Here is a 57,671-nt window from a genome sequence, read left to right on the forward strand (position 1 = left end):
GGAATATGCTCCTTTATTTAGGATCCGAAGGACTCTTAACCTCTTTTTTGAAATTTGTAACGACGGTTTTTGCCGCCGGGTTCTATTGGTTTTTCTATAGAAACACATACTACCATCCAAATCGAAAGAGTTTTGACTTATCCGCCGTTTTCTGCGGAGTTTTAACCGTAGGACTGGCCATCTTTCCGGAAATATTAGCAAAACAGTATATAGACGAAAACTCATATTTTGAAAGAGCTTTTCCAGGAAGTTCTCTTTTAGAGGAAGTTCCAAAACTTATTGTTGTCCTATGGTATTTTAGAGGGCTTAAATCGGTTTATAACACTTCCGACGGAATTTATTTCGGACTTACATTAGGCGCCTCTTTCGGACTTCTAGAAAATTTTCTTTATTCTACAACTTTGGATTTCTGGCCTTTATTTTTAAGAGCGGTCACTTCCCTTCCGATCCATACGTTTACAGGAGGAATCTACGGATTTGCGGTAATGCAATACTATCATTCCAGACCTTCTTCCTTTAATTTTTTAGGGATTTATTATAGTTTATTTGGATGTTTTCTTTTACACGGAACTTTTAATTACATTTTACTCATGGACGGAGATCTAGTCGTCTTACTTCCCTTCATACTTGCAATCGGATTTTTTGTTTTGGAATATTTACTTACAATTTCTCAAAACATACTCCCCATCGAGGTCCTTCAATCCATCGGATTATTTCGGGACGATTATACAGTAATTTCTAGATTTACACGATACGACTCCTGGATGCGTTCTAGTCAAAGTCAGACTCAAAAAATAGAACCAATTCCATTGTTTAGACAACTTTCCAAAGTAAAAATTTTCGTATCTGTGTTTCTATTCTTAATTCCAACTTTATTATATTCTATTTATTCAATATTTCCGGAATTAATACCACTTCTTCTCGGAGGGATTCGAACCTCCGAGTTCATAGGGCTTTTTTTAGTTTATCCGATTTGGTTAAGCGTATTGACACTTTTTAGGGGAATTCTCAATCCAAAATTTTTTAGAGAGAGAATTCTCAAGATCCCTCTGTTTATAGCAGTTACAATCGTTCAAGAAGAAAGGGAATATCATTCGTTGGCGTATTCTTTATCCGGAAAGGGATTTTATTCTCCGGTTGAAAAAAACCTAATGATTGGAGACAGAGTTTATGTGACTTTTTACGTGGCGGGTAAAGAATTTTCGAATATTCTTGCAATTCCTGTTTGGTTGAACGTGAGAGAGGACGATCCTGAATTCGAACCCGGAGCCGTTTTTATTTTTGTAAATCCACCTTGGAAACTTTTATTTTGGAGATTATTAGTTCGAATCAAACAACAGTTTCAAAATCTGATTCATCAGATTTGGATCATCTAATTCTATTTAGGCTGTCAAAATCTTCGGCAGAAATGGCAAATTCATCCATAGACGTTTCAAAGAAGGAACTAGGAAGAATTTCCGCTTTTAAATATTTGGCATTGCCTGGAACGGTTAGTCCGATCGAACTTACATTTGCAAATAACGGTAATGTTTTGGATTGAATTTCAACCCAGTCAGACCCCAGAAAAGACCAACGAATATGAATCTTATCTCTTTTAGAAAAATTTTTTCCTTCTGGGACAAAAGCTCTTAAACTGAGTGGAGCTTTACTCGCCAATACCCAGGTCGCGCCGGAAGAAAATTCATGATAACGAATTCCGTTTTGGATCAAACCTTGTTTTTTAGCCATAAGTTGATAAGACTTCAATTCCGCATAACGAAACTCGGGACCCCATAAATTCGGTGCGATTTTAATTAAAGAATAAAATAAAAAGAAAGTTCCCAAAAATAAAGAGATAAGATTAAATCCGCCTCCGAAAGCTCTATGTAGTTGTCTCGTTTGAGAAGAAGCGGAAGTAATTAACCAGAGACAAAAAAAGGCAACGGTTCCACTACTTCCAGTCCAAGGCATAAAAAAAATAGAGATGGGCAAAAGTAAAATTAAAACCTTCCAATGATCGCGTAACGCAATTTCCAAACCTATCCAACCCAAAAAAATGAGAATTAGAAAAATCCCACCGTCGTGTAATAAAAATAAGAAAGAAGAAAGTTCCAATTCTCTCATTCCTCCAGGTGGAATTGGATTGGAAGATCTAGAATCAATCCAGTTGAGTACAAAACTACCAGCGCCGTTTCCTAACCAAATCGATTGTTTTGTCCAATTCCAAGCGGATTTAGTTTGAAGCCACCCTTCTCCCCCATAAAGATCCAAAAAACGAAAAATACCTCCTCCAGGACTACGAAAGGACTTAATCCAAGTTTGATGAAGTTCCTGCCAAGATTCAAACGACCAAGAAAATGATCCGATCCATAAAATCAAAACTACAAAAATAATCCATACGATCATACAAACCGGGATATAAGATAGTTTCCACCAACGATTTCGAATTTTAGGAAAATTGATAACGGAATAACTGTATGTCAAAAGAGTAAAAAGTAAGATCCAGGAACCTGCACTAAAATGTTTCCCTAAAACTAAAAAAGGGAATAAAAGTCCAGCGCTCAAAATGATTTTTGTAGGAGAACGCCAACTTTTAGAATTAAGATAGTAAAAAAAATACGCGATCCAAAGAGGGAAAAACCAATTGAGGGATTTTGAATCCACAAGAAAACCAGAAGCCGAATAAGAACCTCCTATGATAGGAGTGAACGGGATTACCGAACCCAGCGTAAACCCTTGAATTAAGAATAGTAGAATATTCAAAAATACTCCAGCAAAAAGCCCTTGTCTCCAATACTTAACTGGAGAATCGCTTTCGTGAGAGGAAGATTCTTCCGCTAAAAAATAAAGTATTACAAGAACCCAGGATCCTAAAAAGTCCAAACTCAAACCGAAAGCATATCTAGAACTGATTCCGGGAAAATACGTCATATCTAAAATACCGAAACCCTTAAAAGGAGGCGCGTTAAAATAGGTAAAAAAACGTTCTATAAGAAGTAATAAACAAAAAATCAAAATCCCTACTTTAGGATTTTGATAGAACGGCAGAGAAGATTTGTAAGGTCGATTGATATAAAAAAAACGGAATATAGGGTCTTCTTCGTTTACGGTTTGTGAATGAAAAGTGGAAATATATTGCCTTAAAAAAATCCCTAAAATAGCGCCCGCAAATAAACCACTTAGGGAACCAAATATTACCGTTTTATCATATAGTAATCCTGGTAAGACAAGAGCCCCCGCCATTGTAAATATCCTTCCCGGTTTACGATGATATAGATTGGGAATCAATCCGAAAAGGAACTGGATCGTTCCGATTGCTATCATTCCGGCCCCTTCCGTTTCTCTTACAAAAAGAAAGCTTCGGAACAAAAGATAGGAAATAACGGAACAGAGAATAAGGCCAAAAAATGTAGGAGTTCTAAGTGGTTTCAGTTTATGGAATAATCCAGACACGAATAAAAAGGATTTTGAAAAAGATTCAGATTTCAATCTAAAAACGATCAAAAAAATGACTTCTTATTACTCGAACGTATAAAAATAATACCAAAGGTAACAATCGATTTTACCAAAGATGTGAAAGTTTTCAAAAAATGACATTCAACCCGGATTTGTTGGCCTTTTAAAGAAGACCCTACATTTTAAGTTTAGAAACAAAATTCAGCATAAGTATTATTTTTATGTGTTTGAATAGCAAACAACATGATTTGTGTATAAGAAAATTTTCTAAAAATAGGAATCTACGCTTATGGAGAAAATTTTACCTAATCTTAACCGTAAGTTAGGCAATGATTCATTTTTCTAAAAAAAAGTCGGATCTGAACTTTACAGATCAATTCCTAAAATGTGGGAACTACCACAAATCGCGATTTTACGAGTAAATTCTAAAATTGTAGGAACTACTACTTTTAGAATCACTTTACTTTGTTTAAAATGCCGATTCTAAAATATTTTTGAGATGGCTTCTATAAAATTCTTTCTCGTTTTTTACGCCGAATTCACGTTAATTCTATAATTCTTAAAGACTACTATATATTAATGAAGTATTCAATATTTGCTTTAAAATAGGGTTTTGTGATAAAAATTTAAGGTATTCAATTTTATAAAACATGGGAGTTCCCACATTCATTTTTAAGATTTTGAAATCGCTCTTAATGAACACGAGTTGAAGTATAGATTGTATCAAGTGTTGTATGAGTTCCCACATTTTTGGGAAACTAAAACGCCCTGCTTTCTGACTCTGTAAAATTTGAAACAGGTTTAATCTTTATGATGGGTTTAGAAATTTTCTACAACTTTTAGAAAGAAAAGTTAGATAATAAGAAACAAATAAAAAATTCAATCATCCATCGAATCCATATCAGATGGGATTTTATAAGCGCCTGTAAGACGACTCCCAGCATTTTTACGAGAAAAACCTTTGCTTTTAGAAAGAGTTTCTGCGTATTCGACAGTATAACGGGTCCAAGGAATTGCTTTGAGACGTGCGATAGGAATTTTTTTACCTGTTCCTTCACAAACGCCATAAGTCCCCTCTTCGATTTTCTCCAATGCTGCATCAATCTCTCGGATGGTTTCTATTTCAGCTTCGGAAAGAACGGAACTCAAAGTTTCTTCGTTAATTTCGGATGCAATATCCGCAATATCACCCATTTCTTTAAGGCCAGACGGTTTACTATTATCTTCCCAATGGGCATACTTTTCCAAGAGAGCATTTTTTTTCTCATGAAGAAGTTCAGAGATTTCTTGGAGAACTTTTTTATCGTATGCCGGAGCCGATTTTTTTGCAGTCATCCTATTACCTGGAAATTTTAGACCTTAGTTTCCTTGTATTCGGTGTGTTTTCTACAAAATTTGCAGAATTTTTTTGTAACTAATTTTTCAGTTTTAGCCTTTTTGTTCTTGGTGAGAAGGTAGGTACTTTTCCCCTTGGAACATCCAGGCTCCTGACAAACGAGCTTAATAATTTCTCTCATGGCGCTAATGTCTCGATTTCAATAGATTCCTCAGTAGTCCAATTTTTCTGAAAATTTAGAAATTAAGTTCCAAAGTTGCTACTGGAGGTTACTCATTGTGCTATAAAATGGGAAAGGGCTTAAAAATCAAGGAGGATTAAGTAAAATCCTTGAAAAAGAAATAATTTTCTCTAACTTAAGTAGGGCTCGATCTTTTAGGTTTTATAGAGTTATCGATTCCATAGTTTTCAAAAAATGTGAGATTTTAAATTCGGCAAGTGATTCGATCTTTAATGCCAATTCAAAATCAAGGATTAAATCCTAAAAATTTAATTTTTATAATAGATTTGTTAAAAAATTAGTCTTCTTCCATTAAAACAAAATCGATAAGTGTTTTGTTAAATTAATGCGACCTACATTAACAACCCTCGCGCTGAGTTTAAGAAGCAACATTGAGTTTAAATCCCGAAGGAATTGGGAGCAAAAGATTCGCACAGGTTTTTTTTACGTCGAACTCACATTCAATTACCATTTAATGGTAATCAAATTCAAAATTCATTGTATAAAGCTTATCTTAAAATCCTTTTTATAAAATGTAGCAGTTCACGCAAACTGAGTCGTTTTACTGCTTAAAAACTAAATACGAATTACTCAATATTTTATTTTTAAACGTAGATTGTTAAAAATTCGGAGAATTCAACTTTATAGAAATCAATAATCTATTAAGCTTTTTAAGACTTTAATCATTATGAATGAAAAATCTCGGCTGAGTTATTACATTAGAGTTGTTGAAAAATGAATTCTCCATCTGTTTTTGTTTTATGAAAACGGTCGATGAACACAGTTTTGTTAATCACTACATGGGATTCTCAATAACTCTATTTTTAAATTTTAGTACAAAATCCAAATTCAAAAATGCTACTCAGACGCATGAAAATAGTACCAAGTTATTAACAGCCGCATTTGCGAAATAAATAGGATTATTAAAAAATATCGCAAATTCGGGATTTATGGCATTTTAGAGCAGGACCAAAACATTCAAATTTTTGAAACAATCTAACTTCAAATATTCTATTTATACGTCCGAGTAGTAAGATTTTGAAAACGATTTAAAATTTCTATATCTTTGCAAAATTGGCCTTTCATTTAGTACGTTCTTTTCTTCATACATTTTATAGCAAATCGTAGGTTTACTTTGTATATAAGGTTCTTTAGAAAATTTATATTCGTTGGCATTTTTGAAATGAATTGATTTGAAAACAATTTAGTCGCATTTTTACATAATCTATACTTAAACTCCAAAAATTCTAATTACGCCCAATAGAAATCATTAGAGTTGTTGAAAAATTCCATAGTGAAGATTCGTAAAATTGCTTCAATTGTCCATTCAATCCAATACAAACAGATCAAGAATTAATTTTTCAACAAATCTATTGTTTAAAATCTGGTTACTACTCAGAACTTATAAATAAAGTATCCAATATTTTGTTACAAGCTGACTGTAAGATCACGATCTATTTTTCTGAAAAAAGTTGGGGCTGAGCTTTACAGATCAATTCCTAAAATGTGGGAACTACCACAAACCACAATTTTACAAACTAATTCTAAAATTGTAGGAACTCATACTTTTAGAAAATCCTTTCTCATGTTTTTATGCTGAACTCGCGTTAAATAGGGTCTTGCGATAAAATGTAAGGTATTCAATTTGATAAATGAATAAGCATCAGACTTATAGAGTAAAAAAATGTAGATCTATATCTTAAACAGATATTTATTTCAAAATTCATAGTGTTGTTTCTATTGTTCAGAACTCTATTAGAGCACCAAAATTCTGCCTCTAAACGGCGATTTGTCTTAAAATTTATGGACTTTTAATAAAGAATCACGATATAAAAAGTTTAAGAGCGATTACAATTCCCTGATCTTTAAATGGAACTCTATTTTACAATAAAATTACATTGTATCAGATAACAACAAATATAAACGTTAGTCGTCATTTTGCTTCATTTTTATACACTCGAATTTAAAGCCAGATAAACTCTTTTCTATCGCATTATAGACCTTTTACATTAGAACCTCTTTCAATTCTATTTGAATAATTTGTGTACAATTTTTGTCCGAAAATACACAAAGTCTAAGAGCCCATTAAAAACTCTTCACGTTATAACACGATCGGAACTAATTTCTGTTTTGAGGTAGTTTATATATTCAAGAGAAAAAGTTTGTTGTTGGGTTCGATCCAATTAGCTACATGCAATAGATCGAAAAACAGAATGATGTTCGGCGAATTTTAAGTTTTCTTTAAAAATAAAAAATTAGAACACTTTGAATTCAATCCAGCAAACTGCTTCTTTTTATAAGTAATTTACATTTTGAATTGTGAAGAGTTTTAAAAAGGTAGGGATTTTTATGAAAAATGAGAAAGGCCAATTCAAAAAATCAAAAGAATTGTTGAATAGAAAAATTTTTCCTATTCTCTTCCTATTTATTATTCTCCTAACCCTTGTTGATTGTATTGGAGGAAACGGTTCCACAACATTTAAGGGAATCATCTTTGGACCCGTGAACAATCTGTTACAATCTCCTGCAAGTAATAACCCTCTTTCTGTCAATTATTCTTCAAGTCCATATATATTTACAAAGGATGCTCCTATTGAACCGATTCAACCGAATATAAGTGGATCGATCGAACAATGCTCCTCCAATCCTGCTCTACCAACAGGACTTCTTATAGATGGAAAAACTTGTAATATCTCAGGGACACCGACACTAAACCAACCGGCTACAAATTATACAATTACTGCTTCAAATCAATCTGAAACTAAAAATGCTACAATTGTAATTACAGTGAATGCAAATCCACCAGCTGCTTTGAATTTTGCGGTACCTGTTTTTACTTTTACAGCAGGTGCTTTACCTGGGTTTGCTCCTATAGTTCCAAGTTATACGGGAACGATTACAAATTGTATCTCTGATATTCCTCTACCTGCAGGACTTTTTTTGGGAACTACAAATTGTTCTATTTCCGGATCCCCAACCACAACGCAAGGTCCAACTAACTACACAATTACTGCAAGCAACTCTTTTGGAAGTACAAACACCGTAATTACAATTACGATCAATATCGCACCTCCATCCGCTTTAAATTATGCAGGTAGCCCTTTTGTTTTTACTCAAGGCGCAACCATCGCAATCATTCACCCCACTTATACTGGCACCGTTACTGCATGTAATTCAGATATTCCTTTACCTGCTGGGCTTATACTTGGAACTACTTGTGCGATTTCCGGAACCCCGACTACAATTCAACCTGCAACCAACTATAACATTACAGCTAGCAATGCTTCTGGAAGTATTAGCTTTCCAATAACAATTACAGTCAACTTAGCACCTCCATCTGCTTTAAGTTATGCGGGAACTCCGTTTACTTTTACACAAGGTGCAACAATCACTACAGCTACTCCTTCTGTAACTGGAACTGTTACTGCATGTAACTCCGATATCCCTTTACCAGCTGGTTTAGGAATCAACGGAACTACCTGTGCAATATCCGGAACTCCAACTACAACTCAGGCTGCTACAAATTACACGATCACTGCAAGCAATGCTTACGGTAGCACAAACACTACTATCTCGATTCGTGTCAACTTAGCACCTCCGTCTGCTTTAAGTTATGCGGGAACTCCGTTTACTTTTACACAAGGAGCAACAATCACTACAGCTACTCCTTCCGTAACTGGAACTGTTACGGCATGTAACTCCGATATTCCTTTACCAGCAGCTGGTTTAGGAATCAACGGAACTACCTGTGCAATATCCGGAACTCCAACTACAACTCAGGCTGCTACAAATTACACGATCACTGCAAGCAATGCATACGGTAGCACAAACACTACTATCTCGATTACAGTTAATCTTGCTCCTCCAGCCGGACTTGCTTATACACCAACTGCTTTAGTCCTTTATAAAGGAGTTGCAGGAACCGTAACACCTACGGTTACTGGAACAGTTACTAGCTGTAATCCAAATGTAGCTTTACCAGGAGGACTTACTCTGAATGCTACAACTTGTGCAATCTCTGGAACTCCAACTGTATTTCAAGCCTCCGCAAATTATACGATTACTGCAAGTAACTCTTCTGGAAGTACCAATACTACAATTAGTATTATGATTTTTGGAACACCTCCTCTGAAGACAATGCAAACAAACTGTTGGAACACGACTGGAACTATAGATACAACTTGCGTGGCCACTTCATCCGCAGGTCAAGATGGAAAATTACAAAAAGGAACCACGCCATCTTTTACCAATCAAACTGTCAATATAGCTGTCGGTGTGGATCATTATATCACAGTAGACAATAACACTGGACTTGTTTGGAAAACCTGTCATGAAGGTAGAACGAATTCTACTTGTGCAGGTGGCGCCGATGTATATTACAATCTAGCAAGTGCCACAACCGCTTGTACTAATTTAAACACAGGAACAGGTTATGCAAATCGAACAAATTGGAGACTACCTACTATTTCCGAAATGGAAACCTTAGTCGATTTCAATGTAGCTACATCCCCAAGAACTTTCGTTACATCTTTCCCAGGAACGAGCGGAAGTTATTACTATTGGAGCTCTAACTTATACCTACCAGATACAACGAAGTCCTTAGTTCTTTATTTCTCCAGTGGATCAACAACTTGGACGGATAAAACCGTTGCGGGTTCTTTAACTCGTTGTGTGTCACCTTAGCTTAGTAGCAATGAATAATGAAAGAAATGTAAAATATATCCTAATATTCTTAAGTATCATAAACCTTTTCCAATAAAGGTTTATGATAAGAATCTTACAGACTTTTAAGAGAGGCCAATTATGAAGTCAAAAACTATGGTAACAAAAACCAAAAACCGGAAATCATTTTTCTTCTATAAGTTGATTTTGGTTTTTTTTGGATTCACAATTTCAATCGTTTCCGCGCCTTTTGTAGACAACAATGACGGAACCATTACCGATATAGGCAATGCTCTGATTTGGCAAAAGTGTACAAATAATCTTTCCGATACAAGTTGTACAACTGGAGGTACTACCCAGATGGATTGGGCAAATGCCCTTACTTTTTGCAACGGGCTTAACGCGCTTAACGCTGGGGCAGGTTACACTAATCGAACTACTTGGAGATTACCCAACGTAACCGAATTAAGAAGTATTATCGATCACTCACTTGGCACATCTCCAGTAATCAATACTACTATTTTTCCAGGAACAGTTTCTCAATACTATTGGACATCAACTACATATAAACTATTAACGTCCAGTGCTTGGGCTATTAACTTTCAATCTGGATTTACTTCTGGGAATGGAAAGACTACAACCTACTATGTTCGTTGTGTCGCCTCTCCGCCTTGATGTTTTTTTAAGCGAGATTGGGTAGGTAATCTCGCTTTCATTGATTTGCTTGAAATAGCGTAAGTTGGCTAACGAACCCAAGGTTCTCCCGCTTTTTGGAAGATTCTCGTAAGAAAGACCTCTAGCAGCCTTTCCCAAGATTCAAAAAGATCCCGTAAAAATGCGTAAGGATTCAATTCCTGAGATTCTTGCATTTTGAATTAACGAATAGAAAAACCTGCACTTGCAATAACTCCCTTGCAGACAACCGGAGAAAAGCCAGTTTTTTCTACCAATAACAAAGGAACGACGGATATAGTTCTCAACGAGATTCGTATCGAGTGCACATCAATCATATAAAGCTGTTAAACTATTTTTGTTGAAAAAAACGAATATAGATTTGGCACAAAAAGTTTGATGACTTTCCAAAAGTAGATTTTCCCAGCCTCGGTATTGAAAGAGACACTCAACTACACAATGTTTCGGTATCATATCGAGAGGAGACATTCTAAAAAACCGGATAGTGATGATAGCTTTGTAGAATTCCTACCACTGTTATGAAATCCGACTGGCGTCCGAATCTATTTTTAATCTTAAAAATAGACTCGTCAGACAAGACACATCTACAATAGAATTTTTAGCTTAATCTTGTGATATATATGAACTAAACCCTAAATAGCAGAAAAGTATATTTGTGCCTGAAATCACCGCTTTAAAAAGTCAATCGGCAAACATTCTATATGAAAAAGTTCATTTCGGTTTAAAATTCTTCTAAACTTAAATCGTATCAAAACATAATTCCCGGTTAAATAAATCTACTCGATTTTCGATTTTTTAGTTTACTTATATCGCCCCTTAAAAGACATGGCTAATAGAGTCATTTCTTAAGGAACAGTTTTACTACTTTGTAAACCCAAATGATTCACAAGTTATAGAAGGCTATTATTATTTATGATTTCGCCATACCTAAGCAAAACTTTGGGCCTTGCAAAGAATGTATTATGCATTTCAACACCTTGTAATTCTAAATCGATTCTTAAATTATATATTTCACTCTTTATGATGAGAAATAACTGAAAATACGATCCAAGTGAAAAAGATGAACAAGTTAGAAGCAAAAGGAAATCGAATGAGAAGTTTCCTATTTGAAGATTCAGTATTTCGAATCCCATAATATTAGAGAGTTTGTCTTTTATGAATGCTTACATTGAGAATTTTTTAAACCGTGTACATAGTTCTAAAATTTTATCAAATTTTGAATATAAGGTTTTTTTAAAGTCTTCCTTACAAAAATGGTTTGAGAAAAATATTTTTTCTACATTTCTGGTCTTTTTCGGCCTCTATTTAGCGATCTGGAATCAAACCATTCCGGAGATTTCGACTTCGGGAGATTTATATAAGTTCAAATTGATTTCCATAATTTGCGGAATTTCAATTTACTCCTTTCTATTGCTTCGACTCATTATACTCGGAATTTTTGAGATACAAATATCTTACCATTATATTCTTAAAAACGCAGTAACTGCAATCATTCTTTCTTTTACGTTTTTAATGTATTTTGAAAAACCATTTTTCATGATGATTACAGGAGAAGTTTTCTGTTTCGGTATTTGTATCTATACTTTATTGGAATCAGGTTATCTAATTTTCTCCCGCCCCTATAAAAAAGAATACTATTTCTTGTTTCCTATCTTGGGAGGGATTGGTTTTGGAGTTCTGGGAAATTTTATCGGAACCACTTTTTATAATTTCGAATGGAACAGTATTTCATACTATTTTTATGCGTTTTTTATTTTCACTCTTTATCTTTTAAAGAGAAAAATAAGAATTCAAACTGAAGCAAAAGCTTCACAAAACTCAGTATTAATTTTAAACTCAGAAACTCAAGAAATTATAGAGCAGCCATGTTCTGTGCTGGAAGATGGGACTTTGGAATTGATAGAACCCTTAGAAGAAAAAAATCTTCTTAAGGAAGATGATCTGAAACGGGCAGAAGAAAGAATTAATGGTTTTATTAGGGAGAAACTTTATGCGGATGATAGTATTCGTTTAATTGATCTTTCTGCCTATTTGGGAGTCAGTTTACACCAAGCTTCTTTTTACCTGAACAAATATAAAAATATGGGATTTTCAGATTTTATAAATCAAAATAGAATGAACGACGCAATCCGGCTCCTTGTAGAAAAAAAGAATATGAATCTACTAGATATTGCTTTCGAATGTGGATTTAATTCCTATACATCCTTTCATAGAGCTTGTAAGAAATGGACCGGATATTCTCCCAAAGGACTCAGAAAAAATGCAACCCAGTCAAATGGATCTAACTATGAGCATTTTCAAATATCTATAAATTTACAAAAGGTTGAAATTCTGAGTAAAAATTCGCAATCGAATGAATTAAATACCGCAGTGGTATAACAATATCAATTTAATCTAAAACTTCATTTTATAAAACCCCATAAAACTAAGTGGGGTTTATCAGTCTCAAATGGAGATTTATCTCAAAGTTCATTCAATCTTATTCTAATGATTAGTAAGAATCAATCGTTAGCCTTAAAAAATATAGGAGTCAAATTTTTAGCATTCAATTTTATAGTTTTGAATAACTTGTAAATTCAGGTTATTGATAACTGAATTTTTATAAAATTAAATTTTCTCATAAAAGAATACGATCACTTTCATACTTTTTAATCTTTAGAAATCAGAACGTTTCATACAAAAGCAGCTTTCTTTAACCCGCCGAACCAAAATATCAAACTTTAGCGCTGTTATATTCAAAAAACATACTTAGAGCCGGTCTCAAAACTACCTATCAAAAAAGTTAAAAGCAATGATAGAGCTTGCGAGATAAAGAGATGCAAGATAATTTTCAGATTTTCTTTCCCAACGAATTAGGATAGCCCTGAATCGATTGTGCCAACTGTTAGTTCTTTCAACGACCCATCGTCTAGGTTTTCCTTTATATTTACCAATGAGAGGCTTCTCACCTTTTTTCCGAATATGAGATTGAATGTTTCTTCTTTTGATTAAAACTTCTATATCTTTGAAATCATATCCTTTATCTAAACAAAGATGTTTTGGTTTCTTTTTTCTTCTACCGGAAAAAATCAGGATTGAATTCAACGTATCTTTTACAGCGTGTTTATCATGAACATTGGCTCCACTCAATGTTATGGCCAAAGGAATTCCATTTCCATCTGTAAGAATATGCCGTTTAACCCCCAATTTGGCACGGTCTGTAGGGTTTTTCCCAGTTAAGCTCCCCCTTTGGGAGCTTTAACCATTGCCGAATCCATCGAAGCCCAGTCCCATGCTATCTGATTCTTTACATCATAATATTTTAAAATAGATTTATAAATCTTTTTGAATACTCCTGCTCGTTCCCATTCTTGAAATCTTCTGTGACAAGTTTGGCCAGATCCAAACTCATTCGGAATGGCACGCCACTGACAGCCTGTTTTCATTCGATAGATGATACCGGCCATTACTAATCGTGTTGGTACTCGATTGCGACCTCCTTTCGGATTTACCTTTTCTTTCGGGATCAATGGGGCTATTTGTTTCCAAAGTCCATCCGGTATCTCTGAATAATATTTGTCCATTTCACAAGTAAATAATTACGATTCAAAAGTACAACCAGTTTTGAGACCGGCTCTTATCTGTGGAAACGTTTTCTGAAAAATTCAAGATAATTTCTTTTAGGTATTGTGACAGACTTTTATTACTGACCCTATAAAATTGAACATCATAAATTTTTATTACAAAATCCTGTTTCATCACAAAGTATTGAAAAGTTTATTATATAAGTATAATATACTTTAAAACAAACCCTGTTTTAGAAGTAGAATTTTAAATATTACTGATCTCTATAGAATTGAGTACCGTTAATTCTATCACAAAACGCTGATTCTATATAAAATATTAGGCACTTTATTATATAGTTATGAGCAAGCTATTAAAAAATTCTATACAGAGATTAGCAAACTGCTTCAATTGTCCATTTCGATACAACGGAAACAGACAAAGAATTAATTTTCAACAGCTCTATTCTAATTATTTAATATAACTGATGAATGTAATCATTTTATTAATAGATATAGAATTTTCAATAATTCTCTAAATACTTTTCCGAAATTATAATAGAGTTTTAATGAAAAAGAATTTTATTCTATTTACTACTTGGGCACATGAAAATAGTACCAAGTTATTAATGACTGAATTTATGAAAAAATAACAGTACTTAAAAAATGCCGCAAATTCAGGATTTACGGCATTTTAGAGCAGAGTTAAAACATTCAAATTTTTGAAACAATCTAACCCAAATATTCTATTTATGCGCCCGGGTAGTAATTAGAACTTTTTAAATTGAAACGAAAAAAAATCTATCTGGCTAACGAATGCAAATTAGCCAAATAGACTCAGTGCTTTGTTTATGGAGATATAGGAGCTAAATTCATAATTCGTGAATTTCCATAAATCCACGTTAATTTTATTTATAATTAAGTATAAAGAAATTTTAGCCTGACATCTCCCCTAGTTATAAATTGAAATCAATATTTGAAAGACGACTTATTGATAAAAACGTTTCCAATTGCTTTTTGAATCAAAAAATATACTATAGATTTTATTTGATCAGATAGATACTTAATTTACTCATTTATAAGTAAAATAAGGAATTTTAAATCTAATCAAGATGAGATGAATTTAAATTAATCATATTCAAAAAATATGTTAATGATTATTACAGAGAAAGGTTGATTTATTAGTGTGAGTTTGTATTTATTAAAATTCTTTTATTAAGAAAATTGCAGATGATTTTTTTATAAATTTTATCTTAAAAGAAAAAATCTTAAAATTATCTATCTGGCCCAGTTATATTACAAACAAAGCCAGATAGACGAGTGTAATAGAGTGAGTTCCCTTCTACACCTATTATCATAACTCATTCCCAAAAAGAGATCCCTTCAAAATATAAAATGAATAAAATTATATTGTATTATTAATAATTACTTCATTTCAAAATTCAAATTGCTGAATTAAAGAATCTAACTCCAAAGCCTTTCCTATTTCGTTAAAATTCATCACCGGTTTGACATCTCTTAACTGATTATAATTCGTAATCCAATTATAAATCTTTTGATCTTCTGTTATAATAAAGTATCTAGTTAATCTTTCGGAAATCACATGTAAGATTCCTGTAAAAGCTCGCACAAACTCAGAATTTAGATTTGTTACTTTCCTAATATCCAATACCAACATACCTTCCATTTCATAAAAAATAGAACTCAATTTAGTAGGCATTCCCTTTAAAGTTTCATAATTAACTATACCTGAAAATTCGATTACTAAAAGTTTATAACGAATTGTATTAATTTGTATTTCCTTTGATTCGTGTTCAATCATTATAGTTTGATTCATTTTTCCTAACCCCAAAGGTCGTCTTTGAAAAAGCATTTTTTATATTATTTTTAAAAAGTATATACCGTCATAAGAATAAAGCTTTGCAGCTTATAGTATGGATTATGAGATTAAAATACATATAATTGTTTTTATCTACTCAAATCAACGCTACCTTTTGCTATTTAAATATTCTTTGTAGTTTTTAGTTATTTATATACTTTAACTTATAATATGATTAAAATCCAATTGAAGAAAATCTTTAATCTATAAAATGAACTGTTAAGCTGCAATCGCCAAACGACGATTTTGTGCAGAATTGAATCTTTTGGATTTGTATAGGTTTTCTGAATTTAATCTGACGTGAGTTTACCGTAAGAAAAAGTTTCTTAAAAGTATGAGTTCCTACAATTTTAGAATTTGTTATTAAAATCGCGATTTACGATAGTTCCTACGGCTTAGGAATAGATCTTACAAAGTTCAAATTATACAACTTTTTCAGAACATGAACCTACCGAATTCACGTTAAGCTGAGCTGTCCATAAATTAACGTAAGTTAACGCGAAAGAGATCGATGCGGGAAAACCAGCAGAACGCTCTCTACCATAACCAACCCCACAAGTTGAATAGGATTTTAGAATCAAAATTGAACTCAGCAAAACGCTTTCCTAAACTCAATGCATCGCTCCCTAAGGGTCGCTCTGCAGGTCGCGTTCAAGAACTCAGCACAACGCTTTCCTAAGGGTCGCGTTGTGGGATCAAAAACGCACATTTTTCAAGTGTTCCGACAAGAATGAGTCTTTTTACTTGCAAAAAGCATGTTTTTCTGATAGAGAAAAGTCTTCCGAATTTCTCCACCTGAATTGCGACCCATGGGAAGCAATTCATTGAGTTACCCCACCCAAAAATAGGGAAAACTCAACACAACGCTCTCTATGAATCGCGTTGTGGGGTGGGAACTCAGTTTTACAGAGGATTTGTCGTAATTCCCACAGATTTAATATTGAGATCCAAATACTTGTGAGGTTGGTTATGGCTCTCTACGGATCGCGTTCTAAATTGAATCTAAAGAAGATTGTTGCATTATGTTTCCTTTATATAATTTATTGACCTGAGCTAAAGAGTCCGGTCCGACTGCCTGTGGCAAGCCGGATTCGCCCCGGTTTTCTTACGCCCTGTTCACATTATTTAAAAACTAAACTCTGGGAAACTCATACGAACTAATTTCAATCACTCAAAATAAATGTTTAAAAATTCGTAATATAACCTGAATCTGTAAAACTCATATAAATCTATATTCTATGATAAAATTTTGAAATTCGAGATTCGAGATTCATCTCAAAGTCCTCATAGTATTTTTATAGAATGTCTTTTTATTTGCTTATAGATATTAACTTAGATTTATATTTTTAAGTTTTATAAAAATAAAAAAGATTAAGCCAAATTTAAAATCGGCTCCCTATAAACGATATCTTCTGCCGGCTCCATCAAATAATAACCTTGTGAATAGTCTATACTCAAAGATTTTACCGCTTCTAATTCCTCTTGATTAGATACAAATTCAGCCACCACTTTCGCTCCGATTGTATGCGCCATTTCGGTGATCGCCGCAGCCAATCTGTAAGAAGTTTGATTTTCATGAATTCCTTGTATAAATTTACCGTCTATTTTTATAAAGTCCGGTTGAATTTCTATCAATCTTTCAAAGTTAGAACGTTCTACCCCAAAATCGTCGATGGCGATTTTACAACCTATTTCTTTCAATTCCTGTAAAGAACGAGTAGAGTTAGAAGAACCGTTCCAATGATCGTTTTCTAAAATTTCAAAGATAACACGATCCGGAGAAATTCTATAGTGTAATAATCGATTCATTATCCAGAGAGGAAAACTTTTTTTATCTAAATCAGATTCAGAAATGTTAATAGAGAAAGAATATTCTGGATGTTTTGAGAAATACTTGAAAGTTTTCTCCACCATTAAAGGAGTAAGCAATCGAATAATTCCGGTGGATTTTGCGATCGGAATGAACATCGCCGGATTATAAATCTGATCTCCTTCCATGATTCTCGCTAAACATTCGTACTTTGTAATTCGATTGAGTTTGTTGTCATAAATTCCTTGAAAATAAGGAATTATATTTCCAGCATTGAGGGCCGAATTGAATTTTTTACCTAACTTTAAATTTGCATAAATTCGATCGACCTTGTTTGTAGTTTCCGAATACGGTATATACTCTACAGAAGAATTGTTACTCGCAGTCATCATTGCAAGTCTTGCTTTATCATATACATCTGACTGATCGGAAGAAACTCCAATAGAAATCTTAACTTGAAAAGAAATTCCATCTACTTCAATACACTCCGATCTTAAAAAGATTCGAACGGCACTGAGTAAAGAATAGAATCGGTCCTCCTCAATTTTTGTAAGAACCGCAATCATATTATCGTAAATGTGAAAGATTTCTCCATTATAACCACCAATAAAAAAATCGAGTACGGATAAGAATTCGAATAACATCTTACGATATGTTTCAATTCCAAAATTTTCCGCAATGGAACCAAATGACTCGATACGAATAAGTGCAAGAATAGAATTTTCGTTTTCAATTAGTCTCCGATCAATTCTTCGTTTTAAATTTTCAAAGTTTGGAAATAAAGTTTCTCGATTGAATAAATACGTTTCTTCTAATTTAGAACTGAGTTCTGCCACTTTTCGATTTTGAAAATAAGCCTTTACCGCTTCGGAAATAGTAAGAATCAAATCCTCAGAATCCCAAGGTTTAGTAAGATATCGATAAAGGTTCGCTTTATTAAGAGCGTTTCCGAGACTCTTTGCCGATGCATAACCGGTGAGCATTACTTTATATATCTGAGGATATTCCTGATGAATTTGAATCAGTAGTTCGTCCCCGCTTTTCCCTCGCAATACTTGATCACAAATCACAAGAGGAACGTCTATTTGTTCCGACTTACACCTTGCCAGAATTTCCATTGCAGAATTAGCATCTTCCGCCATTTCTATGTCGAAGCGATTGCCGAAACTGAGTTGAATCGCATACTTGATACTTCCAAGTATGATCACTTCATCATCTACGATCAATATGACCGGTTTGATGTTCAAATTTGTATTTTGAACGAATTCACTGTTTCCCATAATGGTTCATCTTTATTTTAAATTTCATCTCATTCACTTTACAGTGCATCCCAAAACCTAATTGTACTTTATCCGGAAAGATCAAACTAAGTAAACTCAACGTCTCTCTGATTACTTTCAACTGGTTTCCGTCTCTGTAATGATTCTTTACGAGGAATCATTACATTGATTTCTCCCATAAATTCCTTAAGGAGAGCGTATATTGAGTTTTTTGAGACCAGGGCGACAAGCTCTTAGTAAAAGTAAAATGATCCAACAACTTGATTTTAAACTAAATACTTTTCTTCCTTCAAATTCAGAATTCTATGATCGTACACCACCATCAGACCTAATTATTCAATCTTTACAATATGGAAGTTTCTATCAACTAACATTGGTTTTAAAAATTCTTTTTTAATCAATTGTGCATTAAAAACTTAGAATATTTTTAATTTGGATTTAAAATTAAAAAGAAATTCACTATTTTAATTTTTTGTAGAGTTATAATTTGAATTGAGAAAATAAATTCTGAAACTTCAAAAGTGGCACAATTTGAATTAAGTTTAATTATTTTAAACTCGACTGTAAAAGGTTAAAAGTACATACCCGATTTCTTCCAGAAGCCTTTGCTTGATACAACGCTTGATCCGCATTTGTAAATGCTTCTTCTAAATTTTGTTTTCCCCCGGAAACTCCAATACTCAGAGTGACAGGGTTTCCATCTTTTAATCGAATTTGATTTTCTACTTCCTTACGCAATTCTTCAGCGATATTGATAGAAATTGCCTGACCAACTCCACACAAAAAGATTGCGAATTCTTCTCCACCCCAACGACAAACCACATCCGTTTGTCGAATCGAACGACTGAGTATTTGTGCTACTCTTATCAAAGTTTTATCGCCAGCGTCATGTCCGAACTTATCGTTTACCTGTTTGAAATGATCAATATCAATCATTAAAATTGCCCACTCATTCTTATGACGATTTTCAAGAGCAATCGATCGTTGGATCGACTTTAAGAAACCTCTCCGATTCCAAATCCCAGTTAATGGATCTGTATGAATCAATTTAGATACTTGATTCATTGAAGAACGTAACTTGACATACAATACTAAAACAATAAAAAAAGTAAATGCAAGCACCCAAAAAGGTAAAAGGTTTTTTATAATATAAATTATATATTCAAAAATTTGAATTTCATGAACTAACCAAATCTCTTCTTCCTTAATTTTGACTCCAATCCAAAAACTTCCTTTTTGGAGAAAAAAAGATTTCTTAGATTCTAATATAGAAGAAAATACTGAAAAAGGTAATCTATCGTTTAAAGCGAAATTGTCTGGTTTGGCGACAATTTTTCCGTTTTCATCTATGAGCATACTTTTTCCAATACAATCACCGCTCTCTAATATTCTTTGCATTGCATCTAATCCTATATCGATTGCTGCAATCCCCATAAATTTTCCTTTTACATATACGGGTTCAGAAACCGAAATCATCAAACCCTTTCCGGCAATATCTTCATAAAGATCCGTGATGATCTGACGTCCGGTCGGATTGGCAATTGGATTCGATTGAGTCCAATAAGGTTCCGCGTAAAGATCATCCGTAAAATAATAATTCTCATCCTTAAACTTTGGAGTAATGTATAAAAATTTGCGTTCTGATAAATAGTAAGCCCAAACCACTTCACTTTGTTTTTCAGTTAAGGACTCAAATTGACCCCTTAAATTTAAAGCGGCTTCTATCTCTTTAAGAAGTGAAGGATTCAATTTATGGATAGAACCTACTGCGGTTAAAGTACCCGCGTCTGACCCTTCCTGATTTTCTCGACTGATATGAGGAATCCCAAATCTGTTTAAGTTCGGATAATTTTTAAATCTTTTAACGAGATCTGGATTTATAGGTGTGTCTTCGTAAAAAGTCAGATAATCTGTAATAGATAACCCCAGAGCTCTCGTTTGCGATCCAACCTTACGGATATAGTCCTTCATCACACGAGCTCTCATACCGACAACTCGATCGATTTCCTTTTCCATTCTGAAGTTTTCATAAACCAGAAAAAGAAACATGAATATTAAGATAATTGCTAAAAGCGAAAAGATGATTCTCTTTTTGACTCTTACATTTTCGACTTGTGAATTAATTTGAGTCTTGAATTGCAATTGGATCACCTCGATAAACAAATCGCTTCGTGGAAAGTTGACATAGGTTCCATCGAAAAGGAAATCCAAATTCTTTTTTATCAATTATCAAAATCAAACTTGAAAATTTATATTGTAAAACGTAATTGAATCTTCAAATTTCAGGATGCAAAATGATAAAAAGACAGAAATTTGACAAAAACAAAATCTTTTATGATTGTACAAACTTCTTTCAACTATAGAATTTATGATCGTTATGAGTGCTTATGTTCTTTTTCTAACGAAAGTAATTTTATGAAACCTTTATATTGAATCAGGACTATTTTGTTAAAAATTACAGAAATAATTTCGTTTTATAACAAGAAAGGATACAGCATTAAATAATTTTAAAACTTGTTAGAATATTTCCGTTGTAGTATCAAATACGCAAATCCGATTTCTTCCTAAAGTTTTTGCTTGATACAATGCTTGATCAGCACAAGCAAATGCATTTTCTAAACCACTGCTCTTTTCTCCTTTTCCTTCAGAAATTCCAATACTTAGAGTTACCGGTTTTCCATCTTTGAGTATAACCTTATTTTCAACTTCTTTACGAAGATGTTCTGCAATATTTATTGAATCTTCCGGAGTCACTCCAAAAAGAAAAACTGCAAATTCTTCTCCACCCCAACGACATACTACATCGGTTTGACGTATATTAGCACTTAGTATTTGAGATACTTTAATTAGGATTCTATCTCCGGTATCATGTCCAAACCGATCGTTTACTTGTTTGAAATGATCTATATCGATCATCAAAATCGTCCACGATTGTCCGTGACGATGAACCGTCACCAAAGACTTTTGTGTAAGTTTTAAAAAGCCGCGCCGATTTGCAATTCCAGTCAGAGGATCTGTATGAATCATTTTTGAAACTTGTTCCATAGACGCTTTCAATTTTATGTATAAAATGGAAACGATCCCGAGAGTGCATATCAATCCCCAAAATGGAAGTAGATTTAAGACGACCGAAAATAAAAACTTTATCGCAGAGATTCGATGTACCAATCGCACCTCTTGATCTTTGATTTCGAAAAAAGCCCAATAGTATCCTTCTTGTAAAAAAATTTTTTCTGAAGGTCCGTCCGGGAGTTGAATCGTCGAATCATTCATATCAATCCAAGATTCTTTTGCGATAATCTTGTTATTTTCATCTATAAGAATACTTTCTCCTATACAGTCGCCTACGGCTAAAACTCTACGCATCGCATCAAGGCCAATATCGATTGCTGCGACTCCAATGAATTGATCTCTAAAATATACCGGTTCAGAAATGGTGATCATCAATCCTTGTCCACCAATATCGTTGTAAAGTTCTGATATAACTTGTTTACGCTGAGGATTCATTTTAGGAGTTGCCTGAACCCAAAAAGGTCTTTGATAAAGTCCTTCATTAAAAATATCTTTATACGGCTTTGGTGTAGGTGCAAAATAAAGAAACTTCTGTGCAGATAAATAATAGGCCCAAACCACTTCACTTTGTGTCTCTGTCTCTACCAAGGTCTCAAATTGTCCACCGAGCCCCAAAGCAGCCTCTACTTCTCTCAAAAAAAACGGAGTTATAGGAACAGAAGTTTTTAAAAGTTCAGAAGTAGAAGAATTTGTTTTTATCTGATTTTTATTTCCAAAAATTTTTAAACTGGAGTATTTCTTAAATTTGTGAAGTACACGTTTATCTAAAATGGAATCTTCATAATAATCCATAGAATGAGAGATGGAAAGTTTTAGAGCCCTGGTTTGATTGCTGATTCTTCGAATATAATCCTGAGTTACTCTCGCCCTCATCCATATGACACGATGAATTTCACTTTGCATCTGTTTCACTTCGTAAACAAACGTGCCAATCATCAAAATCGGGATAACGGCTAAGACCATAAGAATCTTCTTTTTTTGTATCCTTGATTCGTTTTGTTGATGTACGTTCATTTCAGTTCAGACTCTTCTCGAATACAGAATCTTATAGAATTTGATTCTCCGCAAATGTTTATTGAATTTGATTCCGATTAAAAAGTACCATTCTATATTTTAAGAATACTTTGAATCATTAGGAATAAAACAAAATCCTCACAAACGACGTTTTTCCTAGTGAGTTTGGTAATACGAAAAACGAACGATTTTTAAAAATAGAACTTAAGCCGGAATTATTGATACCTAAGAATAGAATTCATTTACTTTACTCATAACTATATAATAAAGTACCTAATATTTTACATAGAATCAGCGTTTTGTGATAGAATTAACGGTACTCAATTTTATAGAGATCAGTAATACAAATCTAGGTTTAGAGACAAAATTTTAGACGCTTTTGTTCTATAGTTCTGAATAATTTTATACTATACGATGGTTCGTCCAAAGTCACACACACTTAAAAATAGGCCTTTCATAAGTCGGTTTAAATTTTGATTTGATTCAATAGAGTTGTTGAAAAATTCCATAGTTCAATTAACAAAACTACTTCAATCGACCGTTTCCATGAAATAGAAAACAGATGAAGAATTAATTTTTCAACAACTCTAATAAAGAAATTTCCAGAAAATATTTCTTTCTCAAGAAAACTCTGAATCAGATTTTTTGAATATTTTTAAAATTGAATCGCAATCATCCAGATTTTTTGCCATAATCCAACTTACCATTAAAAAGGAATTATTGTCAAAAATGATGAAGTCTTTGCGTATTTCCTGCATGTTTTTCATTCCAATTACTTTTTTACTGAACTGTTCCCAATTCAATCAAAACAACCCTATTGCGTCCAACGGTGTTATTGATTTATCTGGTTGGAACCCTAACATTGAGTCGGTTAATCTAAAAGGAGATTGGGAATTTTGCTGGGATCAATGGATTCCACCAAATGCGGAAGAATCCAAATGGAAAGAAAATTGTAACGGATTCCATCCAGTCCCTGCTTATTGGAAATTTTATAATATTCCCGGAAAAAATTTATCCCCTTTTGGTAAGGCTACTTATCGATTAAAAGTAATTTTACCAACTTACTTTCACGATTCCTATGGTATCCGATGGACTGAAATTTTATCTGCATTTCAAATTTTTATAAACAATAAATCCGTTGCGCAGGTTGGTGTTTTGGGAACGGACTTCAATACCATGATCCCAAAACTTAAACCGGATAGAACCGAAATTGGTCCGTATAACAGTCCCATGACGATCGTCATTTGGGTTTCGAATTTTAATCATCAAAATCACGGTTTTTGGCAACCTCTTTATCTAGGCAGATGGGAAATAATCAGAAATACTCAAGTGAGCCATTTAATGATGGACATTGCAAGTTTTGCATCCGTAGCTTTAATTGGATTTTATCATTTAGTTTTATTCCTTTTTAGAACACGTTCGAAGGAATATTTATTTTTTGGGCTTTTTTGTATTTTGATGGGGATTCGTCAGCTTAGTGTTGAAGATCACGCTTTTATGATATTCTTTCCTGATATAGATTTTGATTTTTATATTCGTTTTATATATTTTACGGTTTTATTGATTGGAATCTTCATGTGTATGTTTATTAAATCTTTATTTCCAAAGGAGGTTTCTTCTTTTTTTATCAATTCGGCGATCGGAGTTTTTGGTTGTTCCGTTTTTATATTAATTCTACCGGTTCGTATCTTTACTGAATTTTTCAGCATTATATTCGTTTTAATCTCCATCCTCCCCCTGGGTTTAACTTTATATTTATTTAAGGCACATGAAATGAAACGAAAAGGTGCCCTACTTATCCTAATCGCATATCTAATTTTTTCCGCGGTAGTAATGAACGATATTCTTTTCACATTAGGATATATTTCGACCGGCTACATCTCCTATATTGGAGTAACCGTTTTTATTTTTTTCCAAGCCGGGGTTTTAGCTCAACAGCTCACACAAGCTTTTAATCGTTCTGAACGTTTAGCTCTAGAATTAAAATCAACTTTACAAGAAAACATTGAAACCCATAACGAATTACTTGCACTGAAAGAATTACAAAATACAAATTTAGAACTTGAGGTTCAATCTAGAACGAGAGAATTACTCAAAGCTCGAGACGATGCCGAATTTGCAAATAAAATTAAATCCCAATTTTTAGCCGCCATGAGTCATGAAATTAGAACCCCTCTCAACGGCATCATAGGTTTGATTGAACAATTTAAATCGACTCCTCTAGACGAGAATCAACAGCATATTCGAAATTTGATTCAAAAAAGTGGAGAGACACTTCTTAAGATCATCAACGATATTTTAGATTTTTCTAAATTAGAAGCTGATAAAATAGATTTAGAACTACAAGAATTTTGTTGGAAAGAAATCGTAGAAGAAACAATAGGTATTTTCCTTTATCAAGCGACTCAGAAAGGTCTTGTTTTATCGATTGATTATTCTCCCGATTTTATCGACAAATCTGTGGGAGACAAACGTAGGATTGTACAAATTCTTTCCAATCTGATTTCAAATGCGATTAAATTTACCGATTCTGGTAAAATTCAAATTCGAGCGCTTTCTGAAAAGATAGAAACAAAAATCGAATATAAGATTCAGGTAATAGACTCGGGGATTGGAATTCCTAGAGAAAAAATCGATTTGTTATTTCAAAAATTTTTTCAACTCGATTCAAGCATTTCGAGGAAATACGGCGGAACTGGCCTAGGTCTTGCAATTTCTAAAAAACTGGTAGAATTGATGAGTGGTAAAATTCATGTATTTCAAAACAAATCGAAAGGTTCCACGTTTGAGTTTACGGTTTTATTATCCGAATTTGTTTCTAAGGATCATCCGACTTACTTTCCGGAAACCACGGACCTTTCTTCTCTATCTCCGAATACTTATATTCTAATCGCCGAAGACGATTCCACGAATATTTTTCTTTTATCCGGTATTCTTAAAAAACTCAAAATCAGATTTGAATTGGCCAAAGACGGTTTAGAAGCAATCACAAAGGTCAAAGTTTCGAGGTTTGATTTGATTTTTATGGATATAAACATGCCACATTTGGACGGGATCAGCGCTTCTAACTTTATTTTGACGGATCCTATGATTTCCCCTAAACCTGTAATTATCGCGGTAACTGCGGACGTTCTTCAAGAAGATAAAATCAAATGTAGACAAGCGGGGATGTCCGATTTTCTAGGGAAACCTTATTACAAAAAAGACATAGAACAGATGATCTACAAATGGCTCGTGATTCATTAGAATTGTTGAAAAATTCCATACTGGAAATTTGCAAAACTGCTTTAATTATCCATTTTAATGCAACAAAAACAGATGAGAATTCATTTTCCAAAAAATCTATTGATTATATTTAAAGAATATTATAATTTTCTACACAATAGATTTGTTTTATAAAACTTATTTTTTTGTAAAAATAAAATGTAGAAACTTTATTTTTATGAATTTTTATAAAATTGAGTGCAGTAAATTTTATTCACTACTCTCTGCTTTAATACAAAATATTGAATTATCTATTCTATAATTTTTGAGTAATCCTGTTTAAACGTTTATAAATCACTCTAAGAGACGTAATTTGTAGGAACTACTACTTTTTGTTGAGGATTCAGAGACGATTCTAAGATTTTAAAAAAGATTTTTAGTTTAGGTGAAAAGTTTTCGTATTCGTGGTAGTTCCTACATTTTATCGTTTTCGGCAAAATAAAATCTTATTCAGTAAATCTTTATAGGCCTAATTTAAAGTGAGTTCGCAGAAAAATCCATGATTCACTTTTTTTAAAAAAACGTGAGTTCGGCATAACAAATGCGAAAGCAATTATTATGCTGCGATCCGTAGAGAGCAGCACCTGAGTTTATTATTCGCCCCAATTTTCTTACATCGAACTCACGTTAAAAAAAGTTAAGATCTGAATTTATAAGGATCGAACCTACTCATCCCTATAAAATTGGGTTCTATAACAAATTGTAACTAAAGACGAAATATCGCATTACGTTTCTCTTATGCAATTTATTAACTGGAGCTAAAAAGCGCGGTCCGGCAACGCCGGACTCACCCAAACTTTCTTACACCAAATTCGCATTCATTTAAGTCGGCCCACAAATACAAACAACTCGGTAAATTTTCAATAATCTAGAATAGTTTCCTACAAATTATATTCTTTGAAACATACACGTTCTTGGAACCGAAATCTTATAGTAAAACTCATTTATAAACGTTCGAGATGAGTCTATATTTTTCTATTCAATAGATTCCAGTTTCTTTTTTGCCAATTCATAAATAACCTGGAACTGCTCGGGAGTCATTTTATTTTGCGCTCCTACAAGAGAATCTTCAATTTCACTATGATTGTGCAAATAAGGAACATTCAATTTTTGTAAATCACTCGGAATGATATAAATCGTTTTGTCTCCTTTGGCTACGGATAAATAATCTGCATCATTAATTTTTTTAGAATGATTTTGATGATTTTCTATTTCTATCTGGCCTTCACAATGACAAGTAAACGTCATATCTCCGTAGACCGAAGTATAAAATTTAGTTCCTCTCACTCCGGCAGTTGTAGTAGGAGTATGAAGATTCATCTTTTCTCCTTTTAACAATTTATTCGTTAAAATCCAAGAACTTCCTTTATCCTGAAAAAAGTTCTTTTCATCCAATGTTTCTTTTACTTGAAATTTAGAATCTGATTGAATTTCTATTACAGTCGAATTCTCTCCAAAAACAAGAGTGGCGACCGACTTAGGTCCGGTCAAAATTATATCTCCGTTTAAAATTTCTTGAGAAACAATCGCTTTAAACTTTTGTTCTCCTCTTTGAACGGAAATTTCTCCTTTTAGAAACGCAATCCTTCCTTTGGCTGGATCTGATTTACTTCCTTTACAATAAAAACTTAAAACGGTCAGACCCACTAAAACAAATAACATAGATACTTTTTTCATAAATTTTGTACTCCGAATTTTAAACGATCTTCTATATGAGGTTTATTTTCGCAACAAGGTTCCTGCAAGATAACCCATAGGTAGATACGCGCCCACTAGATCTAAGACGGTAAACCATAAAGGTGAAGGAAGCATCATCGTATTTGCAATTCCACCGACTAAAAAAATGAATCCAATTCCCATAGCAAGTTTAACTTTATGATTAAAACTTACCTTTGCGGTCAATAACGCTCCAGCAAAAGTACCAAGCGCATGAGCTAAAAACGGTAGAATAAAATGTTTAGGTTCGAATAAATGTAGGGAAGATTTCAGTCCTTCCATTGTAGTCACATCTGCCCCGGTAGGAGGAGGTATGATATGTCCGCTAACCATGATAATTCCCATATTTACAATACTACCAAAAACGGCTCCCGCAAGCAAAGCAATGACGTTTTGAAGGATCGGATTCATATTCTATTGTCCTAATTTTATTTTTTGAACCAACAACTTACTATTTATTTTATAACTCTTATAGATCGATTTTTTTTACTACAAAAAAACAAAATGTAACTTTCAATCTTCTTTTTTATCTAAGAAGTTTATAATATGAAGCAATGGTTTTTATTTTTGAAAACTTCAATAAAATGAATTTTTAATCTGACGGGAACCGCAGAACAACGATTTAGTGTAGAAATTTGATTTTAAAACCAATCGAATGAAAAACAGAGTTTAAATAACTATTTCAACTTTAAAGAAGAAAAGGTTTTTACCCAATCTTTTTTTAGATATTCAAAAATTTTATGCTTATTGAACCGAGCGTCTCTTTTTCCGAGTTCATAAGCCTTTCTGACACCAACCGGATCCGTATAATCGAAAGAAGTGATCGGTAAAGGTTCCGAAGGAGTTTGTAGATAACATCTTTCTAAAAGTTTTGGATCTTTTCCCACGATCGTAGTAGGTTCATAATAAATTCCGATCGTCTTCTTATCAGGAGGAAACGCTTCCAAAAGTAAATTGTTGGTAAGTCCACCATCGAAATAATATTCTCTTTCAAGAGTTTGAACCGAAACGACCGGAGGAACAGAAGAAGAGTTGAGAATGATCTGCTCTACGGTTTGTTCATTGTCGAAATCTTTTTCCGTAAATAAGACTTCTTTCATATTCCAATTTCTGAGTACTCTTTGCATTCTTTCCGTATTCAAACCGCGTTTTCTATCTCTTTCATCCTCTAAAAAAGCTTTTGCGGTCTCTGCAATCAATCTTGCTAATCTAAATTTATTTTTTAGAGAATCTTCCTTTGGAATCGCTCTCAAAGTATGAATATACACCTTAATCCCAGATTGAATTACCTTTTGAAAATCCATGCCAAATCGAATCGTTTTTCGATACATCTCTTCATGCGGAAAAGCTCTTTCTCCTTTAAAGAGTCGACTCCAATAAAAGTTGGCTGGATTTTTTCGAACTATATTTTCAAAAAAGGCGACACATTCCTCTTCGTCTCCACAAATCAAACAGAGCACCATCGCCGCACCGGCAGAAACTCCGGATACTTCCCTAAACTTTAAACCCCAAGATTTAATCTCATGCCCAAAACCCAATCCGTAAAAAGCCTTACATCCGCCTCCGGCGATCGCAAAACAAATTTCGTCTTTCAACCAAAGACCTTGAAATACTTCTCCCAATCGTTTTTGAGGTTCTTGTTTTTTTTCAAATGCGATGGAATCGTCTAAAATGGGGGGCATTCATCTCTCCGAATTCGTATTTTTACCATTTTCAAATCCTATTTACTTTTATGGAAAGAAATTATTTTGTTTTACCACTCGGAACTATATAATAAAATACTCAATCGTTTACATTTCAATAACGTAAACTAAGCGTAAAAAAGTTCGGGCGAATCCGGCTTCGCCGGACCGCGCTTTCAGCTACGATCAACAAATTGAGGGTTCGATTGAAAATAAAAATTTTTCCTAAATTCAATTTGTTGATCCCGCCTCAATCGCTTTCGCATTTCGACTATACCTAACTTACGTTAAACGAAACTTAGTCAGAACATTTACGAGTATTTAATTCTCTAGTAATCAGTAAAAGAATTCTACAAATTTGAATTTAGATTCATTTGATTAGAGTTGTTGAAAAATTTCATAGTTCAATTAACAAAACTGCTTCAATCGACCGTTTCTATGAAATAGAAAATAGATGGAGAATTAATTTTTCAACAACTCTATTTATATAAATTTAAATAAATCGAATATATTTAAAATTGAACTCGATTTCAAAACACGAATGAATAAAATTTCTTTCTTACAAAACTCATATTCAATTAAAAACAATTTAAAAATTTTTAACGATTTATCCTAGTAAATCCTACTTTTATTATATTTCTATTGGTAACTTGCCGCTCAAGCTCATAAAATAGTTTTAAAAATCAGAGATCCATTTTGCAAAGATGGAAAAGTTTACTAAAATTGTGCCAACTCGAAATGATCGGCTTTTCGAAAAAAAATCCTAAATTTTTTAAACAAGCGAATATTTGTGTTGGATCGCGGCAATGTCATACCTATAGAAAACAGGATTTTACGATTAAAATTTATGATACTTACTGACCTTTCTAAAAATAAGTACCGTTCAATCTATCACAAAACAGTGATTCTATGCAAAATATTAGGTATTCTATTATAAGTAATTTTCTAGTGGCCAGTAAAAAAATACTGAAATTCAAGTTATTCTAATATGAACTCAGTCAAAAATAGAAATCTATTTCATCTTAAAATTAAATTACAGTTTTATAAAAACAATCAAACAAATTTATTTTATATGAAATATTAAAACGTTTAATCGTTATTGGTTTTTTTCTGAATATAACCTTTCTGTTCTATCCAATCGCCCAACAACAAAGCAATCCAACTAGAAATCAATCCGGGAATCGAAGCCGGTATTTCTAATGAAATTATATTACAAAAAAGCCATGTACAAAATCCTACAATCATAGAAAATATAGCCCCGGTAGAAGTAGAACTTTTCCGAAAAAGTCCGGCGACAAGAGGGACAAACAAAGAAACAAGACTCAAAGCAGACGCTTGAGATACTAGTTCGTAAATATTACTTTTTGTATTCGCCATTGAAAGAGAGACTAACGTAATTGCTACCACAGAAAGTCTAAACAATCGAAGAAGAGTTCTTTCATTCGTTTTTTTAAAAAAAGGACGGATTACGTTTTCCCCCAAAACCGAGGCAGATGCAAGAATCGCTCCACTGGCTGTACTCATCACCGCAGACAACAGAGCCCCAAAAAACAAGATCTGAGTGAAAAGTCCGGTGTGTGTTAGTACGGTTTTGGGAAGAATCATCTGTGTGTCTTCTTTTGCAATTTCAGGATATATCTTTCTCGCACAAAGCACAGCAATCAAAGGTAGAAAAGCCACGCTCAAATAAAAAAACGATCCCAATAAAGAAGAATAAACGGCTACTTTTTCCGACTTAGAAGCCATTACCCTTTGAAAAATATCTTGTTGTGGAATCGATCCTAGTCCGATCGTCATCCAAGCGGCTATATATACAAAAATGCTTTTAACATTCATCTCAGGAAAAAACCTAAAAAAACCAGGTTTTGTAGACGCAAACACCACCTCGATCCCACCCGCTTTAGAACTTAGATCCCAAACTAGATAAGAAAGTCCTAATACAATCAAAACGGTTTGTAAAAAATCGGTAAGAGAAATCGCCCACATTCCTCCGATTACGGTATAAATCAAAACGACTCCGGCTCCCACAATGATACCGGTAGATACAGGAATATCGGCTAACGAATGAAAGATGATTCCCAAAGCAACAAACTGCGCGGCAATCCAACCGAAATAAGAAGGAATCATAAATACGCTCGATAAAATTTCGGCCCTTCTCCCGAATCGATTCTTATAAAAGTCTCCGAAAGTAAGTATGTTCATTCTATAAAGGGGCCTTGCAAAAAATAAGCCCACAAGAAATAGACAAAGGGCGGCGCCAAACGGATCTTCTATAACTCCTAAAATTCCATCTTCCACAAAACGAGAAGAAGCTCCAAGTAAAGTCTCTGAACCGAACCAAGTCGCAAACAAAGCGGAAGACGCAAGAAATAAAGGTAGTCTTCTGCCTGCGAGCACATAATCCTTTGAATCGCTTACAAATCGAGAAGCAAGCGCTCCGATCAGTATCGTAGTAAACAGATAAAAAATAACCGATATTGCGAGCAATTGATTTCCTTGATTATCTCTTTCTTATATTTTTCTCAGGAATGCAATCTATTCTTGTGTCACAAACAAGTTCGATCTAAAAGAAATTCTCTATTGAATAACGATCACAAAACCGCAATTTCATAAAGAAAATGAATGACCGATTTGACCAAAGATACAGAAGTTTTCAAAAATTGAATTCAATCTGGAATTGTTGACTTCTTTGAAGTAGATCCTACATTTTGAAATAAAGTTTTTAGAAATTTTACCTTTCGAATCCCAATCTTTTTTTCGATATAAAAATAAGGATGTTTTCCAAAGATTCAAATTCTTCTCTAAACAAACTTATACAATTTCAATATTCCATTAAAAACACGTTTCAAATCAAAAAAACATTTATTTTATTCTTTATCGTAGTAACCCTGTTAGACGGTCTTTTTTTAAAATCTTTATTTCCTCAAACAAATCCCCAAGACGCCGCAGAAATAAAACCTTTGTTGAGAGTTTTTCCCTCTTATCGAAGAGAGGAATGCGATTGGGCAATCCGTTGGGACATTTGTTTGAGTTGTTTGAAAATCGGCAGAAGATATGCACAAAAAATTCATTTTTATTCTTCGGGTCCATACAGAGAACATGGATGTTATTCGGAAGAAGAAGGATTTTTTTTAATGGAAGAATAAAAATAATCAGCTTTTTCAAAATGTTCCCATTTTTTCGAAAGATCGTTATCCTTTATTAGATATTCTTTAAGAAAATAGTTGCCGCCAATTTGAAAACAATTCTGATGTTTTCAGGGAACGTTTCAAAATGAAGGTAAATTCAGAAATATAATCACCAAACGGTGATTTAATCCGTTATTTCAATCGAAGATCGTTAAATCATTTTCAAATTGAATATAGATAGAAGTCTGAAATATCCCATTGTTTTGAATTAAAATTTCTCTATTATAAAGTATTTATGCAAGAAGTTATTTCAAAATCATTTTTTTGAAGTTTTAATGATTCCTATAAAATTGAGTGCCCATAAATAAATATTATGATAAAACGTAGATCAACGTAAGTTTGTACAATCCGATGCGAAAGCAATTGAGGCGTAGAAAAACTCTGCGATCGCGTTCTAAATTGTAATTCAAGATAGAATGGCGTATTACGTTTATTTCATACAATTTATTAACTGGAGCTAAAAAGCACGGCTGGCGAAACCGGATTAACTTTCTTACATTTAATTTACGTTATTGAAGTGTAAATGATTGGGTGCTTTATTATATAGTCTTGAGTAGAACAGTTTCTAAGTGAAGAGGTCAACGACATAAATGTTTGCATTACGCTTTTTTAAATTCAAACTTGTTTATATTTTTCTGATTGTATGTGTTATTATTCAATGCGCCACAACCGGAAGTTCATCTATCGAATCCGTGATTCTAAATTTTAATAAAAACAAAAAAAGTTATAAAATCGGAGTGATAGACTTTATCCATTCCGAAAAACAGACGAACCAATACGATTCCATGATTTCAGATTTGTTCATAGTAGAATTATCAAAAGATTCTTCCAATGTTCTAGTCGAAAGAACAAAACTCGCCGAATTATTAGCGGAACATTCATTAGAATATTCTGGTCTTCTTGATTCCGACCAAGCCAGAAAATTAGGAAAAATAATTCCGATTGACCTCATCCTTACTGGATCTTATTCGATTCAAAAAAAACAAACTCAGGAGGAAATTAAAATATCAGGACGTTTTATTCATGTTGTAACAGGTGAAATCATTTATGCCTTTAATACTACGATCACTCGAGAAAGCCAAGACTCAGTAGCTAATCAAAACTCTTCTCAAACGACATCAGAAAAAAAATGTACTGGTAATTCAGAGATAGAAACTCTTTTAAAAGATTTATCAACGGAATCTAAGATTCAAGAACTCGTTCAAAAAGCGAAGAAGGTATCTTTTCAAGAAGAATGCGGAAAAATTCACGGTCTGATACTGTCCAGTTTTATTCGTCATAAAATCGATTCAAAAGAATATAATATTTTTTTAATGGATTCTTTGAAAAAATTTCAAAATCCGAACGAAAATTATAGAGTTTTAGACAGTCTACGGTATTTTCAATTGGATAAACATATAGACGAAGAAGAATGGTCATCCGGGAAAGACGTAATTCAGAGAGTCTCTGCCGGCGGCCTGACAAGACATATTACATATTTATTGAATATCCAATCCGAAACAAATAAACAACTCATTCTAAAAAGAGCAGACGAAATTATGGAGTTGGGAATTCAAAAGAAAATAGGAAGACCTGTCGCCATACGTAAGGAAGAGATTGTGCTTTCTATTTTATACGCTTTACAAGATCCTAAAGCGTTTTTGGATTCGGATTTGACCGCTCTTGTATTTTTTGATAAATACAAAAATATTGTATTTGATACTTCTGCAGAAACGAATAAGATTTTTTCTATTTTTGATTTTTTATCCAACCATTATTTTAAAGAAACGAACGAAAATAAAAAAGAAATGATCTTTTTAAGAATTCAAGATTTCTTAAATTCCGTAAATACCTCAGAGCAAAAAGAAAAAAAATTAGATGACTTTCTTGGAAAACTCATTTCAGCGGCAGGTAGGTCTAAAACATCTGAAGCCGCATTGTACAAAACGAACTTTAAAAATCTTTTTCGATCTTTATCAAAAGAAATTTGTGCGGTTGCAGATAAAAATCCTTATCCAGCGCAAAAAAGTTCTAGAATCAAATTTCTTTCGGAAAACGAATGTATTTGCAAATGATCCTTTCAGAATTTCTATCGATCTCCGTATATTAGAATAACATGAATTTTGAAAATAATTTCTATTTAACGCGCGAGTTCGGTATAAGGAATCTGTTTTCTAAAATTTCGTTTTATCTTGAAAAATGGATGTGGGAACTCTTACAAAACCTTAAAATTGCCACAAATACTAAAATGTGGGAACTACCACTTTTAGAAAATTCTTTTCACTTTCTAACGCCGAACTCACGTTATTTAGAGCTTGTCCAAAAACCTCAAAAAATTTTACACAATAATTCTTTAGAAATTTTTAATAAAATGAAGTAGTTCCTACAAATTAAGTCGCATTTGGCAATTTGTGAACTTTCGAGTAGTTCTAATGTCGTTAAATTTTCGTAGTAGTTCCCACATTGGACGGTTTTGGGACAAACTCTTAGAAATAAAATTTTAATCACTTATTATATATAAACGAAGTATTACCGACTTCTATAATTTTTTAAAAGTAAGAATTCCCACAAATTACGTCTCTTTTAAATGGTTCTTGCGTTTCTAAAATAACGTGAGTTCCGATGCAAAAGTAATTGAGGCCTCAGTAACGCTCTCAAACTCAGCGTCCACCCCTGAACTCAGCAAAACGCTTTTTACGAAAGCGTTTTAGGTCGTTTCGACAGATCGCGTTCTAAATTGTAACTAAAGATGATTATTGTATTACGTTTCTCTCATACAATTTATAGACTGAAGCTAAAAGTACGATCCGGACGCCCCGGTTTTTTTACAGATTCAGTCACATTACGAACTTTTAAACATTCATTTTAAGTGATTGAAGTTCGTTCGTATGAACTTCCACAATTTTAATAGAAAAAAAGGATTTTACTGTAAAATTGAAATTTGCAGGAGTTCCCACATTTAAAAACAATCGTCGTTTTGAAAGGAAGTTTGCACCCCGTGTTATTTTACCGAGGTGCGGAAGGAAAAAATTTTTATTTTTTACAAGCCTGAATAGCTGGAATACTTTTTGCAGATTTAAGACAAGTAAGATCAAATTTTCCAGACATACATTCTTTTTGTAATACTGGAACTAAAGTAGCTTTCATAGTTGCGATGTTTGCTGCGTCTTCAGGTTTTTGTCCAGCAGTCAGATTGGTCAACATTTCATCTACAATAGGAGCACATTCTTCAGCTGAATGTTTAGCACCTCCACACATTACGGTCAATGAAAGAACCGCGGCTACACTTAGGGAAATCATAAGAACTTTTTTCATTGAATCTTCCTCTTTTGAGTCTTGGAAACCACTTTAGTTCTATCTTGTTCCCTGGAAAGTGATTTTTTGGACGGGTAAACGGTTATTCCATAATCAAGGATTCCTTTTTCCCCTTTAAATTTTAATATCTTGGTACGAGGATCATATTGATACGTTCCAGCGTTGACTAAAACCTCAAACCCTTTTTTATAATGAATTTCCGGGATAAAAATTTCTGTTTCCGGAAACAAATTCCCTTCCTGTCGAAACGCATATTTAAATAAGGATCTTTCCATATCAAAAGTTAAGGCAACAGGAAATCCTTTGGTTCGTATCGGATAAGGACGACTAAAAGCCCGAACCGCCCTTCCCCCATCTTCATCGTAAGAAGAAGGTGTATCCTGGGAATAAATAGACAAATCTTCTTCATTCCATCTATCTCCCAAACTATGAGTATGATCGGGAGTATAATTCCATAACGCCAGATTTACGAAATTTTTTTCCACTGCTTTCATGATTCGATCAAGAGCCTTCTCCAATACGCCGTAATCATTTTTGAGATACGCTACTCTGTGATTGAGGTCCATAGGGATTCCGGTTTCTCCGATTACGGTAGGACAATTGCCCATTTTTTTCTCGGACATTTCCCGGATCATACGAATCGTTTCCTCGTAGGCATTGTCTATATTCTCTTTTCCGAATATTGGTTTTTGCTTAAATACGTGTACCCCAAACCAAGGGAGATAACGTTTCAGCATAAGAACAGATATATCGTACCAATGTGTCGCATTGATTACGGATCCTTGATTTTTTTTGGGAATTTCTTTCCACTCCAGTTCGAGTTTAGAAGGATCACTTTCGATAAAAATATGAAATCTGTTTTCTAATTTTTGTACCCTTTCTTTAAATTTTTTAATAAAAGGATACATAAAATCGGAATAGAATTCGTATTTTCTTCCGTTCTTCCTATAAAAATATTCCGGCTTCAACATCATAGGAGCACCATTTGGATCGTAATCCCAAACTCCGTGATTTCTCCAGATACATTGATGTCCCCTTTCCCAAAGTGGAACCCCTTCTGGATTCAATCGTACTTTACCAAATGGCAAACTCCAAAAACCCAACATATACGCTTGCTCTGCGGAAACCGCACGTCCTTCGGAAAGATACATTTCTTGAAAAGGAGAAGATTTTATTACTTTTCCAAATCCGAATCCGTCAAATTCTCCCAGATTTTTTTTACCGATCCATCCGGGAGAAGGTTCGTTTAACGTATCAAAGCCGATTACGTTTTTATATTTTTTGAGCCTGCGAACAATCTTAAGCACAGAATCTATATAATGATCCTGTAAAAAATCCTGAACGTTTTTTCCGTCTATCTTTGTATCCGGTGCAAATTCTTTTCCTCCGAAAAATAAAGAGAACATCGTTGCACAAGAGTATTTTTGATAGTTCAGAGGCCAGGACATTCTTCTATAATTTTTTCCATGATAATGATGAACGATCGCTGTTTCAGAATTTCGAATTTTGGAAATATTCATCCCTAATTCTTCCAAAGTCCAACCAGGAGCACCGTCACCTCCCGTAAATCGAGACCATACGTCTTGATGTGGATCTATAAAAAGATAAAATCCTTTTTTTGCCGCGAGAGAAACCATTCTTTCCACATAGTCTATATATTCGTTGTCGTATTTTCCGGGACCTTTATGCTCAATCGCTTCCCACGTTATGAGAAACCGCAAAAAATTAAATCCCCATTTCCTCAATCTATCGAAATGTTCTTCCGCCTGGTCTTCTTTCAAAGGTCTTCCTACAAAAGACACATTTTTATGATTATTGAATGTATTTGTTTGATCGAAATGTGTGGTGCCGTCCGGTCTTAAAGGAAGTTTTGCGGAACCGGAAAGATTAACTCCGCGTAATTGATAAATCGCTCCGTCTTTGGAGGCGAAATGTCCGTTTTTAACGAATAATTCTTCCATATATTCTCCGAATTGAATTCCTTTATTTATTTGCTTTTATGATGTTTTGATCCATAAAGAAAATTGAATTTAAAGAGCCAATGTAAACTTGTTCTAAGGATCACAATTCAGATCGTTCTATTTCCTGAATGTTCTGCAAAGAGCAATCGCTCCGCTATTCTTTGAATCACTTTATTCTCTAAATTGAATTCTTGCGTCCTCATATCCACGACTAATCAAATAGTCCGCTTGCACTTGAGAAAAGTTAAGAATACTTCCAAATCCCAAAGAAGTTCTGGGACCAATCGTTCTGATCTTGAGTTCGGGGCGATCCGCGCTTGGAATCGTTAAAAGAGAAGAAAGTTTAGATTTTTTCCCTTTCCTCTTTTTTTTCTCAAAGTTTAAATTGGACATCACAGTTTGATAGGATCCGATGAGTGAAAGTTCAAAAACTCTTTCTATACCTTCTCTTCTTGTTTTAGGCAATCCCATATCGATTCCTCCAACAGGAGAAAGAAGTACCACAACAATATCGGTCGCTCCTCGTTCCACAGCAGGTAAAATCGGTGTATTTGCCATAACACCTCCGTCCCAGTGAGGTTTTCCATCTACATACTGCCAAGGGAAAAACATTGGAATCGCAGAAGAAGCCATTACGTGTTCTATATCAATTTCCTTATTTCTAAAAAATACAAGTTCCGCTGTGAGAATGTTAACGGCAGTAATGATCACTTCCGTAGGATTTTTTCTTAAATTACGGAAGTCCAAATGAGAATAGAGTAAATTTTTAAGAGGAGTTGTATCGGTCAAAGGAGAATAGCTTTTAACAAAAATATCTACTAGATCGTTCCAGATAGAATAGCGCATCACTTTTTTAGCTTCGATAGATTTCCATAACTTTGTGATTTCTGCGGAATTCATTCCGCATCCCATCGCTGTCGCTGTGATCGCACCTACAGAAGTTCCGCAAATAATATCCGGCTTGAATTGAATTTCTTCCAAATACCGGAGTACACCCGCCTGATAAGCGCCTCTGGCTCCACCTCCGGATAAAATAAGGGCTCGTTTCATTCTACCTGAATCTCAAAGGCTCGTAAAAAAGAGAAGGATTTTCGTTTTATATATATGTTAGAAAGATTTTTTAGGAGAAACCTTCTGAGCGACTGCATCGTTTTATCGACATTCATCTGTCGAAAATCGGAAGCTCTTAGAATGACCAGTTCTAGAAACTCAGAAAGTTCAGCGGTCTGATTGGATTGCAATAGCCAAACTACGGCTGAATTGCAAGTGGTACCCTGGCTATTGCTCAGCCACCTCACAGGTCAATTGTTTACAACAACTATCATTCACTAGACCACCTCCTTTCGTGTAACAGCAAAATATTCTGTCTCATTGAAATGTCAAGAACAGAGTAATTTTTTTGAGTCAATTTTCAAAACCAAAACTCAAATCAAAATGTATGAGTTCCCACATTTTAGAATGATACGCTGTTCAATACAAACACTACGAAAACAAAATTAAAGTTGTTGAAAAATTTCATAGTGGTGGTTCACAGAACTGCTTCACTCAACCATTTCATGAAACAGAAACAAGATGGAGAATTCATTTTTCAACAACTCTATTAACATATAGATCATTGAATCTAATTTTACCCAAACATATTCAAGAAACCGCTTTTACTTTGGAAATTAATATCAGTGCAATTAGATTAAATCCCATCGCCAAATAACCGGCTATGTCGTAATTTTGATAAGGAGCAGTAGGACTCGCCGCCACTAAAATACTTCCTCCGATTGTAGCCCCTAAACCGGAAGCCAGGTTTTGTAACGCGGAGATTACGGTCATAAAACGACCCCGATCTCTTGGCTCGGTCGTGGAAGTGATCAATGCCAAAGCAGGAATCCATCTTCCGGATACAATCACCATAAAAGTTGTAGTTAGAATCAATACATTGACCAGAGTCGTTTGACCTAAATTGGTCATGATAAAAATCGGAATACAAGATAAAGGAACTAGAATATAGAATACTTTATGCTTTCCAATTTTATCCGAGGCGATCCCAACTCCTCTGGAAGAAAAAAACGTAACAAGCCCTCCAAAAAAATAGATCCAAGAAATATTTTCTTTAGGAATTCCTACATTTCTTTCCATATAAGGAGCAATAAAAGGAATTACAGTAAAACCACCAAGAATTACGAACATAATCAACATATAAGAAGCCATATATCTTTTATAAGTGAAAATTCTTAAAAAATCCTTAACTGGATCTTCTCCTGTAGATTGAAAGGGAGGAATACTAGGCAAATGATAATACATCAAAACTAAAATCGGAAGACTCAAAAAAACGATTCCTGCAAAAGACATGTTCCAGCCATAAAACTCAGCTACCTTTAAACCCAAAGGAATTCCGATCACCGAAGAAACGGAAAAAGCACCCATAATTGCGCCCATTGCTCTTCCCCTTCGATCCATAGCGATTACATCTCCTACGATCGCAAAAATGACAGAGCTTAAAATTCCCCCAAACGAACCTGAAACGATCCTAGCAATCAAAAGAAAAATATAAGAATCGGCTATTGCACAAAAAGCAGTTCCAATCATAAAACCAGAATATAAAAAAATCGCTGCAGACTTTCGATTGAATCGATCAATCAACAGAGCCCCTACAATTCCTGCACAAAATGCACTGTATGTATATGCGGAAATCAATAATGAGAATTCTTGAGGATTGATATGAAACGATTCTTGAAAGTAACTCCCCAGAGGCATCATAATTACAAAATCCAGAATGTGAGTAAATTGAATCGATGCTAATACGAAAATTAACATCGGCTCTGATTTTACGTGAATGTTACGAATAGGATGAGAAGACATATTGGATAAACTTGTAAACTATGGATTTTCTGTAGATAGAAAAACAACAAAATTGGATTGAACGCTACAATTTCTTTATAGAAAATTTTTTAAAAAGTTTCATGATTCTGTAAATTCTGGGTTATAAAAATAAACGTTTATTGTAATATTCAGATGCTAAAATACAGAATAAATTGAAAAACTTTGAACTCTATTTCGATTTTATAAAAAGAAAAACTCAGATAAAACTTAATGTTATTACTCATAACTATATAATAAAGTACCTAATATTTTACATAGAATCAGCGTTTTGTGATAGAATTAACGGTACTCAATTTTTAGAGATCAGTAAGAATAATACAATACCCGAATCGAATGATTGCTGATTGGTTGAGTATTGAATTTCTAATACACCACATTTTTCTAGTAAGGAAAAAAATTGAAATTTAGAACCAACTATCCATTCACTTCAGCAGACTTGGCGGTCTCTTCCGTAAAATCAGGACAAAGGGTTTTTATCCACAGCGTTGCCGCCGACCTACTCTTTTAATCCAAACCTTAACCTCACGCGCAAACGAACTGGCCAATGTTGAAATGATCCATCTTCACACAGAAGGTAAGGCTCCATGCAGAACCCGGTATGGAAGGAAAATTTTTTACGAATTCCTTATTTGTAGCAGCCAACACCCGGAAAGCAGTCGAAGAAGGTAGAGGAGATTATATTCCAATTTTCTTAAGTGAATGCCCTTCCTTATTTCGGAAAGGAATCCTTCCGTTAGACGTTGCGTTGATACAAGTTTCCCCTCCCGACAAACATGGATTTTGCTCTTTAGGCGTTTCGGTTGATATTAGTAAAGCGGCTGCAAAAACGGTCATCGCGCAAGTAAACGTGAACATGCCTCGTACTTCATGGAGACGGAATCATTCCTATAGATAAAATTCATTCTTTTGTAGAAGGGAATCTTTCCTTACACGAACATTTTTCAGAAAAACCTTCGGACATAGAACTTGCCATCGGCAAAAACGTAGCTTCTTTAATCGAAAACGGGGCCACGTTACAAATGGGAATCGGAGTCATTCCAAACGCAGTACTGACTTGTCTGACCTCTCATAAGGATTTGGGAATTCATAAGAAAAAACATCCTGGCAAAATTGTTTCCGGCTTTGTTATGGGAACTAGAAAACTTTATGATTTTATAGACGATAATCCAGAAGTTTCCATGTTAGATATTAGTTATATCAACGATCCTCATGTGATCCGAAAAAATCCAAAAGTAACCGCGATTGAAGTGGATTTAACCGGTCAAGTCTGTGCAGATACGATCGGTACAAAACAGTATTCCGATGTGGAGGTCAGATGGACTTTATCCGAGGAGCTTCTCTTTCTGAAGACCAATCATCGCACTTCCTTCTACCACGTCCAAAGGAGAATCCAGAATCGTTTCTTTATTAAAACCGGGAGCGGACGTAGTAACGACCAAAGCTCATGTTCATTTCATCGTGACCGAATATGGAATCGCAAATTTATACGGAAAAAATTTGAGACAAAGAACTGATTTCAATTGCACATCTAAATCATAGAGAAAGTTTAGAAAAGCAGGCGCTCTCTCGTTTTCGGATCCTTTGAAAATTAGAAAGATTTCTATAAAATTTCAAAACAATATTTTCATGAAGAATTATTTCTTAAACACAACCTTTTGACTACAATTGATCGTGTCTAAACTCTACTTTAATAGGCTTCTTTAAAATCAAATTTCTACATGAAATCTCCGTTTTACGACCTTCATCTATCAAAATTCATTTTACAGAGATCCCTAGATTGATTGCGAAATAGTGATCGGTTAGATACACAAAATTGTTCAACTCCAGTAAAAGACACATTCGGTTTAAAAAATTTCTTGCGGAGAGAGTTTGAAAATTCATACTTCATTTTTGGCTTCGGCCCAACGGAGATAAAGATGAATTTAAAAACGTTTTCCTGGATCGGTTTTCTGTTATTGACCCTACCAATTTTGTCGGTTCCAACTCCCCCTACATTGGAAACCCAAATTAAAAATTCAGACTACATTGCGTTGACCAGAATTACAAACGTTCGAGAAACAAAAATTTCAGAAACCTCAATTTCAGTCACGGCCACAGTAGAAATTTTAAAACCCTGGAAAGGCGCCGAAAAACTTCCTTCTAAGTTTGAAATCGGTTTTATGATTTTTCCCGAACTTCTAGGTAAATGGCTCAAGGCCTCTCCTCCCGAAGGAGATTATATTTTATTTTTAAACCAAAAAAAAGTCAAGGATAGCAAAGGTAACGAATCTTCGTTGATCGTTCTCTACGAGCCGCATCCTTTTGCGTTTAAAGAATATTCCAGAGTGATGGAAAATGAAATCGTAGAAATCGTCCGATCTCAAAAAGGGAATTAAGAGGAAAAGTATATGAGAATTTTAAAATATTCTATTTTAATTATTATTTTACTACTAAACTTCCAAACTTCTATCTTTGCACAACCCTCTTTTCGTTCTTTAGGAATGAAACAGGAATCCTCCGAACTTCTATCTTCTTTAAAAGAAACAAATCCTTATGGGATCTCTCATAGAGGACTTGCTTCCAAAGTGGATCTTTCTCCTTCTATGCCTCCCGTAGGAAACCAGGGCGAACAAGGCAGTTGTGTTGCTTGGTCCACTGCCTACGCGACTAAAAGTTTTCAAGAATATATAGAAAGAAAAAGTTCTAAAGATTGGTCTCTCAGAACTGCCCAAGGAACTCCGAACTATAGTAAAATTTTTTCTCCCGCATTTATATACAATCAGATCAACGGCGGAAGAGACAATGGATCGTTGATTTCGGACGCAATGAAAGTGATGGTGGAAATGGGAGCGGCTACCTGGGAAACCATGCCTTACAATCCCGCGGATTATAGAACCCGTCCTTCTCAAGCTGCAATCGAAGCTGCTTCTAAATACAAAGCGAAAGAATTCTTAAGAGTAAAAACCACCGATATGAACGAAGTCAAAGCTCAACTTTCGGAAGGCAAACCAGTCGTCGCAGGGGTTTTGGTTTATGAGAATTTCTTTAATCTCAAAGGGGATCAAATCTACAAAGAAGGTTTAGGCAAAACCTACGGAGGACACGCGATCGCCTTAGTAGGTTATGACGATTCTAAAAACGCCGTCAAATTTATCAATTCTTGGGGAACGGATTGGGGAGACCAAGGCTACGGATATATAGACTATCGTTGGTTTACTAAAATCTGCCAAGGCGCTTTTGTAATGATCGATCAAGTAGAAACCGTCATAGATCAGCCGGATTCTAGCAGTACTCCAGAAGTTGTAAACGATTCTAATCCTACAGCGCCCTCTTCTATTACTGCTTCTCAAGGAAGTTTTATAGATAAGGTTTTGATCAACTGGGAAATCGTTCCGAATGCAGTCGGTTACGAAATTCATAGAAAAGGCCCAGGAGATTCCAACTTTGGAAAAGTAGGATTGTCTGCTACCAATAGTTTTAACGACGATGGGGTTCAACCTAACCTTGCTTATAAATATAAGATTCTAACTTTAACGGATTCTTCCGCTTCTGATTTGTCCCAAGGAGAAGTGATCGGATTTGCAAAAACGGAAGAATTAAAACCTCCTCCTAAAGTTTTAGGAGTCAAAGCAACTCAAGGACAATATGATAATAAAATCGAACTCGTCTGGGAACCTGGAGACGCTTCTTCCGAATATCAAATTTTTAAATGGAATAAATCTCAGAAAAGATACAGTCCGATTGGAACTTCTAAAATCAATAGTTACGTAGATACATCCGCGGCAAAAAAAGGGGTTGTAGAAATTTATGTGGTTTCCGCAAAACTAGGAGGAAAAACAGGAGAACCTTCAGATGCAGCGAGCGGTTTTACTTCTCAGCCTAAAACTCCTCCTGCAAAACCGTTGGGTTTAGTAGCCAGTCGAGGTGCTTATCAAAATAAAGTAGAACTAAAATGGCAAAAGGTTTCTGGAGCTTCTAAATATCTAATATTTCGATATATCAAATCCGGTTGGATTGGAGGTGGTGCTTGGGAAAAAATTTCCGAGACGGGAAATGAAGAGTTTATCGATGAAAATCTTCCCGCACGTTATGCGTATTATTCTGTGACTGCGGTCAATACAGAAGGTAAAAACGGACCTTTTTCTAGTTTTGCTTACGGTTATACGGATCCAAATAAACAAAGAGGTGTTAAACTATCTTCCCCTGAAAACGTCAAAGGTGTTTTAGACGTCAAAGAAGCCAAAATCAGCATAACTTGGAACCCAGTTAAAGAAGCATCAGAATATTATGTTTTTCGTAAGAAGAGAGGAGAATCAAAATGGACTTTTTTAGGTTCGGCAGGGAACAAAAATAATTACGTGGCAGACGTTCCGGAAAAAGAGACCTTATTTCTTTATTCCGTAACTTCTAAAACCGATTTAGGAGGAGAAAGTGGAAACTCACTTCCAGTCTCCGCTGTAATTTCCACTGCAGTTGTAGCTCCTAAAAAAAGAACCTTTGGAGGAGATTCTACTCTAGAAAAATTCAAAGGGCCTTGGACCGCAATGGCCTGGGACGGTAACAATGGAGTCAGCCAAGTACTTTTAGAAATCGAAAGCCAGGATAACGTCAATTATACGGTAAAATTTAATAAGAAAAAGGTTTTTGAAGGTAAGTATGTAGAAGAATCTCCGATCATAGACAAGGACGGAAAATTCAAGATAGAAATCGAAAAAACGGGTGATGCTCTTTCTGTTACGATGAAAGATCCGTCTATCGTAAATCAAAAATCCAACTTGTCTTTTCTTAAAGAATAATTGAAATCATTGTCCCAAACTTTTAAAAGATCGGAATTCTATCGTTTTAAAGATCGATTCGGTTTGGGACAAGTTCTTAGTTTTAAAGATCTCTATAAAATCGTTTTTTTCATTTTGTAGTTGCCACAAAACAGTGATTTTACGCAAAAATTTATTTGAACGATTGTCGCCTTGCGCTTCATAAGGTTCTCTTTAATTTATCAAAAAGTTAGAATATATTGATTTTCTAAATTAATATTTTACACAAAGCCTGTTTCTTAAAATTTTGTTTTACCGTGAAAATTAAATGTGGGAACTATTACAAAACTTCGAAATTTGAGAACTACCACATTTTATGGAACAAGCTCCAATTGTCTTGCAAGTTCGAATATATTTCCTTTTTCTTTCAATTGCAAAAGTAGTTCCTGAGAAGTCAAAATCTGATTTACCGCCGTCTCTGGAAGATCCTGCATATCCTTAAAGATTTCCTTATATTCTCTAATGGAAATTTTTTTACAAAAAAGATTGGCTTGGAAATAATAAACTTGATGTGTAAGCAAGAAGTTCAAGGAATCAATGTCTTCCAAGGCCTCCGCCGTAATGATCGCTTCCCGATTATCCGAAAGCCTTCTACAATAATCAATAAACGCCAAGTTATCTAAAAATTTGGTAAGGTCCTGATCTGCTTTGAATTTAAAACTGATCGGATCTAGTTTGAACTCTTTGATCATCTCCCCTAAATCCAAAACAATCTGATGACTTTGACTTTTGACTCCGAAGTCGTCGGCTGCAAAACTAATTCCAAAATTCCAAAATCTTTTACAAACACTTTTAAGAGTGACGTCTTTTTCTTCGTACGGTTTTTCAATCAATTCCATTCTTATTAGAAATGGATTTAAATTTTGGTCTAGTAAAAGATTATGAAAACGTGTTACTTTTTCGTCCGTATCAAAAGTATCAATGAGAGTTTGAGGGGAAATATTAAACTTTAAAAGACCGGGCGCTCCGTTACAACACATAGTCAATTTTTCTAATATTAACAGTTCGATTCGATTTAGATCTTGATCGTGAGGAATATCTCGAATTAAGTCCGCATAACCAGCGTAAGCTTCTCCACCTACGAACACTTCTCCGCCTTTCATAGAATATGACTGCGTTTTATGATTATAATGAATGATCGGCTGGATAACAGCGTCTGCTTTTTCTCCGGCAAAGTAATCGTTAACTCGATTAAGATAAGTCCAACTCCAACGGATTAGATTATCCTGTAAGTTTTTAAGAGAAGAAACTTCCAACTCGTGAAAGATTTCATCCACATAAGAAATATAATTACATTGTGTTCTTGCAATTCCAAAATCGAAATTCATAGAACCACTTTTGATCGAAATTTCTCTTAATTTTCCAAGAAGAGAATCAAAATTTAAAAAACCATTCGAACTCGAACCATTCACTTGAAGCGGAGCGACTCCGATCAATAGACTCTTTTTATCTCCATAACAATAATAAGAATAATGGCTTTCCGCGCCTGGATATAATTCGGAAATTTTAATCGGAACAAGTTGTAGGAAATCGAGAAAAGATAGGGATTTTATATCTTGAAATCGAAGAAGAACGATCGGCTTCCCTCGATTTTCGTTGATAAATACATTCTTGAATTGTTCAATTTCACCTTCGTCAAAGGATCGGATCTTAGGACTTTTATAAGTTGTCATTTTAGCCTTTGTGATTCAAAAAATCTTTTCGGATTTTCATTTGAACCAGAACGTTTAAACAAGTTCAAATAAAAGATCCGATAAAGGATTTTCTTTGTAAAGCCTAAAAGGAATATTTCCCAGATTCTAAAATTTTAGTTTTTAAATCTGATATTCTTCGAGGTACTGTTTCGTTATTTTGAATTACAACCTCTCCCACTATGGAAATTTTTTGATCGAATAAAATTTCTCCTTGAATGATAAGAGAAGAACAAAGTTCTAAAGAAGGAATTTCTGGAAAAAGTCGATTAAAGTCTCCAATCTTTTTATAATATCTTTCATCCAGATGAATCAGTATTTCACCTAACCCGGATTTTTTCCTTTTGTCGGACATGGTAATAGAATAGTTTTCTAAAAGGTGATACGCATCCGATCTACGAGCAAGGTAATCCTCGCATTTTTTTACAGGGGCAAATCTATCTCTAGGAATGACAATCCCTTTAACCTTTTCAAAATTTCGGATCGCAGAACCCATCGCAGTTTCGAGTTGTAGAACTTCTTGTCCTTCAATCGTTTTTGGATTTACGATCAGAGAAAGTTCAAAACTTCCACGAAGAATTCTTTCTCGAAGGGCAAGCAAATCGATCCAAAGATTGTTTGTTGAAAAAGTTCTGAACTTACCTAAACCTTCAAATTCGTGCATGTATTCCGGTGGAACCTGAGCCGTTTCGAGGAGTTGATAATTCTCCGCTCTTCCAGCAACCATTCTTTTGTAAATCGCTCCACCTTTTTTATCTGCAAGAGTTTTAGGAGTCATCTCCATACAAAATTCCAATTTTTCTTTCAATATATAAGAAAGAATTCCTGGATGTACCGTAGCTCCTAAATTGTCTCCGTTGGATACAAAAGCAATTTTGTATCCGTTTTGAATGAGAGTGTCTAAAAGCCCAGTTTCCAAAAGAGAAATCCATATATCCCCGTGACCGGGAGGGCACCACTCTTCATCCGGATTTTTGCAACTAATAGGTGTTAGGTCCTTTTTCAAAAGACGAGGCACTTTATGTTGTAAAAAGGAAGTGGGAAATTTTTGACGGAATCCGATCCGATTCAACTCCTCTTGACTTTCCTTTTGTGTGCTAAAACTATCCATTAGAATCAAAGGAACGGATACGTTATACTTTCTTTCAATGACCTCGGATTGTTTTGCGACGATCTCTAAAAAGGACATTCCATTTTTGAGTTCGATTAAAGATTTAGGACCGGAAAGTCCCATCGAAGTTCCAAGTCCGCCGTTGAGTTTGATAACCACTAAGTTTTTAAGAATCGAAGGATCTGGAACATTCTCACTTTCAATTTGTTCCAAAGTGATCTCGTCCGTTTTAGGATCTAAATCACCTACTTCTTCCCAACGAACCATTCCAGTTTCTCCGTTTCGAACCAGATCGGTTTTTTTCAAAAAGTCCTGGATAAAAGCAGAAGATAAACCTTCGGAAGTCATTTTATTTCGGATGAGTTCATCCGATTTCGATTTTAGCGAATCCATTTTACCACCGATTTGCTGTTGTATTGTTCATCGAACTCGGTGAATTCAATCCAGAATTTTTCGACTGGGTTCGAAGGTTCGTAAAAGAGTTTCACTTTTACTTCTTTTCCTTTACCTGGAATTTCTTGAGGAATCTCTTCGTTCTCTTTATACAAGGGAAGAAAAATAAGATACGTATAAATATAAACGATTTTTAACGGAGTTTTTTTATAGACCAGAACTCCCTTACCCGTTAGATCCCTTTTTAAAATTTTAGCATAAGGAACCGGAAAAGATTTTCTCCAGGTTTCTTTGAAATTTCTCTCCATACCGGAATGGGTCGGGATATTTGAATGGACAACGGAGGGTAGGCTTAAAAAAATCCATAAGGAAAGAACCAGCTTCTTTGTTTTCATGAAAGACTCTGACAGTCTTGTCTTTTCACCCCATAACTTCAAGCCATTCTCATGAAAAAAATCTTATCTATCTTTAGAACGTTTTTTTATTTTCTTTCTGAAATTTTTGAATTTACGATTTCATTGATTTCTTCTCTGTCACCTAATAAGGATTCAGATCTTTCCGAAGGAGATATTTTTATAGTAACCGGTTATCTCTCCGGACCCTTCTTTTATTCTAAACTGCATAAGGCGTTGGAATCCAAAGGTTATAAACCTAGAATTTTAAATACACCCTCTTTTCTATTCAACACTACGAGTGCCGTAGAAATTCTTTCAAAACAGATGGACCAGATTCCTGCTAAGTCCGTTTTACTCGCCCATAATACGGGAGGACTGATCACACTATTGCTGCCGGATCGAAGTCGTCAAAAAATCAGAGGACTGATTACATTAGGGACTCCGTTTCGAGGAAGTTATTTTTTAGCAATCAACGGTTTGTATTTTGGTTCTAAATATCTAAAAGAACTATTTAAAACATTTCTGTTTATGGATCGTTTTCATCCACTTTCTCCTTTGAAAGAATTTATTTTTCTTCCCGCTTCTTCTTCTGTTTACGGCGAAGGAAGAGACCTTTGGTTTGATATTCCTGGCAATTACAATCAAGTTCGAAAAGCGGAGAACATTCGAACCATTTTGGAATTTATTTCCTTTCATTATCCAAGCGCTACTTTTAAAGAATTGGAAAAGAAATCGACTCCAATTCCGAAACTACAACCCCAATCAACCAAAACCCCGAATGTGAAAAAGACATCTTTGAAAAAACAAAAAAGTAAAAATGCTTCCAAAACAAATCCTTCCGACAAACAGGAAAACATAAATTCATTTTCAAAAAGAAATTCAAAAACAAAATCCTCTGTTTCTAAAACAAAAAATATACCAAAGAAAAAATCCTCTACAATTGTTAACAAAAAGAAAAACGCTAAAAAGAAACATTAACTGTAATTTTTAGAAAAATTTTTCCACGAACGTATATTCAATAACTTCATAAGAATTTTTTCATGTAATTCTCATTTTAAATGAATATTAAGTCTCGGAAGTAACTTTCGAATCCAGTAAAAACTCTTACCAGGTTTAAAATCCGTTCAAAAGTTAAAATTTCAGAATATAAGAAATTCATACTTTTTCTAATTTTTACGTCGAATTCAAATTTCCTTCTTACAGATTACAATTCACGAAGTGCGCGTTACTCACCTAGTTGCAAAAGTAGTTTATGTAAATTATCTAATTTTTTTAAAAAAGTGAATTTAAGAGACGACAAACACGCGTTATTTGATGTTTAAAACGTTATAAAATAGAACTTAATATGGACTTTTGAAAATTAAAATTCATTTTTATGGAAAAAGTATCGCCAATATTACCTATATTGTCTAGATATTGCCAAAAGTAACAATAGTTTAGAGTTCATTCTACAAAACAACATCCAGGAGAATTATCAATGAAGAATGAATCGAGTTTTAAAATTCGAAGCCTTTGGGGAATACTTCCCGTATTGTTTGCTCTTGTAGTAACACAATCGACCTTCGCTATAAGTTATGAGAAAAAGATTTTGACGTATAATGTTGTCGGTCGAAACGCCAGCAACATGACAACGAACTACAAATTAAATGTAGTTCAATATCGTAACACATCCTTCATACAAACTTTAGGTGCTAAGAACGTATTGTGTGTTCATGGTTTTGGAGATACGAGTACAATCTTTGAACCGCTTGCAAAACAGCTCATTCTAAAAGGAAAAGCGAATAACGTTTATATTTTGGATCTTCCAGGACATGGTGGTAGCACAATGACAAAGGGCACGGCTGCATATCCTTCAAATGTAAGCGAGCTATCGGTCCAAAATTACGAAGAAGCAACTCGTGCCTTGTTGGATACCATGCCGTCCACAATGATTTGGCCGGATCTACCGACCACGATCGTAGGGCATAGTATAGGTGGACTAGTGGTACAACTTCTACAGAATAAATTAAAAAGTCAAAATTCTAGTTTGTTCAAAAGTTATAATATTACTAGCACCATATTGATCGCGAGCGATATTCCATATCCTCTTCCTTGGTCTGGAAGCGACGTAACAATGGATGATCCAAATTATAACCAGTCGGCAAAAGCCCTCGTATGGAATTTTAAAGTGGAAAGAATCTTATCCTACTTCCCTCTTGTGACTGGTTTATTTGTACAAAGTCCGGATGATTTTTTTATCAATAGTAAATATTCTGTAAATGGAATACCTGTAACCGGAGCTCCTACACCCGCTCAAGTTGAAGTTATGAATGTATTAGAGCCTTATCATGCAGCCGCAAACATCGTAGGTTTAGATCCTAGCGGGCAAACACAAAACGCAGTTCCGCGTATACCTATTACGAGGGGAATTTGGAGCGGAGAAAATTTAAAAGTTGTTTGGTTGGATAAGGACGTATTTTTCACTAAACAAGAAACTCAAAATCTGGCAAATTATCTAGACCCAGGTATAATAGGAGTGATGGTGACAATTTCCGATCCAGAAGCGGTCCATGGTGCTCCGTTTTCGAAACCCAGTTTATTAGTTCCATTATTCTAAATAACGTGAGTTCGGTATAATCGATTCGGGGAACTTCAGCGTCTCGCTTATAGAGGTGCTCGAAGTAGGTCAGCATCTCACTCCCTGAATGTCGATCCTTAGAGAGACATTTAGGGAGTTTTCTGAGTCGTTCGACAGATCGTGTTCTATAATCAATTGAAACTAATTAACGTGAGTTCGATATAACACGAAAGATCGATGAATGAACTCAGCGTCTCACTCCCCATCATAACCTTACCCACAAGTATTTAGATTTCAATATTAAATCTGTGGGAATTACGACAAATCCTCTGTAAAACTGAGTTCCCACCCTTATTTTTGGGTGGGGGCGGAGGTGGAGAAATTCGGAAGACTTTTCTCTATCAGAAAAACATGCTTTTTGCAAGTAAAAAGACTCATTCTTGTCGGAACACTTGAAAAATGTGCGTTTTTGAGCCTTATGATTCTAAAATCCTATTCAACTTGTGGGTAAGGTTATGACTTCCTATGAGGCGCGTGAAACTCAGCACAACGCTTTCCCATGGGGCGCGTTGTAGGTCAAGTCATTGGTATTTTATGAAAATTGAATCTGATTTTGTAGTTTCACAATAACTTGACCGAAGCTAAAGAGCCTGGTCCGGCCGCCTGTGGCAAGCCGGATTCGTCGGACTTTCTTAGGCCAAATTCACGCTCAATAATCAATTTAGATAATTAAAATATTTGATTATTCTTATGTTATTCATCAGCATAATCAAATTAAACAAAGAAGAAACCCTATAAAACCCGAAATTCATTTTATAAGGTTTCTTTTTCCAATTTTCTCCAAAAAGCCGCAAGTAAACTCCCGATCAGCGAATGTACAAGACTAGAAATTGCCGCAGGGATTGCCACCAGAGGGTCAGAAAAATTATTTTTAGAAAGAACAACCCCTAAACCAGAATTTTGCATACCTACTTCGATCGAAATTGTTCTAGAAATTTTCTGTTTTCGGATAAACAACCAAGATATAATATAACCGGAAAAGAAACCGGATATATGCAAACTTAAAACTGCAAAAATTAATATTCCAGCCGACTGCAGAATCTTTTCTTTTCCAGCTCCTAAAATAGAAGAAACGATCATAGTAATTAAGAATACCGCTACCAATGGTGAAACGGTTTGAATCTTTTTAGAAACTTCTGGAAAATAAACGTTCAACAATATTCCCAAAACTACAGGAAGAATCACTATCTGAAACGTATCCAGAAATAATCCACTTGGTGATACATCGATTCCTTGGCCTATTAAAAAAAGAGTAAGTAACGGAGTCATAAACACGGAAAGAATCGTAGAAGATGCGGTCATAGAAACCGAAAGTGCCAAATCTCCCTTTGCAAGATATGTAATCACGTTAGACGCAACACCTCCGGGGCAACAAGAAACCACTACAAGTCCAGTTGCAAGAGGCATCGGAAGATCAAGTAGGACTCCGATCCCCCAACCTGAAACAGGCATCACCGTATATTGTAATACTACTCCTATAAAAACGGGAATTGGGGTTTTAAATATATTTCGAAAGTCCTTCGGTAAAAGTGTGATTCCCATACCTAACATCGTAAAACCGAGGCCGTATGTAATTGCCGGCCCGGTAAACCAAGTAAACCATTCCGGAAAGAAAAAAGAAAGAATAGATCCGATCGACACCCAAGCCGGAAATAAAAGTGTGCCGACTTCTCCGATTTTTTGTAGTTTGGTTTCCACTAAAATTTAAATATTACCTTTTTTTAAAATACTAAATCTAACGTGAGTTCAGTGTAAATTTTTATCAGCTTTTATGAGTTCCCACATTTAGATTTTTTGGATAAGTTTTTGAGATGCCCCCGAATTTCTATACATCAAAGAGGATTTCAAACATTCCAACTGGTTCTAATTTCGGAGTCTAGGTCATTTTGATGAAAGTTCCTCAAACAAAAATTTGAAATTTAATAGGAAAAAAAAATATTCACAATAGAGTTGTTGAAAAATTAATTCTTAATCTGTTTGTATTGGATTGAATGGACAATTGAAGCAATTTTACGAATCTTCACTATGGAATTTTTCAACAACTCTAATCTAAAAATTTTCATAGTCTATCCTAAAACTCTAGAATGAATCATTTTAGATCTTCAATCCAATATGGTATTTCGATTTTATGTTTTGTAAAAATCTACGATTCAAACGTTGAAAATAATTCCCAAAATGAACAGTCGATTTTACAAAAGTACGGGAACTCTCACAAAATTACGTCCATCCAAAATTGTTGGCTTTTGAAGGAGATCCTACATTCTAAGCTTTGAAATAAAAATCTACCATAGTACAATTTTATAGAGGTTTTCTAAAGTTAAAAATAGTATAAACTCCTACAATTTCAGTATCTATCTGTAATTTGTAATAGTTCCCACAAATTAAAAATCTTAAAACAGATTCTTAAAATAACGTGAGTTCGGTATAAGGAATCTGTTCCCTAAAATTTTGTTTTACCGCGAAAAAATGCATGTGGAAACTATTACAAAACCTTGAAATTACCGTAAACACTAAGTTGTAGGAACTACCACCTTTAGAAAATTCTTTCTCATTTCTAACGCCAAACTTCACGTAAACGTAAATTCGATATAAAAAAATCTTAGCAAATCAAAAAACTCAATGTTACTTCTTGAAACGCAACATAATCGTTTTCGCATTGGGTTATATCAAATTTAGGTTGAATAAAAAATTTCCAACTCAAGACGAAAAAGAACCCAGTAACTTTACGACTCGATCCAATTGATCTTTTTGATTATAGATATGTGGAGAAAATCTTACTTTTCCTAATCGAAGCGCGCACATCACTCCATTCTTTTTAAGATAAGAAACAAGTTCATCCATAGGAATTCCTTCTTTATATCCCACTACAATTCCGGTTCTATTATCAGGAAAATGATCTAGTTCAATTTGAAACCCGATTCCCTTCATTCCTTCGGATAGATAATCCGCAAGTTCATAAATTCTTTCCATCACGGAATGAAATCCTATTTTCTGAAGCATTTCAAGCGTGGATTGAAAATATACCCAGTCTATAAAATTTCCTGTGGAGATTTCATAACGATCCGCCCCGGATTTTAATTCGGCGCGATAAGGTAAGTAAACTTCATCGTTAATTACGGACCCGGTTCCCTTAAACGGAAATGAAAGCGTATCGATACAGTCTTGTTGGATATATAACATTCCCAAACCGAGAGGACCTAAAAGCCATTTCCAAGCGGGAAACGCTATGTATTTTAACTTCATCTTTCTTACATCCACCGGAATTAAACCAATCCCCTGAGCCCCATCTAAAACAAATTCAATTCCTTTAGAATCTAAGAAAACACCTATTTCTTCTAAAGGGAATGGCATTCCGGTACACCAATGAACTGCCGATAAAGCCACGATTTTGGTTTTGGAACTTATAGAAGATTTTAAATTTTCTATAAATTGATCCGGGGTAGATGCCATCGGGATAAATCCGATCACAACTCCTTTTTCTTTCCAGTGTTCCCAAGGATAGATATTACTCGGATATTCGTTTTCTAAGAGTAGGATTTCGTCCCCACTTTTCAATTGAAATCCGAGGGAAAGAAAATTCATTCCCTCATTCGTGTTGTGGATAATACAAAGTTCTTCCACGTCACAATTGATGAGCCCCGCTATGATCTTTCGAATGGAATGTTTTACGGAAGCGTATTTACGAACCTCTGTAAGACCTCCTCTTTTAGAATAACCTTCCAGATATTCTCCGACCGCTTGGATCGTATGTACATTACAAGGAGTGGTCCCACAATTGTTTAACCAGATCATCTCTTGGTTTACAGGATAGAGATCTTGAATTTCTTTCCAATCGATGATCGATTGCATTCCTTACCGTTTACCTTTTTTTCTTAGACTTTGCAGACGTTTTCTTTTTAGGAGCGGTTTTTTTTACTACCTTCTTCTTTACGGGCTTTTTAGATTTTGCCGCCGCTTTTTTGACAGTTGCCTTTTTCTTAGGAATAGCTTTCTTCGCTACCGGTTTACTCTCTGTTTTTTTAGGAACTGCTTTCTTTGCAGTTGCAGTTTTTTTCGGTGGAGTTTTAGCAGATGTAGAAGTTGTAGTAGCAATACTCGGTTTTTTAGACGGAGAAGTTGTTTTTACAGGCTTAGATTCTGCCTTGACTACTTCTTCCGCTTGTTCATCCCAGAAAAAAGTTCCTTGTCCAGAACCGGATTGAGATTGATCCAGACCGTTTAACTCAGTTTCCAGAAGAGACTGATAATTTTGATTATAATCTTTTAATTTTGTAAAAAGAGATTTAATATTCACATCTTCAAACTTGTTTGCAAGTTTTTCGTAAAAAGAAACCGCGTTCTCCGCTTCTCGAATCGCCAATTCAAGCGCTTCGTGCGCGTCCTTAGTTCCCGGACCGGAAATGGTTCTCTCCACTTTGTTCATCAGCTTTTGAAGAGTAGAATCGTGAAATTTATGAATCGCAGCGAGTTGTTTTAGATTTGGAAGTTCCGATCCTTCTGCTTGTTCATACAATTCCGTAATGAATTTAATATGATCGTCCACTTCTTCCGCAAGTCTTTCGAAAAGTTCCTTCGTATCTCCAGGAGGAAGTTTTTCATACGTACTCATATAAAATTCGAAATAATCCTTTTCGTGTTGGATCGCTGCGGCAACCGCTTCTAAAAAAGTCGTTTCTTTCAAAGGTTTAATATTCATGATAAGATTCCTCCCAATTTCATTGCAATCTTAGTTAGGTTACAGACCGAATCAATAATTATTTAATTTTCTTCCACAGATTCATAAATGAGAAATTGAGCGGCGTAGTAAGTCGACATGATCCAAACTCCAATCCAAGGAATCGGAACCGTAGTAAACTTTCTAGTAGCGATAAGACTATCCGATAAAATAAAAAGTAAAGAACCCGCCCAGGATTTCCAAAGTTCAGATTTAGAACATTCTCTGGAAACCGATCTCCAACCCATCACACAAATTGCAATCATATACACTCCAACAGGAACATACAAAGAAGTTCCAATTCCAGGAAGAATCCAAATGTAAAATGAAATCCCGAATACGAAATAAGGAATAGCTCGAACTATATGAACCGGATTTCCGACCGAAAAACCTACCGAATATAATATCTGAGCGACTAAAAAAGAGCCAAGTCCAAAAACGAAATAATTTCCAGGAACACCTAAAAACGAGTCTCCAAATAAAGAAAAGATCAGGCCTGCAAAAATAAATTTTCCACCTCTTCCTTTCCAATTCCCTTCTAAAAAAGAGAAAAAAATCAAAACTAAAATCGGTGCGATTTTACTTCCTATTTTCAGAGTAACGTTATCCGGTATGAAATACAAAACGAGCAAATGAACAACGGACACAATACAAAATAAGATTAAAATCATGGGAACCTTCTTATGGGAATTGCGATTGTAATTTTGTAAAGAACGGGAACTTTTGTCATCAAGAATCGGGAAAACAATCGAGGGATTATGGGTTTTGGAGAATGGATCTTAATCGTCATATTTACGTTAGCTTTAGGTTTTCTCATCTATTTAGATCTATTTGTTCTCAATAAAAGAGCCCATAAAATTCCTCTCAGAAATTCAGTCTACTGGTCTTTGTTTTGGTTCAGTCTTGCAATTTCATTCAGTGTTCTGATCTATTTTATGGATCAAACTACAGAAGACCCAATTCGGGGTAAAACTAAGGCGCTTGAGTTTATCGCCGGTTATCTTTTAGAATATTCTCTTTCCGTGGATAACCTTT

General features: G+C 34.5%; 38 protein-coding genes and 2 pseudogenes (1 of these 40 only partly in view). 14 read left to right on the forward strand and 26 right to left on the reverse strand.

The annotated features are described in order from the left end of the window. The first annotated feature begins 5 nt into the window (after positions 1 to 5). The gene (locus LEP1GSC049_RS216785; RefSeq protein ID WP_004757610.1) at positions 6 to 1,376 is read left to right on the forward strand and encodes a PrsW family glutamic-type intramembrane protease; all 1,371 of its coding nucleotides are present in this window, start codon (positions 6 to 8) and stop codon (positions 1,374 to 1,376) included. Here the strand turns inward: LEP1GSC049_RS216785 and LEP1GSC049_RS216780 are convergent. The 3 genes from LEP1GSC049_RS216780 to rpmG all read right to left on the reverse strand — a co-directional run bounded on the left by LEP1GSC049_RS216780 (position 1,369) and on the right by rpmG (position 4,952). Further along, entirely contained in the window at positions 1,369 to 3,348 is a 1,980-nt protein-coding gene (locus LEP1GSC049_RS216780) for a hypothetical protein (protein WP_244266178.1), read from the reverse strand. The genes LEP1GSC049_RS216785 and LEP1GSC049_RS216780 overlap by 8 nt on opposite strands. 966 nt (positions 3,349 to 4,314) lie before the next feature. After that, the gene (locus tag LEP1GSC049_RS216775; RefSeq protein ID WP_016560745.1) at positions 4,315 to 4,770 is read right to left on the reverse strand and encodes a TraR/DksA family transcriptional regulator; all 456 of its coding nucleotides are present in this window, start codon (positions 4,768 to 4,770) and stop codon (positions 4,315 to 4,317) included. Between the two features lie 17 nt (positions 4,771 to 4,787). After that, a complete protein-coding gene (gene rpmG / locus LEP1GSC049_RS0205765; protein ID WP_001206796.1) occupies positions 4,788 to 4,952 on the reverse strand; it encodes a 50S ribosomal protein L33 in 165 nt (54 codons plus the stop codon). A gap of 2,388 nt (positions 4,953 to 7,340) precedes the next feature. Between rpmG and LEP1GSC049_RS216770 the strand changes: the two genes are divergently transcribed. Together LEP1GSC049_RS216770 and LEP1GSC049_RS216765 are read left to right on the forward strand one after the other, a co-directional pair. Continuing rightward, entirely contained in the window at positions 7,341 to 9,674 is a 2,334-nt protein-coding gene (locus LEP1GSC049_RS216770; RefSeq protein WP_016560742.1) for a putative Ig domain-containing protein, read from the forward strand. A gap of 120 nt (positions 9,675 to 9,794) precedes the next feature. Then, the gene (locus LEP1GSC049_RS216765; RefSeq protein ID WP_004757587.1) at positions 9,795 to 10,328 is read left to right on the forward strand and encodes an Lcl C-terminal domain-containing protein; all 534 of its coding nucleotides are present in this window, start codon (positions 9,795 to 9,797) and stop codon (positions 10,326 to 10,328) included. 93 nt (positions 10,329 to 10,421) lie between these two features. On the opposite strand, the pseudogene LEP1GSC049_RS2000000227885 reads toward LEP1GSC049_RS216765, so the two are convergent. Beyond that, a pseudogene (locus tag LEP1GSC049_RS2000000227885) lies at positions 10,422 to 10,649 on the reverse strand (IS66 family transposase); the annotation flags it as partial. A gap of 852 nt (positions 10,650 to 11,501) precedes the next feature. Here LEP1GSC049_RS2000000227885 and LEP1GSC049_RS216760 point away from each other — a divergent pair. After that, on the forward strand, positions 11,502 to 12,725 hold the full coding sequence (locus LEP1GSC049_RS216760) for a helix-turn-helix domain-containing protein (RefSeq protein ID WP_004762712.1): 1,224 nt from the start codon (positions 11,502 to 11,504) through the stop codon (positions 12,723 to 12,725). A gap of 387 nt (positions 12,726 to 13,112) precedes the next feature. Here the strand turns inward: LEP1GSC049_RS216760 and LEP1GSC049_RS2000000227475 are convergent. From LEP1GSC049_RS2000000227475 to LEP1GSC049_RS216735, 5 genes are all read right to left on the reverse strand, one after another. Then, positions 13,113 to 13,909 (reverse strand): IS5 family transposase gene (locus LEP1GSC049_RS2000000227475; protein WP_162833666.1). Its coding sequence is split into 2 segments (ribosomal slippage): positions 13,113 to 13,564 and positions 13,564 to 13,909, totalling 798 coding nucleotides; the frame shifts between segments, so codons are not numbered across the junction. A 1,414-nt stretch (positions 13,910 to 15,323) separates the two neighbouring features. Further along, the gene (locus tag LEP1GSC049_RS216750) at positions 15,324 to 15,725 is read right to left on the reverse strand and encodes a hypothetical protein (RefSeq protein ID WP_025175970.1); all 402 of its coding nucleotides are present in this window, start codon (positions 15,723 to 15,725) and stop codon (positions 15,324 to 15,326) included. Positions 15,726 to 17,138: 1,413 nt separating this feature from the next. After that, positions 17,139 to 18,857 (reverse strand): EAL domain-containing protein, encoded by a 1,719-nt coding sequence (locus LEP1GSC049_RS216745; protein ID WP_004756441.1) that lies wholly within the window; start codon positions 18,855 to 18,857, stop codon positions 17,139 to 17,141. 546 nt (positions 18,858 to 19,403) lie between these two features. Continuing rightward, on the reverse strand, positions 19,404 to 21,020 hold the full coding sequence (locus LEP1GSC049_RS216740) for a sensor domain-containing diguanylate cyclase (RefSeq protein ID WP_436197839.1): 1,617 nt from the start codon (positions 21,018 to 21,020) through the stop codon (positions 19,404 to 19,406). A 354-nt stretch (positions 21,021 to 21,374) separates the two neighbouring features. Further along, positions 21,375 to 22,943, reverse strand: a complete 1,569-nt coding sequence (locus LEP1GSC049_RS216735; RefSeq protein WP_004767831.1) for a sensor domain-containing diguanylate cyclase — start codon at positions 22,941 to 22,943, stop codon at positions 21,375 to 21,377. Between the two features lie 729 nt (positions 22,944 to 23,672). Between LEP1GSC049_RS216735 and LEP1GSC049_RS216730 the strand changes: the two genes are divergently transcribed. Next, positions 23,673 to 26,189 carry an ATP-binding protein gene (locus LEP1GSC049_RS216730; protein WP_004767823.1) on the forward strand — a complete coding sequence of 839 codons (2,517 nt, stop codon included), beginning with the start codon at positions 23,673 to 23,675 and terminating at the stop codon, positions 26,187 to 26,189. 993 nt (positions 26,190 to 27,182) lie between these two features. Here the strand turns inward: LEP1GSC049_RS216730 and LEP1GSC049_RS216725 are convergent. The 5 genes from LEP1GSC049_RS216725 to LEP1GSC049_RS216705 all read right to left on the reverse strand — a co-directional run bounded on the left by LEP1GSC049_RS216725 (position 27,183) and on the right by LEP1GSC049_RS216705 (position 32,398). Next, positions 27,183 to 27,884, reverse strand: a complete 702-nt coding sequence (locus LEP1GSC049_RS216725) for a FecR family protein (protein WP_004756464.1) — start codon at positions 27,882 to 27,884, stop codon at positions 27,183 to 27,185. A gap of 42 nt (positions 27,885 to 27,926) precedes the next feature. Beyond that, positions 27,927 to 28,334, reverse strand: a complete 408-nt coding sequence (locus LEP1GSC049_RS216720) for a hypothetical protein (RefSeq protein ID WP_004756420.1) — start codon at positions 28,332 to 28,334, stop codon at positions 27,927 to 27,929. A 266-nt stretch (positions 28,335 to 28,600) separates the two neighbouring features. Next, positions 28,601 to 29,605, reverse strand: coding sequence for a patatin-like phospholipase family protein (locus LEP1GSC049_RS216715; protein WP_004756482.1), 1,005 nt, complete (start codon positions 29,603 to 29,605; stop codon positions 28,601 to 28,603). 1,089 nt (positions 29,606 to 30,694) lie between these two features. Next, entirely contained in the window at positions 30,695 to 32,092 is a 1,398-nt protein-coding gene (locus LEP1GSC049_RS216710) for a high affinity choline transporter 1 (RefSeq protein WP_004757615.1), read from the reverse strand. 120 nt (positions 32,093 to 32,212) lie between these two features. Continuing rightward, entirely contained in the window at positions 32,213 to 32,398 is a 186-nt protein-coding gene (locus LEP1GSC049_RS216705; RefSeq protein ID WP_004756192.1) for a hypothetical protein, read from the reverse strand. Between LEP1GSC049_RS216705 and LEP1GSC049_RS216700 the strand changes: the two genes are divergently transcribed. Together LEP1GSC049_RS216700 and LEP1GSC049_RS216695 are read left to right on the forward strand one after the other, a co-directional pair. Further along, positions 32,380 to 32,751, forward strand: coding sequence for a hypothetical protein (locus tag LEP1GSC049_RS216700; protein ID WP_004757495.1), 372 nt, complete (start codon positions 32,380 to 32,382; stop codon positions 32,749 to 32,751). The two genes, LEP1GSC049_RS216705 and LEP1GSC049_RS216700, sit on opposite strands and share 19 nt — an antisense overlap. Positions 32,752 to 33,383: 632 nt before the next feature. Continuing rightward, positions 33,384 to 34,847 carry a CsgG/HfaB family protein gene (locus tag LEP1GSC049_RS216695; RefSeq protein ID WP_016560760.1) on the forward strand — a complete coding sequence of 488 codons (1,464 nt, stop codon included), beginning with the start codon at positions 33,384 to 33,386 and terminating at the stop codon, positions 34,845 to 34,847. Positions 34,848 to 35,805: 958 nt separating this feature from the next. On the opposite strand, the gene LEP1GSC049_RS216690 is transcribed toward LEP1GSC049_RS216695, so the two are convergent. The 5 genes from LEP1GSC049_RS216690 to LEP1GSC049_RS216675 all read right to left on the reverse strand — a co-directional run bounded on the left by LEP1GSC049_RS216690 (position 35,806) and on the right by LEP1GSC049_RS216675 (position 40,901). After that, complete coding sequence (locus LEP1GSC049_RS216690; protein WP_000757100.1) at positions 35,806 to 36,087, reverse strand: TIGR04454 family lipoprotein; 282 nt, start codon at positions 36,085 to 36,087, stop codon at positions 35,806 to 35,808. Beyond that, a complete protein-coding gene (locus LEP1GSC049_RS216685) occupies positions 36,084 to 38,048 on the reverse strand; it encodes a glycoside hydrolase family 5 protein (protein ID WP_004759840.1) in 1,965 nt (654 codons plus the stop codon). Before LEP1GSC049_RS216685 ends, LEP1GSC049_RS216690 begins: the two co-directional genes overlap by 4 nt. 171 nt (positions 38,049 to 38,219) lie before the next feature. Continuing rightward, positions 38,220 to 39,098 carry a patatin-like phospholipase family protein gene (locus tag LEP1GSC049_RS216680; RefSeq protein ID WP_004756483.1) on the reverse strand — a complete coding sequence of 293 codons (879 nt, stop codon included), beginning with the start codon at positions 39,096 to 39,098 and terminating at the stop codon, positions 38,220 to 38,222. After that, positions 39,095 to 39,289, reverse strand: a complete 195-nt coding sequence (locus LEP1GSC049_RS2000000228740) for a hypothetical protein (protein ID WP_004756413.1) — start codon at positions 39,287 to 39,289, stop codon at positions 39,095 to 39,097. Before LEP1GSC049_RS2000000228740 ends, LEP1GSC049_RS216680 begins: the two co-directional genes overlap by 4 nt. Positions 39,290 to 39,689: 400 nt before the next feature. Further along, positions 39,690 to 40,901 carry an MFS transporter gene (locus LEP1GSC049_RS216675; RefSeq protein WP_004757631.1) on the reverse strand — a complete coding sequence of 404 codons (1,212 nt, stop codon included), beginning with the start codon at positions 40,899 to 40,901 and terminating at the stop codon, positions 39,690 to 39,692. A 418-nt stretch (positions 40,902 to 41,319) separates the two neighbouring features. On the opposite strand from LEP1GSC049_RS216675, the pseudogene LEP1GSC049_RS2000000226110 reads away from it, so the two are divergent. The 3 genes and pseudogenes from LEP1GSC049_RS2000000226110 (at position 41,320) to LEP1GSC049_RS216665 (ending at position 45,697) form a co-directional block, all read left to right on the forward strand. Then, positions 41,320 to 42,507 (forward strand): annotated as a pseudogene (locus tag LEP1GSC049_RS2000000226110) (acetyl-CoA hydrolase/transferase family protein). A gap of 331 nt (positions 42,508 to 42,838) precedes the next feature. After that, on the forward strand, positions 42,839 to 43,297 hold the full coding sequence (locus LEP1GSC049_RS216670; RefSeq protein WP_016560733.1) for an LIC_20196 family exoprotein: 459 nt from the start codon (positions 42,839 to 42,841) through the stop codon (positions 43,295 to 43,297). 12 nt (positions 43,298 to 43,309) lie between these two features. Then, positions 43,310 to 45,697, forward strand: a complete 2,388-nt coding sequence (locus LEP1GSC049_RS216665) for a C1 family peptidase (protein ID WP_004756304.1) — start codon at positions 43,310 to 43,312, stop codon at positions 45,695 to 45,697. A gap of 332 nt (positions 45,698 to 46,029) precedes the next feature. On the opposite strand, the gene LEP1GSC049_RS216660 is transcribed toward LEP1GSC049_RS216665, so the two are convergent. From LEP1GSC049_RS216660 to LEP1GSC049_RS0205805, 3 genes are all read right to left on the reverse strand, one after another. Next, a complete protein-coding gene (locus tag LEP1GSC049_RS216660) occupies positions 46,030 to 47,388 on the reverse strand; it encodes an EAL domain-containing protein (protein ID WP_004756203.1) in 1,359 nt (452 codons plus the stop codon). Positions 47,389 to 47,491: 103 nt separating this feature from the next. Beyond that, positions 47,492 to 48,910 (reverse strand): UTP--glucose-1-phosphate uridylyltransferase, encoded by a 1,419-nt coding sequence (locus LEP1GSC049_RS216655; RefSeq protein WP_004757590.1) that lies wholly within the window; start codon positions 48,908 to 48,910, stop codon positions 47,492 to 47,494. Continuing rightward, complete coding sequence (locus LEP1GSC049_RS0205805; RefSeq protein ID WP_016747894.1) at positions 48,898 to 49,305, reverse strand: G protein-coupled receptor family protein; 408 nt, start codon at positions 49,303 to 49,305, stop codon at positions 48,898 to 48,900. Before LEP1GSC049_RS0205805 ends, LEP1GSC049_RS216655 begins: the two co-directional genes overlap by 13 nt. A 51-nt stretch (positions 49,306 to 49,356) precedes the next feature. Between LEP1GSC049_RS0205805 and LEP1GSC049_RS216650 the strand changes: the two genes are divergently transcribed. Continuing rightward, positions 49,357 to 50,283, forward strand: a complete 927-nt coding sequence (locus LEP1GSC049_RS216650) for an esterase/lipase family protein (protein WP_016560736.1) — start codon at positions 49,357 to 49,359, stop codon at positions 50,281 to 50,283. 499 nt (positions 50,284 to 50,782) lie between these two features. Next, positions 50,783 to 51,901 carry an alpha/beta hydrolase gene (locus tag LEP1GSC049_RS216645; RefSeq protein WP_004762700.1) on the forward strand — a complete coding sequence of 373 codons (1,119 nt, stop codon included), beginning with the start codon at positions 50,783 to 50,785 and terminating at the stop codon, positions 51,899 to 51,901. A 774-nt stretch (positions 51,902 to 52,675) separates the two neighbouring features. On the opposite strand, the gene LEP1GSC049_RS216640 is transcribed toward LEP1GSC049_RS216645, so the two are convergent. After that, positions 52,676 to 53,620 carry a bile acid:sodium symporter family protein gene (locus tag LEP1GSC049_RS216640; protein WP_016560727.1) on the reverse strand — a complete coding sequence of 315 codons (945 nt, stop codon included), beginning with the start codon at positions 53,618 to 53,620 and terminating at the stop codon, positions 52,676 to 52,678. A gap of 386 nt (positions 53,621 to 54,006) precedes the next feature. On the opposite strand from LEP1GSC049_RS216640, the gene LEP1GSC049_RS2000000228745 reads away from it, so the two are divergent. Continuing rightward, complete coding sequence (locus tag LEP1GSC049_RS2000000228745) at positions 54,007 to 54,195, forward strand: hypothetical protein (protein WP_004756484.1); 189 nt, start codon at positions 54,007 to 54,009, stop codon at positions 54,193 to 54,195. A 424-nt stretch (positions 54,196 to 54,619) separates the two neighbouring features. Here LEP1GSC049_RS2000000228745 and LEP1GSC049_RS216630 read toward each other — a convergent pair whose 3' ends face one another. The 3 genes from LEP1GSC049_RS216630 to LEP1GSC049_RS216620 all read right to left on the reverse strand — a co-directional run bounded on the left by LEP1GSC049_RS216630 (position 54,620) and on the right by LEP1GSC049_RS216620 (position 57,307). Then, entirely contained in the window at positions 54,620 to 55,771 is a 1,152-nt protein-coding gene (locus LEP1GSC049_RS216630) for an aminotransferase class V-fold PLP-dependent enzyme (protein ID WP_004756495.1), read from the reverse strand. 10 nt (positions 55,772 to 55,781) lie between these two features. Further along, the gene (locus LEP1GSC049_RS216625) at positions 55,782 to 56,618 is read right to left on the reverse strand and encodes a ferritin-like domain-containing protein (RefSeq protein WP_016560761.1); all 837 of its coding nucleotides are present in this window, start codon (positions 56,616 to 56,618) and stop codon (positions 55,782 to 55,784) included. 62 nt (positions 56,619 to 56,680) lie between these two features. Next, entirely contained in the window at positions 56,681 to 57,307 is a 627-nt protein-coding gene (locus LEP1GSC049_RS216620; protein WP_004756225.1) for a lysoplasmalogenase, read from the reverse strand. A gap of 87 nt (positions 57,308 to 57,394) precedes the next feature. On the opposite strand from LEP1GSC049_RS216620, the gene LEP1GSC049_RS216615 reads away from it, so the two are divergent. Next, positions 57,395 to 57,671, forward strand: the start of a protein-coding gene (locus LEP1GSC049_RS216615) for a TerC family protein (protein ID WP_004756328.1). The gene runs 704 nt beyond the window's last position; only the first 277 of its 981 coding nucleotides appear in the window; its start codon is at positions 57,395 to 57,397; the stop codon falls past the right edge of the window.

It is taken from the genome of Leptospira kirschneri serovar Cynopteri str. 3522 CT, from assembly GCF_000243695.2.
Lineage (GTDB): Bacteria > Spirochaetota > Leptospiria > Leptospirales > Leptospiraceae > Leptospira > Leptospira kirschneri.

Excerpts from the sequence above, each read along its gene's own strand:
- LEP1GSC049_RS216620 (WP_004756225.1), bottom strand. The coding sequence starts at position 57,307 with ATGATTTTAATCTTATTTTGTATTGTGTCCGTTGTTCATTTGCTCGTT.
- LEP1GSC049_RS0205805 (WP_016747894.1), bottom strand. The coding sequence starts at position 49,305 with ATGAAAACAAAGAAGCTGGTTCTTTCCTTATGGATTTTTTTAAGCCTA.
- LEP1GSC049_RS216675 (WP_004757631.1), bottom strand. The coding sequence starts at position 40,901 with ATGTCTTCTCATCCTATTCGTAACATTCACGTAAAATCAGAGCCGATG.
- LEP1GSC049_RS216700 (WP_004757495.1), top strand. The coding sequence starts at position 32,380 with ATGTTTTCCAAAGATTCAAATTCTTCTCTAAACAAACTTATACAATTT.
- LEP1GSC049_RS216745 (WP_004756441.1), bottom strand. The coding sequence starts at position 18,857 with ATGGGAAACAGTGAATTCGTTCAAAATACAAATTTGAACATCAAACCG.
- LEP1GSC049_RS216770 (WP_016560742.1), top strand. The coding sequence starts at position 7,341 with ATGAAAAATGAGAAAGGCCAATTCAAAAAATCAAAAGAATTGTTGAAT.
- LEP1GSC049_RS216690 (WP_000757100.1), bottom strand. The coding sequence starts at position 36,087 with ATGAAAAAAGTTCTTATGATTTCCCTAAGTGTAGCCGCGGTTCTTTCA.
- LEP1GSC049_RS216685 (WP_004759840.1), bottom strand. The coding sequence starts at position 38,048 with ATGGAAGAATTATTCGTTAAAAACGGACATTTCGCCTCCAAAGACGGA.
- LEP1GSC049_RS216625 (WP_016560761.1), bottom strand. The coding sequence starts at position 56,618 with ATGAATATTAAACCTTTGAAAGAAACGACTTTTTTAGAAGCGGTTGCC.
- rpmG (WP_001206796.1), bottom strand. The coding sequence starts at position 4,952 with ATGAGAGAAATTATTAAGCTCGTTTGTCAGGAGCCTGGATGTTCCAAG.
- LEP1GSC049_RS216660 (WP_004756203.1), bottom strand. The coding sequence starts at position 47,388 with ATGACAACTTATAAAAGTCCTAAGATCCGATCCTTTGACGAAGGTGAA.
- LEP1GSC049_RS2000000228745 (WP_004756484.1), top strand. The coding sequence starts at position 54,007 with ATGAATCATTTTAGATCTTCAATCCAATATGGTATTTCGATTTTATGT.
- LEP1GSC049_RS216670 (WP_016560733.1), top strand. The coding sequence starts at position 42,839 with ATGAATTTAAAAACGTTTTCCTGGATCGGTTTTCTGTTATTGACCCTA.
- LEP1GSC049_RS216725 (WP_004756464.1), bottom strand. The coding sequence starts at position 27,884 with ATGAAAAAAGTATCTATGTTATTTGTTTTAGTGGGTCTGACCGTTTTA.
- LEP1GSC049_RS216645 (WP_004762700.1), top strand. The coding sequence starts at position 50,783 with ATGAAGAATGAATCGAGTTTTAAAATTCGAAGCCTTTGGGGAATACTT.
- LEP1GSC049_RS216750 (WP_025175970.1), bottom strand. The coding sequence starts at position 15,725 with ATGAATCAAACTATAATGATTGAACACGAATCAAAGGAAATACAAATT.
- LEP1GSC049_RS216720 (WP_004756420.1), bottom strand. The coding sequence starts at position 28,334 with ATGAATCCGATCCTTCAAAACGTCATTGCTTTGCTTGCGGGAGCCGTT.
- LEP1GSC049_RS216665 (WP_004756304.1), top strand. The coding sequence starts at position 43,310 with ATGAGAATTTTAAAATATTCTATTTTAATTATTATTTTACTACTAAAC.
- LEP1GSC049_RS216630 (WP_004756495.1), bottom strand. The coding sequence starts at position 55,771 with ATGCAATCGATCATCGATTGGAAAGAAATTCAAGATCTCTATCCTGTA.
- LEP1GSC049_RS216650 (WP_016560736.1), top strand. The coding sequence starts at position 49,357 with ATGAAAAAAATCTTATCTATCTTTAGAACGTTTTTTTATTTTCTTTCT.
- LEP1GSC049_RS216680 (WP_004756483.1), bottom strand. The coding sequence starts at position 39,098 with ATGAAACGAGCCCTTATTTTATCCGGAGGTGGAGCCAGAGGCGCTTAT.
- LEP1GSC049_RS216655 (WP_004757590.1), bottom strand. The coding sequence starts at position 48,910 with ATGGATTCGCTAAAATCGAAATCGGATGAACTCATCCGAAATAAAATG.
- LEP1GSC049_RS216695 (WP_016560760.1), top strand. The coding sequence starts at position 33,384 with ATGTTTGCATTACGCTTTTTTAAATTCAAACTTGTTTATATTTTTCTG.
- LEP1GSC049_RS216715 (WP_004756482.1), bottom strand. The coding sequence starts at position 29,605 with ATGCCCCCCATTTTAGACGATTCCATCGCATTTGAAAAAAAACAAGAA.
- LEP1GSC049_RS216765 (WP_004757587.1), top strand. The coding sequence starts at position 9,795 with ATGAAGTCAAAAACTATGGTAACAAAAACCAAAAACCGGAAATCATTT.
- LEP1GSC049_RS216735 (WP_004767831.1), bottom strand. The coding sequence starts at position 22,943 with ATGAACGTACATCAACAAAACGAATCAAGGATACAAAAAAAGAAGATT.
- LEP1GSC049_RS216785 (WP_004757610.1), top strand. The coding sequence starts at position 6 with ATGCTCCTTTATTTAGGATCCGAAGGACTCTTAACCTCTTTTTTGAAA.
- LEP1GSC049_RS216760 (WP_004762712.1), top strand. The coding sequence starts at position 11,502 with ATGAATGCTTACATTGAGAATTTTTTAAACCGTGTACATAGTTCTAAA.
- LEP1GSC049_RS216775 (WP_016560745.1), bottom strand. The coding sequence starts at position 4,770 with ATGACTGCAAAAAAATCGGCTCCGGCATACGATAAAAAAGTTCTCCAA.
- LEP1GSC049_RS216730 (WP_004767823.1), top strand. The coding sequence starts at position 23,673 with ATGATGAAGTCTTTGCGTATTTCCTGCATGTTTTTCATTCCAATTACT.